We start from the raw sequence: 55,988 nt of genomic DNA on the forward strand, positions 1-55,988 counted from the left end.
GGCCGGCCAGTTGCATGGCGCCGTAACCGAACCGGGTGACGGTCAGGTCACCCAGAGCCCAGGTGTCGCCGGGAAGGGAGAGGGAGGGCGTGCTCATCTTGTTGCCTTTCGTCGTGCACTTGAGGGGTGGCGCCTGCTGCCTCCCTGCATCAGCATTGGAGAGAAACTTCCTGTCGGGAAGTAGGCACTTTGGAGTGCGTAACCCACCCATTGGTGAGAGGTGCGATCAGTGACGACGACGAAGGCGGCCCAGAAGAGGGCTCAGGCCAAGGTGGAGTACAACGCGTTCCTGGCAGAGTGCCCCAGCCGGCAGCTGCTCGACCGAATCTCGGACAAGTGGGTCGTCCTGATCTTGTGTGCGCTGGGCGGCGACAACAGCCCTCGCCAGCCCGGTGCAGCACACGCGGACGCTCCGAAGGCGATGCGCTACTCCGAGATCTCTCGCCTTCTGGCCGGAGTCAGCCAGAAGATGCTGACCCAGACGCTACGCTCGCTGGAGCACGATGGTCTGCTCACCCGTACCGTGACGCCAACCGTCCCTGTCACCGTCTCCTACGAGCTGACCGACCTCGGCCTCTCGCTCCACCACATGACGCGCGGGCTCAGAAGCTGGGCGCAGACACACATGGCCGAGGTCCTCGCAAACCGCGAGAACTACGACTCTCGCACGTCCTGACGCCTCACATCCAACCGTCCAACAGCACTGCATTCATCGGCGCTACACCCTCCACTGCGAAGAGCCAGCAATCTCCGTCAGTGTAAGCACCTCAGCAGCCTCTCTCTGTACCAGCTTCGATGAGGCAAACCTACCGGCTACCGAGTTTTCGAAAGAATGATGAGACCTTGTTGGGCCCGATTCCCGTCGGCCTGAGACCGGCCTCAGCTCAAAGTCACTGCTCGCCCACCGGTGGCTGTCGGGCCAGGAACTCCTCGAATGTCGCTGCCTGTTTCCGCCGGACAGTTTTGTCCCCGCTTTCTGGCCCCACCCTCGATCGGGCGCCTTGTTCCGCCGTCCGATGATGGTCGAGTTAGGGTCTGTTCGAACGGAACTGGGGGGATGATGGAACAGTGGCCTGAGGGACCTGCCGCTGAGCCGAAGGCGGCCCGGGAGCGCTATGCCTCTGACATGCGGGCGTCTCGCAAGGCTCTGCGAGAAGTGATCAGGGCCGACCTGCCTGCCGCGCACTTCGGCCTTGGAATCGTCGTTGTGGCAAGTGTGGTCGTGGGCCTGTTCGCGGGGGCGATTGCTGGAGCCCTCGTGGCTGGGTTCTTCGCCGCTCTGTTCCTTGTCGCACTGGCGGTCATGCTCCTTCGGGGCATCAGGGGCATGGACGCAGGCCGCCGGGCCTATCTCTTCACCTTCGGCTGGGCAAACTGGGTCTAGTGCTGTGACCGCATGGACACCTCGGGCGCCCAACTCGCACAGGTCACCTGGTCGGAGTTTCCCGGATTCCCCGCCGCGATCCGAGCAATTGTCAAATCCTGTGGCGACTCGCAGTGGGTGCGCGGCCCTGACGGGCCTGATCGCCTCGGCCAGCCGACTGATGAGCTCGTCGCGGGTGCCGTGGTCCATTGCTGCCTCTCTCACGGTGTCTCTGTTCAGCACCACATGTCAGGCTGCGGTCGCCGGCTCGCGTTCGACGAGGACGCCTCGTTCGAAGCGGGCTCCGGCGCGGACGAGGGCGACGAGGTGGGGTGCGGTGATCGCGCGCCAGCGTTCCTGGGCGGACTCGACGAGCTTGCAGACCATCGCGGTCTCCGTGGACGCGTCCTCATCTTCGATGGACTCGGACTCATCGCCTTCGTTCACGCCGTACGGCCCGAATGGGCCCGCGACGTCGTCGCCGGGACGGATGCCGACCATCGGGCCGCCACCCTTCGCACGATGAAAGCCAGGGATCACGCGTTCACCGTACGAGCGAGCACCGACATCCTCCAGCAGGGGCGCGAACTTCACGCTCCTGCGACCTTTCGAGGTAGATGACACCCGCTCTTCAGCGCGACTTGGACTACGGGAGCGGGTGCCCGAACGGCCTCCGCGCGCACTCGCCGTGGGCAGAATCAGGGCCTGAGCAACACCTTGATCGCGGTGATCATCGGCTGTCCGGTACCGACGCACGAACGGCGCGCCACAGGGCGGAGCCACAGATGCAGGAGGCAACGACCTTAAGTCAGGCCGGCACCGGCGCGGGCTGGATCCGCTTCGCGTCCCAGGCCAGCCACACGCAGGCGGCCGCGAGCAGTACGCCGTGCGCGATCCGCAGCGCGGGCGGACCGAAGAACTGCGGCAGGAACAGCCCGAACCCGACCGCGAACAGGATCGCCGGCACCGTGCGCATCCGGGCTGCGACGAGGATCGCGCCCGCCGCCATGGTCAGCAGCCCGAGCCCGAACATCGTCATCGCGAACGGGTTGTAGCGCACGTCCTCGGCCAGGTCGAGGATGTTCGACTGGTTGGCCATCGCATGCAGGCCGAAGTCCTCGGCGCCGTAGTACGGCAGCGTCAGGCCGGCGCCGATCCAGAACACGATCGCCGCCACGCGGTTGATCGGCAGCAGTGCAATCGCGACCAGGATGAACCCGATCATCGCGCACAGGTGCGCGACGATCCACGCGGTGGAGCCCATCGCGGCGGCGGCACCCGAGGTGGTGGACTCGTCCTCCCATGGGCGGAGGGCGGGGTAGAGCAGGAACAGTACGCCTGCGACGGGCAGCGGGATCCTCATGATTCGCTCCTCAGGCTGGCGAGATACATCTGGATGAGCTGGTCGTAGGTGTCGTCGAGGTCTTCCGGCAGGCCGAAGCCGCCCGCGGATTCGATGGACGCGAAGCCGTGCACGAGCACCCGCAGGCGCCGGGTCGCGTGCACGGCCGCCGAGCTCTCGAGTCCGTAGCCGCGCAGCGTGGCGTACATGACGCCGACGAGCTTCGCGCCGGCCGCCTCCTGGATCGGGTCGTGCAGCGGGTCCAGCGGCAGCGCGGCGTACCGCTTCGGGTGCGCGGCGACGTACGCACGGTAGGCGTGCATCAAGCCAGTGACCGCCTCGTTGCCACCGGTGCCCAAGACGGTCGTCGTGAACCGGTCGGTCATATCCTCCAGCACCCGCACTCCGACGAGCGTCTTCAGTTCGCCGAGGCTCGCCACGTGCTTGTAGAGCGACGGCGTGGCGACCCCGCAGCCGTGCGCCACGGCGGCGAGCGTGAGGCCGTCCGGCCCGTGCTCGTCCACGATGCCGAGCGCCACATCGACCACGGCGGCCGGCGTCAGCGACCTCTTAGCAACCATAGCCCAGAGGCTATTGCCATTAGCCGCGGGCGTCAATCGGCAGCGGAGCCGGCGAGTGGATGATTCAGGCCGTGGCGTAGCGGCCGCGACGGTGGACCAGGGCCGGTACGTCGTCCGCGCCGAACTCCACGTGCGCGATCTCGAGCGGCTGCGTACTGATCGACCTCGGCCTCCAACCCGAGGCCGATCCACAGGTCTTGAGCATTGCTCCCGCGAATCCTGGTGCTGCTGCATGCCCTTCTCGATCCGGCTGCCACGGCCGAGGCCCAGCGTGTGCTCACCAACACCATGTTCAGCATCGCCGAGATGAACGCGGCCATGCCGGAAGTTCCCGGGCATCCGCTGGGGCGGACGGACGCCCTCTCACATCCGCAGCCTGACCAACCAGGCGAGCCTCCCAGGCAGGGCAGCGGGTAGCCCAATTTCTGGCCGGTCGCGGACGCAGCGATGAGTTTTTCCGGTCCGGAGAGTCTCACCACCGTTGTCGACAACACAGGAGGAACAGGTGGCTCAGCTACTGAGAGTCCAGAACTTCACCGTCTCGAGTGACGGGATCGGTGCCGGTGAGGACCAGAGCCTTGAGAGGCCGTTCGGCCACGTCGATCCCGGGAGGCTGTTCGCCTGGGCCGGCGCCACGGCGAGCTGGCCCATGCGTACCGACCCCGGGGGGAGCCGGGGTCTTGACGACTACTTCACGCGGGACTTCGCCCGCAACATCGGTGCCGAGATCATGGGCCGCAACAAGTTCGGGCCCCAGCGCGGCCCCTGGCAGGACATCGAGTGGCGCGGCTGGTGGGGTGACCAGCCCCCGTTCCGCACCCCGGTGTTCGTCATGACCCACCACAAGCGTCCGTCGTTCACACTCTCCGACACCACGTTCCACTTCGTCGACGGCGACCCGGCCACGGTCCTCGAGCAAGCGCGGGAGGCGGCGCAGGGCAAGGACGTCCGACTCGGCGGCGGGGTCACCACCATCCGGCAGTTCCTCGACGCCGACCTCGTCGACACCATGCACGTGGCGGTCTCGCCGGTGAAGCTCGGATCCGGACTACGGCTCTGGGAGTCCCCCGAAGAGCTGCTGGACCGGTTCCACCTCGAGGTCGTGCCCAGCCCGAGCGGCGTGACGCACCACCTGTTCTGGCGCAAGTGACACGAGGGCCCACCCGGGAATGTCAACACAGCCGATGCGGGCGTGCCAGTAAATGATCGCGTAGTTGCGGGTGAGTTACCGATACAGGCCGCGGTACTCGCCCGCAGCTACCGAACAGCCCGCTGGGGAGCGGACCTGCTTGGCTGCTGTGCGGTTCGAGGCGCGTCGCCCAGCCGAACAGGTCCGGATACGGCCTGCCGCGAACCACGATCTGCCGCAGCCGTGGTCCCTCGTCACAGCACCAGGCTGCCCAGCGCCTTCGGTATCGGCCTGGACGGCCCGCAGGATCGTCTCCCACGTGCCGTCCGTTGATGACCAGGCGGCTGGCACTGCCGATATCCCACTTCCGCAGTGAGGTTCGAGCCGAGCTCGTTAGGCCGGCAAGACCTCCGGGCGCGACCCGCCGGCCGGCGCCTGGATCCACTCGATCGGACGGCGGACTTGTCGTTGGTCATCGACGCTCCATCGGTGAGGGTGTGGTCATGTGTGGTCCGTGCCGCACCGAAGTCCTGTCGTGCGTCGCGGGTAAATCGGTTGAAGACGCACGAGCGTCGGCGGACACTGCCTCGGTGTTCTCCAACGCTGACGCTGCCGCGCTGTACGACGTGCTGAACCCGTGGGCCCCCGATCACCACCCGGGAGATCGCTTCTATGACCACCTGATCATGGCTGCGGACTCTGTCTTGGACATCGGTTGTGGCACGGGCGCGATGCTGCATCTTGCACGCGAGCAGGGCCATCGCGGCCGGCTTGTCGGTCTGGACCCGGATAGCGCCGCGCTGGACCGGGCTCGGCGTCGGGCCGACATCGAGTGGGTCGAGGGCACCGCGGCGGAGGCGAGCAGCGGGGCAGACTTCGATCTTGCGACGATGACCGGCCACGCTTTCCAGTGCCTCGTCACCGACGAGGAACTGCGCGCTTCACTCGCTGCAATCCATGGGGCATTGCGCCGGGGTGGTCGTTTTGTGTTCGAGACGCGGCATCCCCAGGCGCGGGCCTGGGAGGAGTGGAATGCGTCGCCCCCGGAGGATCTTGTCGACGCTCATGGGCGAGCCTTGCGCGTGTGGCACGACGTCGACTCCGTCATAGGCGATGTCGTCACCTTTCACGAGACGACGGCTGCGCGGGATGGCACGGTGCTCCGTATCGATCACGCGAGCTTGCGCTTCCTCGATGTTGCGGTGCTCAACGGGTTCCTCGGCGGCGTGGGCTTCGAGATCGAGGCGCAGTACGGCGACTGGCACGGAGGGGCTATCAACGCCAACAGCCGAGAAATCATCACCGTTGCCTGTCGCAGATAGCCCAGGCGGGGTCCTCCGGCCCTCCCCGTCGATTCCACAGTGTGTGGTGCCATTCATCGGCGCCCGGACCAGGCCGTTGCACGACTGGGAACGGGCCTGGGCCGGTCTCGATGAGGTGGATCCACGTGATCACCGAGCGGACCGCCTGCCCCTGTCGATCGGCACCTCTGCCGCGAACACTCATGACAGTCAAGGGCTGGACCCCCGTGAACGACGAAGGCCGTGAAGGTGAGTCTGCGGCCCGAAGTTGTTCCACGAGAGCCTCTGACCACTGGGCCCCGGTGGACCGGCGACGCCGCTGAACTCGCACCTGTGCCCGCACCCGCGGCCCAGTCGCCCCGGGGGTCCCCACCTCGCCGTGGCCTCGACCGCACGGTCCGGCGCATGCCTAGGCGAGCAGGGCCTGGATCCATTGGTCTTCGCGTTGCTCGATGTATTCGGCGTCGTTTCGCCAGGCGGCGCCGTGGCCTTCAGCCCACAGCCGTGCCCAGGGCTGGACTCGTTGCGCTGCGCGGTCGCGCAGGAAGTCGTACATGGAACGCGTACGGCGCCCCAGCAGAGGGACCAACCGACGACGTTCGGACTCAGCGAGACCGTAGGCGTCGGCGAAGACCTGCAGTCGGTTCGCCGCGTCGGGGCACCGCCAGTCCGGATGAGCGGACAGCGGGATGAACCCGTGAATGGCGTATGCGACATCCCACAGGCGCGAGCCGGGGCCCGCGGCGTCCCAGTCGATGAAGGCCCACCGCGCCTCGTCTGCGATCACGAGGTTCCAGGGAGCCAGGTCGTTATGGGCGATGATGTCACTGCCCTCAGCGGGGATCAGCGTCTGCCAGCGCGCATCGGACGGCGGCGTGAAGTCCTGCACGGCATCGTGGAAGTCCCGGATCAATCGCGCAACGCGAGCCAGTTGTCGAGCGGGTTCCATCAGCGAGAACCGGTCGGGCCAGACCACGTCTCCAGGCATGAAGGTCAGGACCTCACGCTCCTGATCGTCCATGCCGAGTGGGCGAGGCGCCGCGCTGAATCCCACCTCGTGCAGGTGGGCAAGCAGGGCGTGCACGGCGGGAGTCCACGGTCCGGCTGGACGGCGAACGGTATCTCCGACGCGAACGACACCGTCACTGACGTTGCCGCCGGACAAAGGCTGTTCATCATCGTGCCGCATCGAACCAGTGTGTCGGATCAGCTCGCTGTGATCACCCCGTTGAGGGGGAGCTTCAGAGTAGTACCGAACGTCGTCAGATTCCCGGTGGCCTGGGACCGGGCTCAGCTCAAAGTCACTGCTCGCCGACCGGTGGCTGTCGGGCGCGCGGAGAAGTCGGCGCGGGCCCGGTGCTCCAGCCGGGCCACCACCCCCGCCGGGAACGGGACACTCACCCGGACGCCGCGCTCGGCGAGCACGACGCGTTCGCCGGTGGACTCGACCAACGAGACGAGGCGCTCATAGTCGATCGGGTCCGGGGCGTACTGACGCTCAACAACGATCTTCACGGCATCACCCATGGGGCTGGACGCTACCGGGAGGGGGGTGGGCTGTTCGTCCTTGCAGGCGTCGGTGGTCGGTCCGCGTACGGAGTGAAGTGGGCCGGTGCGTGGTCGATGGGCGGCAGGCCGGAGCGCCAGGACGTGAGGATCTGGGCGCTGCACTCGAACAGGCCCTGGGGCAGCTGGTCCAGGGGCCACCAGCGCCAGTCGCCCACGCTTTCGTGCGGCTGGTCGGCGGGCTCGCCCCGCCAGGCCGTGACGACGGCGCCGACGGTGACGCGTACGACGTCGTCGACGTGGTCCAGGAGCGTGCCCAGGAGCGTCACGTCCTCAACGCGGGCGATGAGTCCGGTTTCCTCGGCCAGTTCGCGTACGACGGTGTCGTGGAGGGACTCGCCGGGCTCGACGGTGCCCCCGGGCGAAGCAGGCGGGTTCGTCGATTTCTGGCCAGTGAGTCGCAGGAACCGACGCGTGAGTGGTTCACCGACAGCTATGAGTATGGCGGGTTCGCGGCCGAACGAGCTCGGGGCGAGCGGCCCGTCATCGCTGCGGTGCGTATGGCCGGTCGGCGATCTGAGTGCCGTGGTGGGAACGGGCTTGACCTTGACGCTGAGTCAACCCTCCATCCTTCCGGGAGGAGCTTCCGCGCAGTCGCCTGGAACAGCTCCGCGAAGGAGGCAGATGACCATGACAGCCCAATCGATCGCCAGTCCGGCGATTCGCGTGCAAGGTCTCAAAAAGTCGTACGGGCAGCTCGAAGTGCTGCGCGGTGTGGACTTCGACGTGCCGCCGGGCAGCATCTTCGCCCTGCTCGGTTCCAACGGAGCGGGCAAGACCACGACCGTGAGGATCCTCGCCGCGCTTCTGAGAGCCGACGCGGGGGCGGCGAGCGTCAATGGCTTCGACGTCGCCACGCAAGCGGCGAACGTGCGGGAGTCCATCAGTCTCACCGGGCAGTTCGCGGCCGTCGACGAGATCCTCAGCGGTCGGGAGAACCTTGCCCTGGTCGCCAGGCTGCGCCACCTCAAGGACCCTGGCGCGACTGCGGATGACCTGCTGAGGCGTTTCTCGCTGAGCGAGGCGGGCGCGCGGCGAGTGTCCACGTATTCGGGTGGGATGCGCCGCCGGCTGGACATCGCGATGAGCCTCATCGGGAATTCGCCGGTGATTTTCCTGGACGAGCCGACGGCCGGACTCGACCCCGAGGCGCGCATCGAGGTGTGGGATGCGGTCAAGGAGCTCGCCGGCCACGGAACGACGGTGCTGCTCACCACGCAGTACCTGGACGAGGCCGAGCAGCTGGCCGACCGGATCGCGATCCTCCACCAGGGTCTGATCATCGTCAACGGCACCCTCACCGAGCTCAAGCAGCTCTTCCCACCAGCCAAGGTCGAGTACGTCGAGAAGCAGCCGACTCTCGAGGAAATCTTTCTCGCAGTCATCGGCGGCAGGGACAAGAGCGACGTCACTGGCACGACAACTGGGGGACGAGGATGACCACGTACTTCTTCAACGACACTGCCGCGCTCACGGTGCGGACCCTGCGCCACGTCACACGCAGCATGGACACCGTCATCACGACCGCCATCACGCCGGTCGCCATGATGCTGATGTTCGTCTACGTGTTCGGCGGCGCCATCGATACCGGGTCGGTTCCGTACGTGAACTACATGCTGCCCGGCATCCTGCTCATGACCATCGCCTCAGGCATCTCGTACACCGCGTACCGGCTGTTCACCGATGTGAAGAGCGGCATCTTCGAACGATTCCAGTCCATGCCGATCGCTCGGTCGGGTGTGCTGTGGGCCCACGTCGTCACCTCTTTGGTCGCCAACCTGATCGCGCTCGTGCTCGTCGTGGGCGTCGCTGTGCTCATGGGCTTCCGCTCAGGGGCAGGAGTGTCAGCATGGCTCGCGGTCACCGGCATCCTGCTCCTGTTCACCCTGGCGCTGACCTGGCTCGCCGTGATCCCCGGGCTTTCTGCGTCGTCGGTCGAGGGCGCTGGCGCCTTCGCCTACCCCCTCATCTTCCTGCCGTTCGTCAGTTCGGCGTTCGTGCCCACAAAGACGATGCCCGGCCCGGTGCGCTGGTTCGCCGAACATCAGCCGGTGACATCGATCGTCAACACGATCCGCAACCTGTTCGCCCAGCAGCCGGTAGGCGACGACATCTGGACCGCCCTCGCGTGGTGCGTCGGCATCCTCGTCGTGGCGTACGTCTTCGCGATGGCCGCCTATCGCCGGAAGATCGCTTGAGGCAGTCTGAGACCCATGCTCACCATCAGCCAGCTTGCGTCGTACGCCGGGGTGACGGTGCGGGCGGTACGCCACTACCACCGGATCGGGTTGCTGCCCGAGCCCGAGCGCGACCGGTCCGGATACCGGACCTACGACGCTGTTGCGGTCGTGCGACTGATCCGGATCCGCACCCTCGCAGACGCCGGCGTGCCGCTGGCTCGGGTGCAGGAACTCCTTGACGCCGACCCGGAGGAGTTCGTCGGCGGCGTCCAGGAGATCGACAAGGCCCTGCGTGCCGAGATCCGGCGGCTGCAGGACACTCGCAGCCGACTCGCCAGGCTTGCCGCCGGAGAGCACCTGGCGCTTCCGCAGAGCGTCGTGGACTACCTCGACCGGCTGCGCGGCCTCGGCGTTGAGGAGCGGTACATCGAGATGGAGCGGGACGCCTGGATCATGATCGCCGCCCAGGTGCCGGACTCGATCGACTCCGTGATCGCCAAGAAGCACGAGGAGCTGGATGACCCCGACATGGTGAAGCTCTACAGCCTTCTCAGCGGGGCACTCGACTGGCCGGCCGACGACCCGCGGATCGTTGAGGTCGCCGACATCATGGAGCGCTTGATGGTTCGCGCTGTGGAGGCCGGCGAGGTGGGTGCCGACGACGGCATCGACGACCAGTTCGTCGACCTGCTGGACTCAACCATGGTCGAGTCCTCACCGCACGCCGCGCGGCTGTTGGCAATCCTGGAGGAGCGAGGCTGGAGGGGCTGGACCCGCATCGAGCGAGTGCCTGCCGAGAGACTCAGTAGTGAGCTGCCGCCATCGTGAAGGCAGGTCAGGGCCAGGAGGGCCTTCACCGGCGGTAGCGGGGCCGGCAGCAGGGCTCCGGCCAGCGGGCGCCAGTCCCGCTCGATCTCGAAGATCGTCGCCTGACCTTCAAGTACGGCTGGCGGACTGAGCTCTGGGCGATCCGTGCGGAGCTCGCGACGGGCCGCGCTGCCGTTCGCCAAGGACGGTCCGGCAAACCGTAGTTGTCGCCAGGTAGAGGCGTCGGTGTCAGGACCCAGGCGAAGGCGCTGTCGAGTGCAGTCGCGGCATCGACCGTTCCGAAGAGGAAGCGGCCCGGCGCCACACCGACTGCAGCATCCTTGCTGGTCAGCGTAAACACGACGCCAGTGTCTACAGGCGTCGCACACTTGGTTTCGGCCCCACGAAAGGCAGTGATCGCAACTTCGTGGCTGAGATTGGGGACGGGCCCGCTGGGCGTGCGGCAGCAGGACCACCTCGCGGTCTAGGTCAGGGGCGAGCCAGCCACCCTTGTTCAGGACCCGGGTGACTCCGACGGGCCGGTGAGGCAGGGCGTCAAGGATCGCGGCGTCAACCACGTCCTGGCCGGCCGCGTCGCGCGCCGCCAGCGCAAGGGCCAACATGTTCATGGCACTGACGCGCCAGGCACGCCCGAGGCAGTGCTCGGCCTGCACTTGACCGACCAGCGGTTTGAGTCGGATCAGATCGTCTCGGCAATCGGCTGCGAATCGCGACGGCGTGGAGCTCCAGCAACCGGTACGGCGCAGGGAACAGGGCCACCTGTCCACGCACTGCCGGCGGACAGATCCGCTCGTCGTCCACGACGAGGGCGGGGCGCTGAGCGCGTGCCCAGCCAGGTGCGTGGTAGCGGCCGTCAGTCTGCAGGCGGTAGATACCGGTGGGCAAGGCAGGCCGACGGACGGAAGCGGGCAGACAGAACGCGAGCTGGGTCCATGTCGGCTGTTCCGCGGCCTGTGCGGGTTCGAAGTACCAGGCCGCGTCGTACTCGGTGACAGCTACGACACACGCCCGGCAGAAGCCTTCATCATTGATGCGCCACAGCCGCTTGCACCGTCTGCACTCGCCCTCCGGGTGGTTCCGTTTGGAGCGCCACTGGTGGCAGGGGGAGCAGAACGGTGACTGGACCCGCAGCCCCCAGCCGAGGCAGCCGGCGCACTGCCCCAGCGAGGGCAGGCGCTTTCGTCTTGGGGTCACCTCAGTTCGGTGGGAGTGACCTGGGCCGCCCCGCCCCGGTGGACCGGCGCGGCACCGGCCTGGGCGACTCGCCCGCAGCTGTAGCGAGCCCCTCGTCCTGGGCCACCGGCGTCTTCCCGGCTACAGGTTCGGCGACGAGCAGGTCCGCGACCGTGCACTGAAGAGCAGCGCAGATCAGGTCCAGGTCGTCCAACCGCACCGTTACCGGTGTGCCCGACCAGAGCGCGGAGACCTTCGACATCGACGGAGTGAAGCCGACTTCTTTGAACATGGGCATCAGGTCACTGGGCCTCCAGATGCCTCGGTTGGCCGCCGCCCACCGTAGGTTCCACTTCACGACAGACCCCCCGTGTCCACGCGCAGTCGTTGTGCGGCCCGAGCCGACGAACGTCGGCTAGCCATCTCTGGATCGCTCTGAGCGGACAAAATGTACCGAACCGTGGTCGTCGTCCAGTCATGACCGAGCAACTTCTGCACCTCCCACAGCGACATCCCCGCCTCGTAACGGTGTGTGGCACAAGCATGCCGAAGCAGATGAGGAAAGATCCGCTCGACCGGACCTGCCAGGTGGACCTCCGAGGCTCTCGCCAGGGCCTTCCGTAGCGTCGACGTTGTCACCGCCGGGCCGACAGGGTTCGGCATGCTGCCAAGATCTCGCGCCAGGCGCTCCGAGGGCCAGACCGGCGACTCAGGGTGCTCCGGGTCGTCTGAGAACAACCCGCGGACTTCCTCCACGTACCACCACAGCAGCTCACGTCCCTCGGCGAACAGAAACGCCTCTCGCTGCCGCGGCCCCGACCCTCGGGCGCCCTTGCCCTGGACGACGAACCGCCCGAAGTCGCCAGCCTCCCAGTGCAGGTCCTTCATGCGCATCTGGCACAGCTCCGAGGCGCGTACTCCGGAGATGTAGATCAACTTCGCCATCACGTAGTCCCTGCACGCCACCGCCTCCTTGCGGGCGTGCGCCAGCTGCCGCCGCCAGCCAGCGAAGAACTCGTTGACCGCCCGGGCCGACGGTGGCACCCGAAGGCCGAAGTCACCGCGGTGTGCGTGTCGGTTGAATGGATCGATCGGCGACTCGACCGCCGCCCCGAACCGCTGGAAGATCTCGTGCGCGTAGCGTTGCTCCAGGAATGCGAAGAAGTGGTCGATCCTGTTCAGCTTCGATCGCACCGTCGGTGCCTGGCGTTTGCCGACTCCGGCGAAGTACCCGTCGACGTGGCGGGGCGTCAGCCGCCACGGCACGACACCGTAGTGGTCGCACACCTCGATCACTGGCTTCGTCAGCCCGTCCAGGGTGGAGGACGCCAGGCCCGCCACATCTCGCGCCCACTGGTACTCGACCAGCGCGTCCATGAAGAACAGCTGCTCGTCTTCCTCGTCCGCCCCGCCTGCGTACCGGCGCTGCAGTAACAGCACGTCGCTCAGCCCCGGCTCGCCTCCCAGCAACTCCGCCTCTGCGGGCGACGGTTCGCTGGGAGGCGGTACGAGGGAGAGCACGCGAGTCCCGGGATCTGCCACGGACGTTGAAATTACAGCAGAGAGTCCTGAAGTTCAGGAGAACGGCCCAACATCCTGAGAGGCAGATGTAGGAGCCCATCGAGCCTCCTGCCAGCTGAAATGGAACGACGCGCCGATCAGCCCCTCAAAGAACCCGCCCGTACTCCAGTTAGCTCCCAGGTGCCGTGCCGGTGCCGTCCCAGCAGCAGGCCCCGTTCGCCGAACACGATGGCCCCGACGCCGATCGCGGCGTGGGGTACGGGCGGTCGGGCGGTCCGTGGGCGACTGGTCAGAGGGGGGCGGCTGGGCGTGCGCTGGCGTCGGGCCCGGACGAGCTGGAGGATTCCGGGATGGTCGGGGCCCGGTGCGGTGAGGAGTTCGATTCCTTCCACCCGGAAGCCGTACTCGGTCAGGAGCTCTTCCCAGAGGCGCGGAGTGAGCACCCACATCCGGGTGGGGATGGGCTCCCCGTCGCGCAGCCGGATCAACTCCCGCCGTGGCACCACCTCGTCGGACGGCCCCTGTGCGTCGGCGTCGGTGTGGAGAGCGGAGAAGACGAGAGGCGCTCCGTCGACCAGCCCGTCCCGCAGGGCCGGCAGCAGGTGGTGCGGGTCGACGCAGGCGAAGGTGCGGATGCCGTAGGCGGCCTCGTACGGTTCCGCGTGACGCAGGTGCTCGGCGACGTCGCCGCAGACGAATCGGACTCCGGGCTCGCTGCCGTGAGCGTTCAGGGCGCGCCGGTGCTGGGTGGGGGACAGGTCGACGCCGTCCACCAGCGCGCCGTACTCGCGGGCCAGGTGGACGGCGTGATGTCCGGGACCGGATCCCACGTCGAGGATCCGTTTGCCTCGGATGTCTCCGAGGACCTCGGCTCCCGGGCCCTCGCCGGGCGCGAATCCCCAGTCGACGCGGTCCGGTACCGGGGGCGAGTAGCCGTAGTCCAACTGGCGTTGACCGTAGATCGTCCAGCTGTGCTCGTATGTGGAGTGTGCCGTCACAGGTCAGTTCCTTCCGGCGGTGTGGTGCTGCCCGTACAAGCCGTCCTGTACTGCTTCCAGCCGCACCGGGCAAGTAACCTCCGCTCGGGGTTGAACCGTTGTTCCTGCCGCAAGAGGTGACTCGGGTGTGACAAGGGGGTCGTCATCCATGGCAACTGGCAGTGCGCTTGATTCGTCCGGCAGTATGAAGGCGTTCGGGGCGGCCCTGAAAGTCTTCCGTGAACGGGCCCTGCTGACGCAGGAACAGCTCGCCGAACGGCTCAACTACTCGCATGCCTCGGTCGCTTCGGTGGAGCAGGGCCGGCGGATGCCCACCGCGCACTTCGTCGAGCGGGCGGAGGAGACACTGGAGTCGTTCGGTGTGCTGCGGGCCGTGGCCCGGCACGTGGGCCGTCAGCGGGGGCTGGCGGTCTGGTTCCGGGAGTGGGCCCAGCTGGAGGAGACGGCGGTCAGCCTGTGCACGTACGAGTGCCGGGTCGTGCCGGGGTTGCTCCAGACTGAGGCCTACACGCGCGCGGTGATGCTCAACGTGCCACCTCCGCCTACGGAGGAGCAACTGGAGGAGCGGATTGCCGCCCGCCTGGCCCGGCAGGAACTGTTGACGCGCAAGCCGCCGGTCGCGTTCAGTTTCATTGTCGAGGAGTCGGTACTGCTGCGGCACACGGGAGGTGAGGACGTCACCCGGGAACTGCTCGACCACCTGCTCGTCTGTACGGAACTGTGGAACGTGGAGGTGCAGATCATGCCGTTGCGGCAGCCGCACCACGCCGGCACGGACGGACCCATGCGGCTCCTGGAGACCCCGGAGCGCCAGTGGTTGGGGTATTCGGAGGGGCAGAAGACGGGGCAACTGGTTTCCGACCGGGAAGCGACGAGTGTCATGCAGATGCGGTATGCCAAGATGCGATCGCAGGCCCTGTCCCCAGTGGACTCGGTGGAGTTGTTGCAGAGGATGAGAGGGGCTCTATGAACACCGCCGGTGAACTGCATTGGTTCAAGAGCAGCTACAGCGGATCCGAGGGTGACGACTGCGTGGAAGTCGCCCACGCCCCCGGAGCCGTGCACGTACGCGACTCCAAGCAGGCTGACGGACCGCGGTTCGAGGTCGCCTCCCCGGCGTGGGCGGATTTCCTCGGTCTCGTGGTGTAGTGCGTCTACCCTGAGGTCGGCCGTCTGGGACGGATGAGGACCTCGCTGCCCAGGGGGCTGTAGCCCGCTGCGAGGAAAGCCCGAAGGGATCGTGCGTTGCCCGGGGCGACAGCGGCGAAGACCGGCTCACCGGCGGGGACCAGGGTGAGCGCGTCACCCAGCAGGGAGCGACCGAGCCCAGCCCCACTGCTGCCGGTGTGGTTGAGTTCGATGCTTGTCTCGCGTCGTCCAGCCAGGCCGCCGGCCAGTGTGACAAGGCCCCGTTCATCTCCGTGGACACGAACGTCGGTACGCAAAGCCCGAGCACGACGAACACGCGGGTGGTCATCGACATCAAGACGTTCGGGCAGGCGGTGAGGGGCCGGCACGCCACGCGCGACGAGTGTCACGTCGACGCTGTCGATCCACCCCTCGCGACCTGCGAGGTAACGCAGGAAATCCGGAGCCATGGAAGCCCCGAAACCGTCGGCTCCTTGAGCCCGGACATCGGAAGCGGACAGGGCGGTGGCGATCACGGCGTGCCCGGTGAAGGCGACCGAGCACTCCAGCCCACCCGGCAGAGGGGGAAGAACGGTCACGCGGCCGTCCGCAGGCGGGAAGCGTCCGTCGGCAGCATGGAGGAACATGCCCAGCAGCGGGTGAGACTCGGCCATGACGGTCCACCCTACGAGGAGTTGCCCCGCCGTCGCAGCCACACGCGACGACGGCTCAGTAGCCGCCAAGGAGGGTCCGTACCCTGCGCAACGCCTCCGGGCCCGCGGTGCTGTGCCAGCGGGTGGGGTCGGCGGGGCGGCGGCCCCACAGGAGCAGGACGCGTGTCGCCGCGTCGCTTTCGATCGTGGCCGGGCCCTCGGGGGCGGCGAACCGGACGGTGCCGCCCTCCGCGTCCGCGGTCACCACGACGTCGTCCGTGCCCGGAGTGCGCAGGCGGCCCTCGACCTGCCCCTCGGCCCCGAGGTCCAGACCGGCGCGGCCCCGGACCAGCAGGGGCCGGCCGACCGACACCACGCTGTGCTCGGTCATCCACGGCTCGGTCAGGGACTCCACGGCCGTCCGGTCGTCGCCGGTCAGGTCCCAGCGGTGGAGGATCAGTTCCTCACGCATGTGTTCCGCGAAGAAGGGGACCTTCACGCAACGGCCGGTCCACATGACCTCGGTGTCCGGGGACAGGGCCCGCGCGGCGGCCGCGGTGATCTCGGTGAGCTGTTCGCAGTTGGTCATGAACGCCGCCCAGAGCTCGGCGTCCGACATCCGCCGGTAGGGAGCCTCACGCTCGAAGCTCCTGGTCTCCACGGGTGTGCCCGCGAGGAAAGCTCGTAGCACCCGGGCCAGTTCCTCGGCGTTCCCCGTCTGGTGGACCAGGACGTCACGCACCGTCCACGCCTCGCACCACGTGCCGTCGTCGGGCCTTCGGCCCTGCACGGCGTGGACGAAGGGCGCCAGTTCCGGGAGCGTTTCGTCGACCTTGGACGGGATCACGTGCCATGGGTGTCCCGGTCGGGCCGTCCGTCAAACCGGCTCGCGTCCGATCGGAGGCATGAGGCCCCGGAGCACGGTGCCGAGCGCGTGGGCTCGCCCTTCACGGGTACTCGTCGCCGCGTACGGCGGTCCGATGACCGTACGACCAGGAGCCCGGACGCACGCATGCCCGAACTGCCGGATGTCGAGGGATTCCGCGAGGTGCTGATGGCCTGCGGCGGGCACCGGCGTGTCACGGACGTCGAGGTGCGGGACGCCGGGGTGCTGCGGGGTGTCAGCGCGCAGCGGCTGCGGAGGGAACTGAAGGGCAGGTGTCTGGGGGAGGCGTGGCGGCACGGCAAGTGGTTGTTCGTGCCGACGGATCACGACGGTCCCACACTGGTGTGGCACTTCGGCATGACGGGGTCGCTTCGGTGCTGTTCCCCGGACGAACCGGTCGAACGGCACGACCGCATCCTGCTGACGCTCGACGACTCCCGGCAACTGCGCTACCGCGATCAACGCAAGCTCCAGGGCGTGCGGTTGGTCGACGACACGGAGGTCGAGCGCATCACCGACGGTCTGGGTCCCGATGCCCTCACCGTGCGCGGAGCGGAGTTCCGGGAGCTGCTGTCGGGACGACGGCGTGCCGTCAAGAGCGCGCTGATGGACCAGTCCGTGATCGCGGGCCTCGGGAACCTCCTGTGCGACGAGATCCTCTGGCGGGCCAGGGTGGCTCCTCGGACCCCGGCGCGGGACCTGAGCGAGACCGAGGTTCGGCGTGTCCGTGCGCGAATGCGGCGGGTCCTTGAGACATCCGTGCGTGCCGGGTGCGTGCCGTCGAGGCCCTCCTGGCTCACCGGGCACAGGGACGACAGGGATCCGATGTGTCCCCGCTGCGGGTGGCTCCTGAGCTCCCACCGCGTCGGCGGACGCCGTACGGTCTGGTGCCCGCGGTGCCAGGGATGAGCGACGCCGGCCGGTGCGGAGGGGCGGGCGGAACCGATCATGGGATGATGACCGGCGACATAAGGCGACGGCGGTCCGAGGAAGCCGGTGTGAATCCGGCGCGGTCCCGCCACTGTGACCGGTGAGCGAGTTCCGGGATGCCACCGCCCCGCCCGGGGTGGGAAGGCGGGACGAGCGAAGACCCGGGAGCCAGGAGACTCACGCGGTCGCCTCCTCGAGCGACACCGGGGCGGATCTCCCCGGGAGGGGAGTGGTGCGGCGTGCCTGAAATGCCGACGGACGAGGCGCCGGGCGGTGCCGTGGCGGGGAGCGGTTCGGTGCCGTGCCGGGTCGTCGTGTGCCGCGACTGCTGCTGCGGCAGCCCCAAGGTGCCCGGGGTCGACCACGCGGCGCAGACCGCGCGGCTGCGGGCGGAGGTGCCGGTGCGCATCTCCGACTGCCTCGACGTGTGTGAGCAGGCGAACGTCATCGTGGTCCAGCCGTCCTCCGCGGGCCGGGCGGCCGGTGCGCGGCCGGTCTGGCTCGGGCTCGTCAACGACGAGGGCGGTACCGAGGACATCGTCGCCTGGGTACGGGACGGCGGCCCGGGTGTGGCGCCCCTGCCGGAGATCCTCGGCCTGTACGCCATCACCCCGCCACGGCGACCCACGGACTCCTGAGGCGGCCCGTGCGTGCCAGGACGCGCGCGCGCCCTGGCGCGTACGTCCACGCGGGGCGGCCCGTCCACGCGAGGCGACCGGTCCCTCGTCACCGCTCCGGGAACGGCCGGGCCTCCGCCGACGTGACCGCCTCGCCGGCCTGCACGCCGTGCAGGACCTGGGCGAGCACCTCCGCCCCGCGCACCACCCGAGGTCCCGGCCGGTTGAAGTAGGACGGCCCGTCCAGTACCCAGACGCGGCCGGACCGTACGGCGGGCAGATCCGTCCAGCCGGGCAGCCCGGTGAGCAACGCGGCTTCCCGCAGGGTGCGTTCGGGAGGGAAGCCGCACGGCAGGACGAGGATCACGTCCGGCCGCGCGGCGCGCACCGCCTCCCAGGTCGTCGGCCCGGTGTGCTCGCCGGGCGCGGCGAGCAGCGGCTCGCCCCCGGCGGTGGTGATCTGCTCGGGCACCCAGTGCCCGGCGGGCCACAGCGGGTCGAGCCACTCGATCGCCACCACCCGGGGCCGGCCGAGGCCGGCGACCGCGTCGCGGACCCGGTCGAGGCGGGCCCGCAGCGCGGCCCGGCGCCGCTGCGCGCGTTCGCGCACGCCGAGCAGGTCGCCGACGGTGACCAGGCAGTCCAGTACGTCGTCGAGCGTGCGCGGCTCCAGGCTGAGGACCCGGGTGCCGGCGTCGAGCAGCCGCACGGCCTGGCTGACCTTCTCGTACGACACCGCGCACACGTCGCACAGATCCTGGGTGAGCACCACGTCGGGGCGCAGGGCGGCCAGGGCCTCGGTGTCCAGGGTGTAGAGCGACGAACCGGAGTGCGCCGCCCCGCCGACGGCGGCGGAGATCTCCCGGCTGGTGAGCGCGTCCTGGTCCAGGTCCGCCCCGGTCACCACGGGTACCGAGGCGACCTCGCGCGGCGGCCAGTCGCACTCGTGGGTGCGGCCGGCCAACTGCTCCGAAAGGCCGAGTTCGGCGACGATGTCGGTCGCGGCGGGCAGCAGGGAGACGATGCGCATACCTCGACTGTAGGAGGCCTCGCGGATCCGCTGATTCCGGCGCCCGGCGTGCAGGGCCTGCACGGCGTGATCGCACCGACCGGCACCGGCTGCTCGGCCACCGACCGGGCGCTCCAACTGTACGGCGGTTACGGCTACCTCAGCGAGTACGGCCTTGAGAAGATCGTCCGTGACCCGCGCGTCCAACAGATCCTGGAAGGAACCGACGAGATCATGCGTGTCCTCATGGCCCGCGGCCTGACGGAGGCGTTCGGATGACCGCCGCCGAGGAACCCGTCCTGTTCCACACCGACGGACGGGCCGCCCATATCACCCTCAACCGGCCGAAGGCCCTCAACGCCCTCACCCACGAGATGGTGCGCCGCATCGACGCGGCGCTGACGGCCTGGCAACACGACCCGGCCGTGGAGACCGTTGTCATCAGCGGCGCGGGGGCGCGCGGCCTGTGTGCGGGCGGTGACATCCGCGCCATCCACGACGACGTCCGCGACGGGGACGGCACCGCCTCGGCCGCCTTCTGGCGCGACGAGTACCACCTCAACGCCCGTATCGCCCGATATCCGAAGCCGTACGTCGCCCTCATGGACGGCATCGTGATGGGCGGCGGCGTCGGCGTCTCCGCGCACGGCAGCGTCCGGATCGTCACCGAGCGCTCGCGGATCGCCATGCCGGAGACCGGCATCGGCTTCGTCCCCGACGTCGGCGGCACCCATCTGCTGGCCCTCGCCCCTGGGGAACTGGGCACCCATCTCGCGCTGACCGGTGCGCAGATCGGCGCCGGCGACGCGGTGCTCTGCGGGCTCGCCGACCACTACGTGCCGTCAGCGACCCTGCCGGCCCTCATCGACGACCTGGCCGACACGCCCGTACGGGAGGTGCTGGCGCGCCATGCCCGACCGTTGCCGCAAGGGGAGTTGGAGGAGCAGAGGGAATGGATCGACCCCTGTTTCGCAGCCGCGACGGTCGAGGACATCGTGAGCCGGCTGCTCGACCACGGCGAGCCCGCCGCCAAGGAAGCGGCCGAAACCCTGCTCACCAGGTCACCGACCGCTGTGAAGGTCGCCCTGGCCGCCGTGCGCCGCGCCCGCCGTCTCGGATCGCTGGAGCCGGTCCTCGACCAGGAGTACCGCGTCTCCTGCGCCGCCCTGAGCAGCCCCGACCTGGCGGAGGGTATCCGTGCTCAGGTCATCGACAAGGACCGCGACCCACGCTGGTCCCCCGACACCCTCGCCGAGGTGACCGACGCCGACGTGAACCGCTTCTTCGCCCCGCTCGGCGACCGTGAACTGGGCCTCGCCGGCCCTGGCGCCGATGCGGAGGCGGCCTGGTGAGCAGGACCGTCGCGCTGCTCGGACCCGGGCACATGGACGCGCCCATGGCCGTGGACCTGGTCCAGGGCGGTCACCGTGCGCGTCGGGTCAAGCCGACGGCGGCACGTCGACCACCCGGTCAGGCAGGTGCCGGGCAGCCGTCGCCGGCGACCGGCACTTCCTCGTCCATGCCGGGGCGGAGCACCTGCACGGAAGCGAGCAGCGCCTCGACCACCTCCTCCAGGTCGAGGCGCCGCTCCACCGACCGCAGGTGCGGCAGCCGCGCCCCGGTGCTGACCCGGGGAGGGGCGAGCAGGCTGCAGCAGTCCTCGTCGGGCAGGACCGAGATGCCGGCGGTGCCGATGGACCGTGCCTCGTCGATGATCTCCTGCTTCTCCCAGCCGATCAGCGGACGCAGGACGGGCAGCGCCGCCGCCTCGTCCACCGCGACCAGGTTGGCCAGCGTCTGACTGGCGACCTGCCCCAGGCTGTCGCCCGTCACCAGTGCCTGGGCGCCGATACGGTCCGCCAGCGCGGAGGCGGTGCGCACCATCAGCCGGCGCTGGGCGACCACCTGGAGCCGCCCGGCCCCTGCCACGGCGAGCTGCTTCTGCGCCTTGCCGAGCGCGACGACGTGCAGGGCGCCGGGCGGCTGGTAGCGGTTCAGCTCACGGGCCAGGGCGTACGCCTTGTACACGGACGACGGGTTCGTGTAGGGAGCGCCGTTGAAGTGCACGAAGTCGCACGCCAGTCCGCGCCGCATGGCCCGGAGGGCGGCGACGGGGGAGTCGTAGCCGCCCGAGAGCAGGACCAGGGCCCGCCCGCTGGTCCCGACGGGCAGCCCGCTCAGACCGGGGAGGCGTTCGCAGGAGAGGTACGTCTCCTTGCGGTCGATCGCGACGTGCAGTGTCACGTCGGGCGTGGTGAGGTCGACCGTCAGCGCGGGCACGGCGGCGAGTACTCGGGACCCCAGGAGCACTTCCATACGGGAGGAGGTCAGCGGGAACTGCTTGTCCCGCCGACGCACCCGCACGGCGAAGCGGAGCCCCCGGCGCTCGCCGCTCACGGCACGCAGGGCGTCGATCGCCGCCTCCGTGACGCCGTCGAGCGTGCTGGGCACCCGGACGGCCGGCTCGACGGTGTTGAAGCCGACGACCCGCCGGGCCCGCTCCACCAGGGCCTCGACGGGGACCTGCCCTCCCAGCACGGTGACGCTCTGCACGGTCTTGATCCAGGTCGAGCCGCCGACGCCGCGCAGGGCGACGCGCAGGTTGTCGTGCAGCCGCTCGGTGAAGCGGTGGCGGTTGCGGCCCTTGAGGAACACCTCGCCGTGCTTGAGCAGCACGCACGGGCCGTAGGAGGTGGGCGCGGCGCCGGAGGAGTCCCGGGGATCGGGTACTCGTAGTTCGTCGGACATGGGGGTGAGCCTCTCAGATGTCCCCCCTTGGCGATTCTCACCCGGGTGGCGTCGTGGCAAGCGGGCTGGCGTCCGTGTCCGACGTGATGGACATTGGCCTCATGAATGAATGGGGTAAATGCGATGAAATGCTCGTACATCAAAACGAGCCCTACAACGCCGAAACGCCCCCCGGTGCTCTCGCGGCCCGGATCACCTCCCTGGACGCCTTCTACAGCCGCAACCACGCGCCGATCCCCCACGTCGACTCCGCGAACTGGCGGCTGCGGGTGGAAGGTCTGGTCGATCGTCCCCTGGAGTTGTCGATGGACGATCTGCGCCGCTTTCCCGAGCGGACCGAGGTGGCGACGCTGCAGTGCGCCGGCAACCGCCGCGCCGATCTCATCGAGGTCAGGGACATACCCGGTCAGGTCCCCTGGGGCCCAGGAGCCGTCTCCACCGCGAGGTGGAGCGGGGTGAGCCTGGCAGAGGTACTGGCCAGGGCCGGAGTGCGGCCGGAAGCGGCCCACATCGCCTTCACCGGCGCCGACGTGTCACAGCAGGCCGCCCCACCCCAGCCCTTCGGCGGCTCCGTACCGGTGGCCAAGGCGACCTCCAGCGAGGTGCTCCTGGCCTGGGCCATGAACGGTCAGCCGCTGCCCGCCGCGCACGGCGCTCCCCTGCGCGTGATCGTTCCGGGCTGGATCGGCGCCCGCAGCGTCAAATGGCTCCATCGCATCACCGCACAGGCCGAACCGACCGACAACTACTTCCAGGCCGAGTACAGCGTCCTGCCCCCCGAGGCGGACCCCGAGGCCGCCCGACCGGGCGACGGCATCACCCTCGGCCCGGTCGCCCTCCACTGCGCCATCCTGCGGCCCGGCAGGAACGACCACCCGCCCTCCGGACCGACCGAGGTCGCGGGGTTCGCCTTCGCCGGGGACGACCGAACCGTGGCACGCGTGGACGTCTCCGCCGACCACGGCCGCACCTGGAACCCCGCGGATCTCGACCCCCCGGAGAATCCCTGGACCTGGCAGCACTGGCGCGCCACGGTCACCCTGCCCGCCGGCGAGGCCGAACTTGTCGCACGCGCCTGGGACTCCACCGCGGCCGTGCAGGCCGAATCCCCGGCGACCGTCTGGAACCCCAGGGGATACGCCAACAACGCCGCGGCGCACCTGCGCCTCACATGTCGTCCCTGAGGAACCGGAAGACCCTCACCCTCAAGGAATGAGCCTCTTCCCACCTCACGTCGAGGCTGCGCGGGGAGGGACGCCCAGCCCTTGCCCGACCCGCGGGACCCAGCCTACGAGCCGGTTCCCCAGGTGACAACGGCTCAAGGAACGCCCCGGGTTCACCACTGCACAAGGGAGCGTGGTGTCGCTAGCATCTGCCGACCGGAGGCCAGGGCTCGGGGGTGACGCATGAGGGTTCTCGTCGTTGGCGGAAGCGGGTTTCTGGGGCAGGAACTGGTCCGTCAGATCGTGGGCCGGGGCTGGACGGCGGCGGCCACCCACAGGTCGGGCCCGGGAAGTGGGCCGGCCGTCGACTGGTACCGCGTCGACCTCCGTCACCCCCTCCGCTTCGAGGACGTACTCGCCGACGTGGCTCCGGACGCCGTCATCAACGCGTCGAACGGCCAGGCCGACTGGGCGGTGACGGCCGACGGCGCGGCCCACGTCGCCCACGCCGTGGCGAACAGGGGGTGCCGACTGGTCCATGTCTCCAGCGACGCCGTGTTCTCCGGCGCGGACGTGCACTACGGCGAGGACGCGCTTCCCGACCCGGTCAGTCCGTACGGCGCCGCGAAGGCCGCGGCGGAGACGGCCGTGAGGGTGTTTCTCCCCGACGCGGCCGTGGTGCGCACGTCGCTGATCATCGGGCACGGCCGGTCCGCCCATGAACGGGCCGTGCACGCCCTGGCCGCCGGCACGCGTACCGGCGTGCTGTTCACGGATGACACCCGTTGCCCCGTCCACGTCGAGGACCTGGCGGCCGCGCTTCTGGAGATCACGGAGTCGGGCGCGCCCGGAGTGTTCCACGTGGCGGGGCCCGATGCGCTCAACCGTCACGACCTGGGGGTCCTCATCGCCCGGCGCGACGGTCTGGACCCGGACCGCCTTGCCCCGGGCCTGCGGAGCGACGTGGCGCCGCCCGGAGACCTCGACATCCGCCTCGTGTGCCGCGCCACCCGGTCCGGACTTCGGACGCGTCTGCGCGGTGCCCACGAATTCCTTGCTGTGCGGTCCGGCCCGCGGACGCCGTGTTCAAGTGCGGAAAGTCGGCGGTTGAACACCTCGGCCGGGACGGCCGCGGATCTTGCGCCGACCCCCCGAGAACGTCGGACGAGACTCGACTGATTGCCTGACCAACCGGTAGCGTCCCGGCCGCTGCGTTCCGCCGATGTGAAAGTCGTGACGATCACGAACAATGGAAGGGTGCTGCATGCTTGAGAACGTTGCAGCGCGTGACGCGGATCCTCTTGGTGGTCGTGCGGCGCCCGACATCGCGAGAATCCTGGGACGATCGGAAATTCGCACGGGTCTCGAGAGCAGTGCGGGATACCTGCGCGGGCGCCGGATCCTCGTCACGGGTGCCGGTGGTTACATCGGATCCGAACTGTGCCGGCAGTTGAGTCGCTGGGCGCCCGAGCGCCTTTTGCTGCTCGATCGCAACGAGACCGCGCTCCACCTGGCGGTTTCGAGTATTCAGGACAATGCCCAAGCGCGGTCATCCGTCCTTCTCGCCGACATTCGGGATACACGAGCGCTCGTCCGGTTGTTCCGCGACCAGCGGCCGGACATCGTCTTCCACGCGGCGGCACTGAAATGGGTTCCGATGCTCGAGGAGTTTCCCGGCGAAGCGCTGAAGACGAACGTCTTCGGTACACAGGCGGTGCTCCAGGCCGCGCTCACCGCCGACGTGGAGTTCCTGGTGAACATCTCGACCGACAAAGCCGTCGATCCGGTGGGCGTGCTCGGATACTCCAAACGCATCGCCGAGGGGCTCACCGCGGCGGCCGCGATCGAGGTGGGCCGGCCCTACGTGAGTGTCCGGTTCGGGAACGTGCTCGGGTGCCAGGGGGCGTTCCTCGACGTGTTCGCCCGGCAGATAGCCGAGGGTAGGCCGCTGACGGTCACCCACCCCGAGGCGACGCGGTACCTGATGACCGTCGAGGAAGCTGTCGAACTGGTGATCCAGTCCGCGGTCATGGGCAGCGTTGGCCACGCCCTGGTGCTGGACATGGGCGAGCAGGTCCGGATCCTTGACCTGGCCCAGAGGCTCATAGGACTTTCGGGCTCCGAACTCTCCATCCAGTACGTCGGTCTGCGGCCGGGTGAGAAAGTCACGGAAGCGCTGATCGGGGCGTCCGAGACTGTCGTACGGCACGTTCACCCGAAGATCATGGAGGTGCCCGTACCGCCGTTGAACTCCAGGGAATGCCTTGACCTCGACGCGTGGGGCGAGGACAGCGGCATCGTCGACGCCATGCGCCGACTCTGCTCGGACATGGCGGTGGACCGGGCCATGGGACACGCCGGTTCCCAGCCGGTCTGAAAGGAGTCGGGAAGCGGTGTGCGTATTGCGAAATCTTCAAGGAATGGCTGTCGTCCAGTGTGGCCGAAAAGTCATGGCAGGGCCTGTGGTGCGCGGGAGACCGCATTGACCTGAACCAATGGCCGGGGATAGTGTGCTCGAGATCTCGGCCGGCTGTGTCACAACAGTGACGCGTGAGGGGGACAAGGTGGTCCGGGCGGGCGTCGGAATTGCGGCTGTTCAAGTCGCCTGACCGGCCCTTTTGGATATCACACCCCTCGGAAATCCACGCTCCTCCGGCCGTTGGCGCTCAGCGACGCGTTGCGCACGGCCGGTATCAGCTGAAAATCCACGTTCCGGAGGTGTGGGAAGGCGTGGCGACGGGGGAAGTCACCGAAGCGGCAGTGCTTGGAGCGGAGCCGGACCAGACCTGTACTCGGGCGACGGCAATTCCATCGGATGCGTCAAGCCATGAGAGCGCCCCGTCTGTGACGTCTTCAGTGACACTCTCCGGAGCATTCGCCAATGCGGCAGACCGGAACGAAATCGAGCTCTCGGCGGTGCCGGTCGACCTGATTCCGGTGACGGCGTTGGAGCAGGACGCCGCCATTTTCCCGCGGTCCGCCGGAGTGGACTCGGAGCATCTCAAGATACTTTACGAGGTGGGTTCCGAGGCGCCGCCCATCGTGGTGCACCGGCAGACCATGCGGGTGATCGACGGTGTGCATCGGTGGTGCGCCGCCAGACTGCGCGGCGACAAGTACATCAGGGCCAGGCTTGTCGACGGCCGGGACGACGAAGTGTTCCTGCTGGCCGTGAAGCTCAACGTGGAGTACGGGCTGCCGTTGTCGCGTGGCGACCGGATCGCCGCTGCGCAGCGCATCATGCGGAGCTACCCGACCTGGTCCGACCGGCGTATCGCCCGGGCGAGCGGCCTGTCCGGCAAGACAGTCGCCTCACTCAGGAACTCGGCCCCGGGGGCACTGTCCGCGAGCAGGCGTGTCGGGTGCGACGAACGGGTACGCCCGCAGGAGATCAGCGAGGGCCGTTCCCGGGCGGCGGCGCTGTTACGGGAGAATCCCGGCCTGTCCCTGCGGGAGATCTCCCGGGCAGCGGGAATCTCGGTCGGAACCGCCCGGGACGTCAAGCTGCGTGTGCTGCGGGGAGCCGACCCCCTGCCACCGAAGCAGCGACGGTCGAAAGACCCCGGCACCTCGTCACCGCCCCCGGCCGAGCCCCGTCCGGCACGCCTCAAGGCCCAGGAGAGGCAACGCACCATCGCCCGGCTGGCGCGTGACCCCTCGCTGCGGCAGACCGAGACAGGTCGCGCGGTGCTGCGGATGCTGGCCGCCCACTGCGTGGGGGCGGACGAGTGGGAACGCCTGGCCCGGTCCGTTCCCCCGCACGGAGTCGACGCGGTGCTGGCGCTGGCCCGGGCCTGCGCCGAGGACTGGTCCTCCTTCGTGCGGTACCTGGAGTCCGGCCGTCCGGCCGGCGCGACATGAGAACAGGCGCGGGGACCGGCGTCCTCATCAGGTCCTCACAGATATCTGACGCCCCGTCGCAGACTGCCTGCCAGGAACCCGGCGAGACGAGCTCCGTAACGGACCCAGCGGCGCCGCAGGAGCGGTGAGCGGGCGAGGTCGGGCACGTGGACGAGGAGCCAGCACCAGTTCAAGACGACCGTGCGGGCGCGCCGCCGCTGGTAGCCGGCGTGCCTGTACTCGGCGTACAGCTGGGCACCCGACTTGCCGTAATTCCACTTCTGCCGTGCCAGCGAGGACAGTTCGTCACGCAGCCGGTAGTGCATCCGCGCCTCGGCCGCGTAGCCGACGCGGTAGCCGCAGAGATGGGCCCGCCAGGAGAGGTCCATGTCCTCGCCGCCGCCCCGGTAGTGCTCGTTCCACCCGCCGATCACGCTCAGTACGTCCTTCCACGCGGCGCAGTTGGCGCCTCTGGCGAACGGCAGGAAGTCCGTCTGCGCGTCCATCGGCAGCGGTTGTTCGTCACCATGTCCCGGGCTGAGGAACTCCGTCTCCAGGCTGCCTCCCACCACGTGAGCCTCCTTGGCGGCCTCCGCGAGAGCGGCCAGCCAGCCGGGATGCGCCACGTCGTCGGCATCGCAGAAGGCGACGAAGTCGCCCTTCGCCTCGGCGATCCCCCGGTTGCGGGCGCAGCTCTCCCCGGCGCGGCCGGAGGCGTCGACGACGCGCAGGCCCGGCAGCATGCCGCGGGCCCCTTCGGCCACCTGACGGGTGGCATCCGTCGAGCCGTTGTCGACGACCAGCACCTCCCACGGAACCGTGGCGGTCTGGCCCGCCAGGGCGCGCAGTTGGGCGCCGAGTGTGCGGGCCCCGTTGCGTACCGGGATCACCACCGAAACCAGCTCGGGAGCGCTGCCGTCACGGGGGCGCCGGTCGGCGGCAGGCCGGTGGGTGCCGCGGGTCGGCCGGGAACCGCGAATGACCCGCGCGCCGGGTGCGTGGACTGCCACGTCCGAGCCGCCGGCCCGGCGGCGGACCAGGAGCAGAGGCACGGTGACCGCCACCGAGGCTTCGTCCTTGCCCGGCCCCAGCAGGTCACGCCGGACCGCGTGGACACCGTCGGCGAGGTCGGCGGGTACCGGACGGGTACCGGGTGTAGCGGGCGGCAGGACTGTCCCGTCGACCAGTCCGTCGGCCCGCAGGCGCAGCACGCCGCACTGGAGCAGGCCGACCGGTTCGCCGGCGTCACCTGCTCCGTCGTGGGCCGCCCGGGACAGGTGCCACAGCCAGTCGGGAAGGGCTTCGTCACCTCCGTCGAGGAAGGCGACGTATTCGGCATCCGTGGCGAGGGCCGCCTCCACGCACGCGGCACCGAGCTCCTCCGGGGCACATCCGACGGTCCGCACCCCGCGGTCGGCCTTCACGCCCGGAGCGCCGCCGGCTGTTGCCGTGACCACGGTGATCCGGGCTGCCGGCGTCGACTGGCGCAGGAGACTGCGCACCGCGCGTTCCGCATCGCCCTCGCGGGCCACCACCACGACACCGAAGCGGGGGAACATCACGTCGTCCACGGCCTCCTCGTCTCTGACGTGCCACGCACGCCGCTCGTGTTCCGTGCCATCAGCGGATGTCGACCGGCGTCAGGGCGAAGTCGACGTCATTGGGCGGGGCGACCAGCAGGGGCATCAGCTCGGCCCGGGTACGCGCCTGCCGTCGTCGCCGTTCCTGGGCGTTCATGGCCTTGGTGTAGGCCAGGCGTTCCGCCGACCCGAAGCCGGTGTCCGGGGCCTGCGTGAGCGACTTGGGCCAGATCCGGTACCGGTAGAGCACCTTGCGTACGCTGCGCAGCCGGTATAGACGGGCCACCCTGAGGTGGAAGTCGGTGTCGGCACCGAGCCGGGCCGTGCCGTCGAAGCCTCCCAGCGCCCTGAGCACCGTGCTGCGGACCACCGAGGACGGATGCAGCACCACGGTGGACCTGCCCAGTCGCATCCAGAGGTTGCCGTTGCGGGGCATCCGACGCCGCCCGGTCGTGCGGCCCACGTCGTCGATGTACTCGTAGGCGCAGCCCACCAGGTCGGCTCCGTCCCTTTCCAACAGGGCGAGTTGATGACGCAGACGGCCGGGCAGGCTCATGTCGTCGGCGTCCTGGAAGGCCACGTACGGGGTGGTCACGGTCTCCAGCACCTTGTTCTTGATGCGCAGGTGACCGACGTTCACGGACGTGCGCAGCACGGTCAGCCGACGATCGCCCGCGTACGGGAGAAGGCCCGAGACCCACTCCTCGCCGGGCGTGCAGTCGTCGACGACCGTCAGGCGGAGGTCCGGGCGGTCCTGGGCGAGGACGGAGCCCACCGCCGAACTCAGGTACTCCGCGCAGTCGTGGTGCGGGAGGATGACCGTAACCGCTGCCGGAACGTTCCCAGATGGGGCCACCGAGTCTCCTTTCGGCCGCCCCTTGCGGGCGGCCCGCTGTGTCACGCTCCGGCGGGTGCGCCGGCTGCCGGTTCTGCGACGGTGGGGCTGCGGAAGTCACCCTCGTCCCCCCACGACACATGGCGCAGCGGCCGGCGCGCCATTCCCCGCACGGCCAGTTCCGCCGCCACCCGGCAGAACCAGGTGAAGTGCAGGGCCTTGACCGCCCACCGCTTGACCCCGCGCACCGGTCCCCGGCTTCCGTCCCACGGCGCGAGCGGCCACAGGCCGTAGAACAGGACGCGGGTCAGATAGACGCGCGCGACCGGCCAGGGATAGTCGGCGACACACGTCACGTGGCTGTACAGGGAGCGACGCAGCCGCTGGAGGGTGTCGTGGGTGCGGCTGACGCGGTAGAAGCTGATCGTCGCGTCGGGGAGTACCTCGAGATCGTGCAGCGGATCCGGCGCGGCGGCGTCGAGCAGTTCGAACAGCACGAACCCGTCATCGGTCAGCCGCCGGACCGGAATGCCCGCACGCACCACGTCGGTCGCCACCATGACGCAGGCCGCCGCCGGGTAGGCGTTCGGCGGAGCCGTGACCGTGCCGATCCTGCCCATGGTCCGTGCCGCGACCGAATCACGGGGCAGGATCACGGGGGAGGCGCCGACCGCGCCGCGGCACCCCCGCTCGTGGAAGCGGGAGACCAGCCGGGCAAGGCAGCCGGGACCGATCTCGATGTCGTCGTCGGTCCACAGCCAGCCCGCGTAGCCCAGCCCCGCGGTCAACCGCAGAACGGTGTTGAGGGTGCGGATCTTCCCCGGCCCCGGCAGCGCCACGCCGACGACGGTGAGGGTCTCGTCCTGTGCTCCGAGGGCGGTCATCCGGCGCAATCTGCGCAGCGCCTCCCGGTATTCGCCGGCGCCGTACTGCATGGCCACCCAGACGGTCAGGTGAAGACCGGGACGGGAAGCCCTCACCTCGGCCAGGCGTTCCAGCAGGTGGTGGAAGGTCTCCTGGTGAGCCTGGGCGTCGCACCGCCCCACATAGGTGGGCAGGAGAACTCCGATGCCGCCGGACGGCAGCGTCCTGGTCCCCGAGCCGTCCGGCACCACGTGGACGCCGTCGTCGGGTAGCTCGCCGCGGGAGTCCTCCTCGGCATGCTCGCCGGGTCGCACCAGCACAAAGGGAATGCGCGGTGCGGAGGGCGGAGCGAATCCACGGGAAACGGCTCGTTGCCACCAGAGACGACCACCTTGAATTCGCCTGCGCATCCATATCCCTTCGTCGGCCCGGGCCGTGGTCACCGCATGCGGGCGCACGGGGGCACCGCACGCGCCGGCCGCCCGGGTGTCGGGAAGAACAAAGTGTCGAGGAAAGCAAAGCCGAGGAAAGCCGAGGAGAGCCGAGGAAAGCAGAGGAAAATCGAAGAAAGCCGCAGAAAGCAGAGGAAGTCGAGGAGGGCCATAAGCTAACGAGCACCGGGTTCGGTTCACAAGAGCGGTGTGTCCACGCCCGCAGGGGGTGGCCGAAACCGTGTTGTCCCCCCTGTGCCCGGCGGCCCCCGCCCTAGGATCGCCCGGAGTCGCCGTCTTCGTCGAGCCGCGAACACGGACGAAACCCGTGCTTCGGGACCGGGGCGGCCGGCATGCGGCGCCTGATCGTCAAGGCAGGCAGAGAGGTGGCGTACATGAAGTACCCGATCGGCGCACGGCAGATGGGGGGCACGTCCCCGTCGGCCGAGCGCAAGGTCCTGCTCCAGGCGCACGGGATCGTCAAACGCTACAAGGGCCGTCGTGTCCTGAACGGGGTCGACCTCGTCGTCCACGCCGGGGAGGTCGCGGCCATCGTGGGCAGCAACGGAGCCGGCAAGTCGACCATGCTCAAGATCTGTGCCGGCCTGCTCTCACCGGACAAGGGGCAGGTGAGAGCCGGAGGCAACCTCGGCTACTGCCCGCAGAACGCCGGCGTCATCGGCTTCCTCACCCCCCGCGAGCACTTCACGCTCTTCGGCACCGGCCGGGGTCTGAGCCGCAGGGAGTCGGAGCGCCGCGGCCGCAGGCTGGGGACGCAACTCGACTGGAACATCGCGCGGAACGTGCTGGCCAAGGACCTGTCGGGCGGCACCCGGCAGAAGCTGAACGTCGTCCTGTCCGCCCTCGGGGACCCGGACCTGCTGCTGCTCGACGAGCCCTACCAGGGGTTCGACCACGGCTCGTACGTGGACTTCTGGCACAACGTCTGGTCCTGGCGCGAGGCGGGCAAGGCGGTCGTCGTCGTGACCCACATGCTGAACCAACTCGACCGAGTGGACCAGGTCCTGGATCTCACCCCCGCGACGAAGAGGGAGAACGACCGATGACGGCCACGGTCCGCATGGCGGAGATGACCCTCCGGGAACTGCTGCGCCGGCGCGGGGTGCTGGGGCTGCTCCTGCTGGTGCCGCTGGTGTTCTACCTCGGCCGTCACGACGAGACCGGGCAGGCCGTTCGCTTTGCCAGCCTCGGTGTCGGATTCGCCGTCAGCGCCGCCGCCCTGTTCTCCACCGTCGGGGGCAGGGAGATCGAGCCGCTGCTGGTGCTGGCCGGATTCCGGCCGTACCAGCTCTTCCTCGGCCGTGTCCTGGCACTCGTCACGGCCGGTCTGTGCGTGTCCGCCCTGTACGGCGCGGTCATCCTGGTGGACCAGGACGTGCAGAACCCGCGGGCCCTGGCCGCGGAACTGGTGCTGACCACGGTCGTCGCCGTACCGCTCGGGCTCCTGCTGGGGCTGATCGTGCCCCGGGACATGGAGGGCGCACTGCTGCTGATCTCCGTCATCGGGGCCCAGATGGTGATGGATCCGGCCAAGGACTCCGCCAGGATTCTGCCGTTCTGGTCCACCCGGGAAATCATCACCTATGCCGTCGACGGCGCGGAGCACGGGTCTTTCCACCATGGCGTCGCTCATGCCGTCGGGGTGGTGACCGTGCTGGCCCTGGTGAGCTGCGGCGCCATGGCGGTGCGCCTACGACGCCGGGCACATCTCCAATTCGTCTGATCCGTCTGAATCCCTGGCCGCAAGGCTTCGTCGGTCATGCGCCCTCGGCCGTGCAATACGTCCCTACCTCCCCGGAAACGACCGCGTGTAGCATCGCCGAACGTCTTGCCACGCAGCGTCCTCGTCGGCGCCCGGTGGGCATCGCTCGAAAGGGTCGGGCATGCCGAGAGTCCCGCCGGGAAACCGTGTAGCCCGCCTCCCGCGCGGACCGAGACGCCGCACCGCCGTGCCCGATCACCCGGCACACCGGCAAGCCGCAGAAGCCGTCGCCGCGGGGCACCGCCGGGCACAGGCCCGGCCCACCGCCGAACGCTTGGCACCTCCTGGCCGAACACGCGACGCGGGCGAGACACGTCATGGCGCGACACGACCGGACGACAAGGGGAAATGCTGGTGAATGCCTCGCCGCAGCTGGTTGACCGCAGGGAAGTCCAGGCCGCAGCGCCGCTTTGGCGCCCAGGGGAGGTCCTCGCCCGGCTGCGTGAGCATCGGCCAGGCCCCGTGCACATCATCGACCCCTTCAAGATCCCGGTGGGGGAAGCGGTCGAGAAGGCGGCCGAACTGGACCGGCTCGGATTCGCGGCCGTCATCCTGGCGAGCACCGACTACGAGTCGTTCGAGTCGCGCATGGAGCCGTACGTGGCGGCGGTCAAGGAGGCCACCAGCCTGCCGGTCATCCTCCACTTCCCGCCCCGGAAGGGGATCGGCTTCCCGGCGGTGGGCGGCGCCGACGCGATGCTGCTGCCCGCTCTGCTGGGCTCCGACGACGACTACTTCGTCTGGAAGAGCTTCCTGGAGACCCTGACCACCCTGCCCGGACGCATACCCGAGGAGAGCCGGCCGGAGCTTCTGCTCACCGTCGCTCTCACCTTCGGCGAGGACCGCCGCACCGGCGACCTGCTCGGCACCGTGCCGGTGACGACGTCCTCCACCACGGAGATGGACCAGTACCTCGCGGTCGCCGTCACCTTCGGATTTCACCTGGTGTACCTCTACTCCCGGCACGACCAGGTGCCGCCGGAGGCCGTGCGCCACTTCCGCAAGACGCTCCGCCCCGAGCAGATCCTCTTCGTGAGCGGCAACGTCCGCACGCGCCGGCAGATCACCGAGTACCTCGACGCCGGAGCCGACTACGTGGGATTCGCCGGGGCCCTGGAACACCCCGACTGGCGGTCCACGCTCGCGGAGATGAGCGGAGAGCGCCCCGCACCGACCCGGCCGCGGAGCACGTCGTGACGGCGGTCGCACCCACTCCGCTGCCCACGGCCTACACCGAGTCCATGCTGGCCGCCGAATCCGCCAACCGCCGGCACGTCACGGAGTGCGTGGCCGGCACCGGAGGATCGCAGGCCCTGGTGGACCACACCGCCGCGCTGCGTCTGTATCTGAGGGTCCCGCACTTCCTCACCGAGTGGATCACCGACCGGGCCCGGCGGGCGGAGGTGTCCCGTGCCCTCGCGCTGGACATCGTCTCCATGAAGCTCCTGGACGATCTGATGGACGACGACACCGGACTGGACCGGGTCGAACTCGCCTGCGTCTGCCTGCGCATGCACCTGCGCGCCCTGCACGACATGGCCGTCCTCGCCCGGGACCCCAAGTCGGTGACCGACATCCTGGAGGACGACGCCGTCTTCCTCTGCGGCGGTCAGATACGCACCAAGCGGGAGCGGGCGCGGAACCTGCGCGAGTGGCGCGCCCACGCGAACACCTACGGTGCCGCCTTCCTCGGCCGCTACGGGTCACTCGCGGCCGCCTGCGGGCGCACTGAGGAATCGGCCGACGAGGTACGGCAGTTCGCCGAGGCGTTCGCCCTGACCATCACCATGGCCGACGACCTGACCGACTACGAGCGCGACGGCGAGCGGGAGGGCAACCTCGGCCATCTCATGCGGACCGGCGCGGTCGCCGAGCACGATGTCCGGGACCTGCTGGAACAGCTGCGTGCACAATCCCTCGCCGCGGCGAGGAAGCACCCGGCCGCCCACGGCCTGGTCCCGGTGGTCCACCTCTACACGGACGACGTGCTGCACCGTCTGCTCCCCAAGTACGCCGCGCGGTGACCGTCCGCCGGCCGGAGCTCGCTCCGGCCGGCGGACCCGGTCCGCACCCGGGGAACCCGACGGGTCATCCCGCCGCGGCGTAAGCCATCAGGTCGTCGAACACGAACAGGTCGACACTGGTGTCCGCGAAGTCGTCCAGCACGTCCCGAGCCGTGTGCGCGATGGGCCTGCCCGGCCCGTTGAGCGACGTGTTGATCAGCGCCGGTACGCCGCTGACCTCCTCGAACCGGGCGAGCAGACCGTACAGGCGCTCCTCACCGGATGCGAGCGTCTGGATGCGGCAGGTCCCGTTGACATGCCGGGCCTCGGGCGCCACCCCTTCCGGCAGCCGGTACTCGAAGAGCATGTACGGAGACGGATGGTGGCCCGGGTACAGCGCCGTGAAGCGTTCGTCGCGCATCACCGCTCCCAGCGGCCGGTACCACTCGCGTTGCTTGAGCTCCTCGCTCATCCGCTTGCGCATGCCCGGCACCGCCGGATTGCCCAGCAGCGACCGATGCCCCAGGGCGCGCGGCCCCAGTTCCGCCGATCCCTGCGTCAGGGCCACCACACCGCCGTCCGCCAGCAGCCGGGCGACCGCCGCCTCGTCGTAGGGCAGGGCCCGCAACCCCGCGCCGTCCAGGGCGTTCAGGACAGCGGCGCGCGACGACGGCGCGCCGTTGCTGTAGACGCCGAGCGGTTGCGGAGTCACCCCGGCGATCTGAGTGAGGGCGTAGATCCCGGCACCCACCAGATGCCCAGCGTCTCCGCAGGCGGGCGGAATGGCGATGTCACGTCCGAAGGCCTCCCGCAGCGCGGAATTGGCCACGATGTTCAGGGCGCAGCCGCCGCCGAGAGCGATGGGCCCCACCCCGGTGTCCCCGCGTGTCACGTGCCGGGCGAGTGTGTTCCTGACCGTGTCGGTGAACATCTCCTGGAAGGTGGCCACCACGTGCGAGGCGGTCTCGAAACCGGAACCGAACCGTGGGCGGGCCGCCAGGTCGGCGCGGACCCGTTCGGCCAGTTCCCGGTCGTTCATCACGTTCGGGTCCACCGCCAGCAGTTGCTCGCGTATCCGCGCGTCCGGCTCCCCGTAGCCGCCCATGGCCATCACCTTGCCCGCCACGCTGGGGCTCGGGCCGAAGCCGAGGAGAACACCGATCGCCGTCCAGCCGAAGCCATTGCCGTACCAGGGCAGCGGGTCCTTCTCGACCCACTCCAGCCGACCGCCCGCGACCCGGAACAGGGAACTGCGAGTGAGCTGGCCACGGCCCTCGTTGACCAGGACGACAGTGCCGTCCTCGAAGTCCGCGTAGTGGGCGGCGAGGGCCGCGTGCGAGACCTCGTGGGTGACCACGACACAGTCCACGCGCCGCCCGAGCATCTCGCAGACGGTCCGGTGGTGCAGCGCTCCCGCCCCGATCCGCTCCATGGCCCGGTCCAGGTCGGGAATGCGCAGGAGGGCACTGCGGACCGGTGTACTGACGGCCACCAGGTCGATGCCGTCGACGTCCACGCACTCCTGGGCGAGCACATGCCGCAGAGCGACGTCGGAGCGGTGGTCGTGCTTGACCCGGGTCAGCCGTTCCGCCTCGATCGCGAAGACGAGCCGTCCGTCCTCGAAGTACGCGACACCGGTGTCGTGTCCGGCAGAGTGGAGTGACAGTACCTTCATCAGCGCTCCTGAGGCGTGGACGGGGACGACGGAGTGAGTCTGCGGACGTCCGAGTACGGGGCCCACTCGATGCGCCGCAGTGGCCTTCGGAACAGCCCGCGCAGGTACAGTTCGCTCCCGATGGCGGCGAACCAGGCGAAGTAGAGCCACTTGATGAACGCCTTCGTCAGCCCGTGGCGCACGCCCCGCGAGGAGTCGAGGCCGGTGAGCGGCCACATGCCGCCGAACAGGACGTGCCGGAAGTAGTGGCGGACCACCGGCAGGGGCCAGTCGGCCAGGTCGACGAGGTGGTTGAGGAGCAGCCTGCGGATCCTGCGGCGGGTCTCGCCGGCCGGGCCCGCCACGTAGTAGTGGCACAGGGCGTCCGGCACCAGCCGCAGGTGGGCGAGCGGGTCGGGCAGGGACGGGTCGAGGAGCCGGAAGCACACGTACCCGTCGTCGGAGGTGTAACGGCCCGGCATGCCGCCCGCCACCACGTCGGTCGACACCAGGATGCAGCACCCGTGGGGGTAGTTCATGGCCGGCGCGGCAACCGCCTTGGCCCTGGACAGCAGCCGCGCGGTGGCGAACTCACGGACATGAGGGATCTTGGTGGCGCCCACCGCTCCCGCGCAGCCCGCCGCCAGGAACTCCCGTATCAGCCGCGACAGGCAGCCGTCCTCGAGGGTCACGTCGTCGTCGACCCAGCCGACCCCGGCGCAGCCGAGGAGTTCCGCCACCGCGATGGCCGCGTTCAGCGTACGGGGCTTGCCCGGACCCGGCAGGGACAGACCGCACACCCGCAGGCCCGGCAGGCGGGTGCGCGCCTGACGCAGCAGCTGACGAAGGCACCGGAGCGACTCGTCCTCCTCCGCGGCCGACGACCACTGCATACCGACGAAGAGCACCACGGGCACCCGCGGATGCTCCCGGGCCACCTCGGCCAGCTGGTCCATGAGCGCGTCGAGCCGCTGACGTTGCTGCGCGAGCGGCGCCCGGGAGACGTACGTCGGCGCGACCAGCGCGATCACCGGCGCGGTGGGAGTCCGCAGTGCCTCGGCCGCCTCCCCGGCGCACGTGGTTCCGTCGGCCGGCAGACCGGGCAGGACGTGCCGCACGGGCACCGCCCAGGAGTCCGGGGGCAGAAAGCCGCGGGCCATGGTGCTCCGCAGGTGGTGCGTCCAGAACGGCTCGTCGCCGCGCCGGCGGCCGCGGCGGGGCAACGGCCGGTTCAAACGCGGCGGCGGGCTCGTCCGCACCGGCGGGTGCGGGCGCGCGGCCGGGCGCGCGGCCTCAGAAGTCACGGTCGGTGTTGGAGGTGGACCGGGCAAGACTGCGCAGACCGTCCAGCGTATGACGCCACTGACCGGTGACCGCCATGTGCCCCAGCAGCGGCTTGATCATGGAGCGACGCAGGAAGAAGGACCGGTACGCGATCTGGGCGCGCTGCTGGGCGTCGGGAACCAGGTAGCCGATCCGGGAGTCGAAGTCGCCCTGCACGAACTTGTCCCAGTAGTCCGCCGGAATCCGGCCGGCCGCCACCGACTCCGTGTGCAGCGGCGTGCCCGGCAGCGGCGTCGCCGTGTAGAAGCTGGCGTAGTCCAGCGGCAGGCGACAGGCGAGGTCGACGGTGCGGCGGAACTCTTCCTTTGTCTCCCCGAGCCAGCCGACGATGAAGTAGCCGAAACCCTTGATGCCGGCCTCGTGGGCCGAGGTGACAGCCGTCTCGATCTTCTGGATGTCGCTCTCCTTGCGCATCCGCTGGAGAATGCCGGAGTCGCCGTGCTCGATGCCGAACCGCAGGCGCACGCAGCCGGCCCCGGCCATCGCCTTCAGCAGCGGTTCGGGCACCAGGTCGACCCGGGTGGGCGCCTCCCAGCGGACCTTGAGCCCGGTGTCGCCGATCAGGGCGCAGATCTCGCGTACGCGGCCGCGATGCAGGGTGAACACGTCGTCGTAGAACATGATCTCCTTCACCCCCCACCGCTCCTTGAGCTCCGTCATCTCGCCCACCACGTCCTCGGGGCTGCGGTACATGGACTTCTTGTCCACCGCCTGCTTGAAGCAGAAGCTGCACTTGAAGGGGCAGCCCCGGCTGGAGATCATGGTGGTGAACGGGCGGGGCGCCATGATCGAGTAGTAGCTGTCCGTCGGGAGGCCGTCGCGTACCGGCCAGCCCACGTCCTCCAGGTTCACCATGGGTGCGGCGCCGCCGTCGTGCTCCCGGGTCACCAGTCCCCGTATGCCCTCCGGATTCTCGCCCTGCTCGAGCGCCTCGGCCAGCTCCTGCATGATGGTGATGCCTTCGCCCACGCCGACGTAGTCGATGCAGTCGTGGACGAGGTTCTCGCTCGCGTACACCTCGGTGTGCGGCCCGCCCAGGATGACCTTGGCCCCGGTGGTCTTGGCCGCCTGGCACGCCTCGAGGGCGCCCGGGAGGCCCGGCGTCGTCGTGCTCACCCCGACCAGGTCGGGGCCGAAGTCGGCGAGCAGCTTGCGCAGTCCCTCGCTGTCCAGCCCGAGGGCCGGGGTGTCGACCTGGATGACCTGGTGGAACCCGGCCGACTTCAGCGCCCGGTGGATGTATCCCAGGCCGAGGTGGGGCAGTACGCCGGCACGCTTCTGGACGCGCGTGATCTGGCGGGTGTTCAGGCACAGGTCGTGATGACGGACCAGGGCGATGCGCAACGTGCGCTTGCGCCACCGTGGTATCCCGGGGCGGGCCGGCGACGGCTGGGGCGTCGAGCACCCGCCCGAGGCTCCGGACGGGATGCCCGTGCTGATCACGGGCAGTGTCTTGCGCATTCGGTGTCCTCCCTCTGCTTCCTGCGGGGTGATGTCCACATGGGGTGCGAAGCCCTAGAACGTGCCCTGGTGACCACCGCCCGCGCCGTGCCGGGCGACGGTCTCCAACGTCAGCAGGTAGAGCGCCAGCGGCTGCAGCCGGCTCACGCGCTGCGGCGCCCCGGGGCCCCGGCCCGCGGCCAGCAGCCGCTGCAGATGCCTTTCCGGGCTGCGCCACCAGCCCCGCTCCGTGGTCAGCGCGTGGGCGAGGAACCGCAGCAGGTACCGCAGCCGGTGCGCGACCAGGACCGGCCCGTGCCGCTGGGGGATCGCCGACGCGAAACCGAGATCCGCGTGCTCGGGAAACGCCGTGCGCAGCGCCTGGTCGTGGAACGTCCCCTCGGCAAGGAAGTGGGCGGGCACCGTGCTGAGGTGGTCGAACAGGGCGTGGTCGAGATACGGCGTGTGCAGGAGCAGGCGGGGGTCCCCGAGGGCGAACGGAGCCAGCGCGAGGGAGCGCCGGGTCCGGTTCCAGAAGTAGAAGCTGCCGAGCGGAAGGGCCGCGTCCGCGTGCCGGGCGAGCTCGGTGACCAGGCGCTCCCGGGCCCGCTCCCTGCTCCACAGGACTGCTGTGTGCGGACCGAGCAGGTGTTCCACATGAGGAGCGAGCCGTTCGGCGTTCAGCAACCGGTCGGCCAGAGCGGGCAGATCCGCCGGATCGTACGGGGTGCCGCGGATGAAACCGACGCTCTCGTTCTGGGACAGCTCACCGCCGCCCAGGCCGTCGTACGAGAGGCGGCTGTGCCGGCTCAGGTGGGCCAGCACCGGCTGCGCCCACGCACCGTCCAGGGTGCCCATGCCCTGCCCCGTCAGCGCGGCGAGCTCCGCCCGGAACTGGGCACGGGGCCGAGGGACGACGGCATGGGGCAGGCCCAGCCGGCCAGCCAGCCCGGCCGCCACCCGCGCGTCGGCGCCCGGGTCGGGCGGGAACTTGGCACCACTGACACAGAGCCTGGGCGGCGCGCCCTGGCGGCACAGCTCCAGCAGGATGTGGCGGGAGTCCCGGCCGCCGCTCAGCGGCAGGTCGTACGGCTCGCCGGGCAGCCGGCGGGTGACGGCCTCCCGGAACAGGTCGACGAAGCCGTCGACGGCCTGGGCCCGGGTCAGCGGTACCGCCCCGGACGGCCGTTGCGCCTGCGACCGCAGCCGCAACCCGCTGCCGTCCCAGGTCATCGTGGCTGCCGGAGGCAGGGCGCGGACACCGGCGAAACAGGTGTCCTCGCCGAGGAAGAACCCGAGCCGTACGAAGACGGCGAGGGCGTCGTGATCCAGCTCGGCGGGCCGGTCGTCCGGCAGCAGCGCCAGCGGATCGGGGGACAGCCGCAACGAGGTGGCGTCCGCCCGGTAGAACAGCGGCTGGATGCCGTAGCGGTCGTTGCGGGCCAGCAGGCGCTCACCGTTCCAGGCCCACCCGGCGAAGACCCCCTCGGCGGGCGGGCCCGGGTCCAGGTGGTCACCCGTGAGGGGGTGCCCGAGCCGGATCTCCTTGTCCCCTTCCGCCCGCACGCCGTCCGGTCCCGCGACCAGCACGATCCGCGGCGCGGCCGGCCTCCCCGGGCTCACGGCGCCTCCAGCAGGGGCCGGACGGCGGCACCGATCCGCTCCGCCACCGCGTCCTGGTCCAGTACCGCCTCGGCGAAGGAGAGCGCGGCCTTCTTGTGCACCTCGATCGCCGCGGGGTGCTCGAGCCATTCGTCCACCGTGCCGAAGAGTTCGTCCGGGGTGCCGCAGGCCCTGCCCAGGCCCTCCTGGTGGATCAGCCCGGGAACCCACTGCTCCATCGGCAGCCCCGACTCGAGCATGAGCACGGGTATGCCGAAGTAGGCCGCCTCCAGGGTGGTGTTGGGCCCGGCCTTCGAAATCAGCAGGCCGTACCGGGACCTGGAGGCACGCTGGATGTAGTCGAAGTACTCGGCTTGGGCCAGGACGCTGTGGAACCGCCAGTGGGTCACCCCGGCCCGAGCGGCGTCCGAGGCCGCGCGGCGGGCGAGTTCGGGGTCGCCGTAGCCGACGAACACCAGGTCGATGTCGGGATGCCGACGGGCCAGACGCCTGATCAGTTCCGGGTACGTGTCGCCGCCGCGGTTGGAGAAGACGAGGACACGGGGACGGTCCGGGCCCAGGTCGTCACCCCAGGGGCCGGTGTCGGACGTGGCCGACTCGCTGGTCATGAAGTCGCGCAGATCGTGCTGGGCGACGAGCGGGCCCACCGTCCGGACGCGCTCCGGGTCGCAGCCGGCCGTCGCGACGAGGTGGTCCTTCGCGTGCGGGAAGCCGACGAGCGTGAGGTCCGGGTACCTGCTGCGGTGCAACGGCAGGTGCAGCAGGCCGGGGTTGGTGACATGGCTGACGACGCGGGTACGGGACCCGGCCAGCCGGACGGCGGCGGCGCACAGCCGGGCCACGAACCCCTTGGTGCCGACCACGACATCCGGTGCCGTGGCGCGCAGGTGCTCGGTGAGCGGCGCGACCGCCGCCTCCTGGGCGGGGGTCGGGTGCGCCTCGAACCCCTCGGGGAAGCGTTCCTGGAGCCGGGCCATGAGCGCCATGTACCGCTCGCTGCGCACCGTGGCGTCGGGGCTCTCCAGCGAGATCGCGCGGATCTCCGCGCCGGCCTCGCCGATCCACGGCAGAATCGGTTCGGCCTCCAGCAGGGTCACCTCCGCGTCCACCACGCCGCCAAGGACGCGTGAGAAGCGGGTCGCGGCGAGATAGTTGCCGAACTCCCCCCAGGTGCGTGGGGAGAGCACCTGGATGTGCGGACGGACAGGAGCCATTGTCGGATCTCCTAGAAGTGGGCCGGACAGGCAGGGGATGTCGAGGTGTGCCGACCGGCCGTCAGATTCTCGAACCAGAGTTGGTAGACCAGCAGCGCCCACAGCTTGCGGGACACCTCCCGACGGCCGGTGAGGTGATCGTCGGTGAGTCTTTGCACGGCCTGGGCGTCGAACAGCCCGCCACGGCGCAGCGCGGCGCCGGAGAGGGTGTCCAGGAGCAGGGGCCGCAGCTCACCGCGCAGCAGAGCGGCCAGCGGTGCCCTGAAGCCCAGCTTGGTACGCCGTACGACGGTCGGGGGCAGCCAGCCGGCGGCCACCTCGCGGAGCAGGTACTTGCCGGTGAACCGGCGCAGTTTCAGGCTGGTGGGCAGGGAGTTGCAGTATTCGACCAGGTCCAGGTCGAGGAACGGGGAGCGCAGTTCGAGTGCGCTGCGCATGCTGCCCCGGTCGGTCTTGGTCAGGACGACGTCCCGAAGGAAGTGGGTGAAGACGGCGACCTGGCTGCGCTCGACGCCCGTCAGGCCGCTCTGTCCTTCCAGCAGCCTGGCGATCTCCGTGAACGGGTCGTGCCCCGCCAGGTCGGAGCGCGCCTCCGGAAGCAGCAGTTGCCGCAGTTCACCCGGTCCGAAAGGTGCGGTCGAGAGATAGAAACGGTGTTCCGGGGCCGCACGCAGCCCGCGGGCGAGCAGACCCAGGGCGGCCGCCACGGGCAGGTTCCCGGACCGGGCGGGCAGCCGGCGCACCAGGAACCCGGCCAGGGCCTCGAGCCGGGGCGCCGGCAGGACCCGCAGCAACGGCTCGATCGCCCGCTCGGCCTGGAAGTACCGGTATCCGAGGAGGAGTTCGTCGGCACCGTCGCCGGTGAGGACTCCCCGGACGTGCCGGCGGGCCTGACGGCACACCAACCGCATCGGCAGCAGGGACGGATCCGCCAACGGCTCGTCCGCCGACGCGAACTCGGCCTCGACCACCCCGGCGAGATCGGCTCCGTCGATCCTCACCAGGTGGTGCTCGGTGCCGAGATGACGGGCGACCACCTCGGCGTGCCCGCTCTCGTCGAAGTCCGGGTCCGCGAACCCCGCGCTGAAGGTCGGCACCGGCCGGCCCGGGGACAGGTCCTGGGCCACCGCCGCGACCGCACTGGAGTCCAGGCCGCCGCTGAGCAGCACGCCGAGCCGGTGACCGGTACTGGTGACCCGCCGTGCGACAGCGGCCCGGAAGAGTTCCTCGAACCGCTGTGCGGCCTCCTTGCGCCCGGGGCTCGCGGCCGGGTGGATACGGGGCCGCCAGAACTCCGTCTCGTGCACCTCCCCGTCGGCGTACGTCACACAGGTGCCGGGGCGAACCTTGCGGACCCCGGACACCGCCGACGCGGGCGCGGTGAACGCCTGGAGCATCAAGTAGTCGGCGAGGGCCGCGACATCGGGGCTGGACGACACCTGCGGATGCCGCAGCAGCGCGGTCAGCTCGGACGCGAAGGCGATCCCGTCCCGCACCCGGGCGTAGTAGAGAGGCTTCTTGCCCATCGGGTCACGGGCCAGCACGGTGCGCCCGCTCCGGGCGTCGTGCAGGGCGAAGGCGAACATGCCGCGCAGCCGCTCCAGCATGCGTGTCCCGTACAGCTCGTACAGCTCGACCAGGACCTCGGTGTCGCTGCCGGTGCGCAGGCGGACGCCCGCCGCCCGCATCTGTGCGCGCAGGTCGGCATGGTTGTAGATCTCGCCGTTGAAGACGACCACGGTGGAGCCGGACGCGGAGACGAACGGCTGGGTGCCGCGCTCCGGATCGACGAAGGTCAGCGCACAGTGCGCCAGGGTGACACCGTCGCGGTGGCACCAGTCGGAGCCGTCAGGACCCCGGTGTGCCACGGCGGCCAGCATGCGCCTGGCCGTGTCCTGGGAGGCTGCCCGCCCATGGGCAGGATCGGTGAATCCGGCGAAACCGCACATGCGGCTACGACCGGGACGCCGGTGCCGTCCCCGCGACCGGAACGGCGCCGTGCGGGGTCTGGGACGGCGACCGCCTGGTCCACTCGATCTGCGTGGCGAGCCCCTCGCGCAGTCCCGTCAGCGCCGTGAACCCGAGCTGCCGTTGGGCACGGCCGACATCCGCGGTGGTCGAGCGGACGTCACCGATGCGCGCGGCGCCGTACTCGGCAGGCGGGGTCATTCCCGTCAACGCGGCGGTGAGGGACACCACTTCGTTGACCGAGGCGGCGCTTCCCGTGCCGATGTTCAGCACGGTGCTGCGGCCGTGCCCGACCGTGCCGGCCAGGATCAGGGCGCGCACGACGTCGGACACGTGAATGAAGTCGCGGATCTGCGCTCCGTCGCCGTAGATCTCGATGGGCTCCTGCCGCAGGGTCGCCCGGATCAGGCGGGAAATGAACATGTCCGGGCGCTGACCGGGACCGTAGACGGTGAAGAACCTCATGGCCGAGACAGCCAGCGAGGCGTCCTTGCGGGCGGCGAAGGCGAGAGCCAGCCGTTCCGCGGCGAGCTTGCTCACCCCGTAGGGCGAGAGCGGACGGGGCAGGTCGTCCTCGTTCATCGTCCCGTCGGCGCCCCCGTAGACACTGGACGACGACGCCATGACCAGGCGCGGGACTCCGGCCCGCACGCAGGCGTCGAGCAGTCTCTGGGTGGCCAGTACATTGCAATGGAGATACTCGGGGAATTGAGACCAGGACGGCCGGACGCCGGGCAACGCGGCCAAGTGGAAAACCACGGAGGCCTTTTCCAGGCACTCCGTCAGATCCAGGCTGACGAGGTCACCGCGTATGACGTGAAGTCCCCCTGCCGCGGGGTGCGACTCATTCCCGTCGTCGGCGCGAACCGGCCTGCGGTCCACGGCGATGACGTCTTTACCGGCCCGCCTCAGCTCTGCCACCAGGTGTGAGCCGATGAAACCCGCGGCACCGGTGACCACCACCTGGTCACCCGATAATTCCGTGCTGCGCACGTCGCCTGCCACAAAACCTCCTTGGGATGCTCATGTCCGGCTGATCGAGGTGCTTCTTCCACTGACGCCCATTTCCGGGCGGATCCACCCTGGCCCTCGGCGCCCGGCCGGCACGGTGCGACGGGTCACCGAAAAGCCACTGACCGGGCCCATGAGAACGAAAATGCCTGCATGGGCCGAGAAGCCCGAGGAGCCTAACAGCGGCATTGATCACCAGCAATGCTGTTCAACGACACCCGGCAAGGGACTTGAGGTCACATTCCCAAGAGGCCCGGGCGCATTTATGCTGGGGCCCTTCGCCGTCCCGGCGAACCGGGGGAGGACACCTTGGCAGGCAGTCCGTTGCGGCAACTTTCCTTACTCGTGCGCTATCTGCGCGGCGAACGGGCCGCCATCACACTGCTCGCCCTGCTGGTTCCCCTGGGCATCGGACTGCAATTGGCGGCGCCCTACCTCCTACGGCAGTTCATCGACGGAGCACTGTCGGGACAGACCCGCCGAACGCTGCTCGTCGTCGCCGTCTGGGTCCTGACGGCCGCCCTCGGGCTGCTGGTCGTCACCGTCGGCAGCGAAGCCGTCTCCTCGCGCCTCGCCTGGCGCAGCACCAATCGCCTCCGCGCCGACCTGGTCGAGCACTGCCTGCGCCGGTCCCCGGCCTTCTACCGCAGACACCCACCGGGCGAGCTCGTCCAGCGCATGGACAGCGACGTGGGCCGGCTCACCGCGGTCATGTCGACACTCGTCGTCGAACTGGTGGCCCAGGCACTGCTCGTCGCCGGAATCCTGCTGGCCCTGTTCCACATGGAGTGGCGACTGGCTCTGGTGTTCGCACCGTTCGCCGCCGGGACCCTCCTGCTGCTGCGCAGGCTGGTGGGCCGTGCCATGCCCTTCGTCACGGCACGGCAGACGGTCGCGGCGGACCTCCAGGGCTTCCTCGAGGAGCGGCTCGCGGCGGCCGAGGAGCTGCGCGCCAACGGTGCCGCGCGCCACACCCTGCGGGAGCTCGAACACCGGCAGAGCGAGCTGTACCGGCGGGCCCGGCAGGCCGCCCAGGCGTCGATCCGCTGGCCTGCGACGGTCCAGGGCCTGTCAGCCGTCAGCGTGGTGCTGGCCCTGGCGGTCAGCGCCTGGCTGCACGGGCAGGGACGGCTCTCCACCGGCACCGCCTTCGCCTCGCTGTCCTACGCGATGCTGCTGCGCCGCCCCCTGCTCAACATCACCACGCGCTTCAGGGAACTGGAGGACGCCGCCGCGGGCGTCGGCCGCCTCCAGGAGCTGCTCGAGCAGGAGGACCCGCAGCCCCACCAGGGAACGGCCGCCCTGCCGCGACGGCGGCCGGACGTCGGCTTCGACCAGGTCTCCTTCTGCTACGAGCCGGGCGAACCGGTGCTGCGCGGCGTCTCGTTCACCGTGCGTCCCGGCGAGCGGCTGGGAGTGGTCGGCCAGACCGGCAGCGGCAAGTCCACGGTCGTACGGCTGCTGTTCGGACTGCACCAGCCGGTGGGCGGCGCGGTATCGGTCGGCGGCGTGGACCTGCGGGCCATGGACATCCGGGCGCTGCGCGAACGGGTCGCACTGGTCACGCAGGAAGTCCAGGTCTTCCACGCGTCCTTGCGCGACAACCTCACCTTCTTCGACTCCTCCGTGGACGACGACCGGCTGCTGGCCGCGCTCGGCGAGGCCGGCCTGGCCACCTGGGTGCGTGACCTGCCCGACGGTCTGGAGACGGTGCTCGGCTCCGGCGCCCGTGGCATGTCCGCCGGTGAGGAGCAGAAGCTCGCGCTGGCCAGGGTGTTCCTCCGGGACCCCGGGCTGGTCCTGATGGACGAGCCCACGGCACGGCTGGATCCGCACACCGAGCGCCTCCTCAGACCGGCGTTGGAGCGTCTGCTGCGGGGCCGCACGGCCGTCGTGGTGGAACACCGCCCGCACCTGCTCCGACAGGTGGACCGGGTCCTGGTCCTCGACGACGGATCCGTGGCCGAGCACGGCGAGCGGACGGTCCTCGCGGCCGACCCCAGGTCGCGATTTCACGACCTCCTCCATACGGCCGAAGGCACCCGCTGAGGGCGCCACCAGCAGGGGAACGGGTGGATGACACACGCCGGGAATCAGTCCGTGTTCGGCAGGCTCGCCGACGCCCTGCGCGGCTCGGCACGCGCCTATTGGATCCTCACCGGTCTGTGGGTCCTGCTGCGCGCCGCGACTCTCGTGGTGGGGCTGCTGTTCCAGTGGCTGTTCGACGAACTGGGCGCGGGCGGGGACGTATGGGCGATCATCGCCCTGGTCGCCGCGATCGAGGCCGGGAGGTTGTTCCTCCAGTTCGGCCTGATGATCAACAAGCTGGAGCCGCGGATCCAGTACGGCACCGAGGCACGACTGAGGCACGCTCTGCTCGACACGGCGCTGCACAGGCCGGAGGCAACGGCCCGGACTCCTCACGGCCAGGCGCTGGCGACGGTCGGCGAGGACGTCGACGAGACGGGCTTCTTCGTCGCCTGGGCTCCGACCAATCTCGCCCACTGGCTGTTCGTCGTGGGGTCGGTCACCGTGATGATGCGGATCGATCCCCTGGTCACCGTCGCGCTGCTGAGCCTGCTGGTCCTCATCACGCTGGCCACGGTGGTGGCTCACAGCCGGTTCCTGCGCTACCGCCGGGCCACACGCGAGGCGTCGGCGAAGGTGACCGGCGTCCTGCGCGAGATGGTCGAGGCCGTCGGCGCCGTGCAGGCGGCGGCCGCCGAGCCACAGGTGACCGCGCACATCGGCCGTCTCAACAGGGCGCGGGCCGAGAAGGCCGTGCGGGAGGAACTGTACGCCGCGGCCCAGCGCTCCGTGATCGGCAACGCGGCTCCGCTCGGGATCGGCGTGGTGCTGCTGCTGACCGCGGGACGCATCCAAAGCGGCGCCTTCAGCGTCGGTGAGCTCGCGCTGTTCACCTTCTACCTGCAGATCCTGACGGAGGCCCTGGCCTCGATCGGCATGCTGTCCGTCCTGCTGCAGCGCGTCGCGGTGGCCCTCGGCCGGATCGCCGACTACCTCGGCGGCAGGCTGCGCCCCGCCCTTCAGACGGCGGAACTCTCCGGCACGGAAGGGCCCTTGCCGACGCCCCGCGAGCCCGATCCCGGCCTGCGGGAGCTCACCGTCCGGGGGCTGACCGCGCGCCACCCGGGAACCGACCACGGGGTCGAGGACGTGGACCTGACCGTCGAACGGCACACGATCACCGTCATCACCGGCCGGGTCGGTGCCGGGAAGACGACCCTGATCCGGGCGATCCTCGGACTGCTTCCCCGCGACCGGGGCACCGTGCTGTGGAACGGGGAGCCGGTTGTGGACCCGTCGTCCTTCCTGGTGCCACCGCGCTGCGGCTACACGCCGCAGGTCCCGCGCCTGTTCAGCGGGACGGTGCGCGACAACGTGCTGCTGGGGCGTCAGGGCGGCGAGGCCGGCGACGAGGTCTTCGACACGGCAGTGCGTACCGCTGTGCTGGAAGCCGATCTCGCGGTGATGAGGGACGGGGCCGGGACCGTCGTGGGCCCTCGCGGGCTCCGCCTGTCCGGCGGGCAGGCCCAGCGGACGGCCATCGCCCGGATGATGGCCGGCAGCCCCGACCTCCTGGTGCTGGACGACGTTTCCAGCGCCCTGGACCCTCCCACCGAACAACGTCTGTGGGACAGGCTGCTGCACTCGACCCGCACCGTGCTCGCGGTGTCGCACCGGCCGGCACTGCTGCGTGCCGCCGATCGGATCGTGGTGCTCAAGGACGGCCGGGTGGAAGCCGTCGGAACCCTCGGGGAGCTGATGGAGTCGTCGGCCGAGATGCGCGTGATCTGGGCCGACGCCGGTTCCCAGGGGTGAACTCCAAGACGCCGCGCGCCTGGCCCGTAGGTTGATGCGACAGCCCTTGACCTGCGAGAGCGCGGGCAGGGAGCCTAAGACCCAAGGACTGCGGCTGTGCCAGGCAGACCCGGTGCCCGCACGCGCACACAATCCCGGGGACGGTGAGGGTGTGGCTCGACCGACCCGCCGCACGAAGGCACCCCCCGGTGCGAAATACTCTGCCGATGAGTTCACGCACTTCCCCGATCAGCGAGCTGATCACGATACGGAGGGCCGTCGCGCGGGATGCCAAACGGCTCACGCGGCTCGTGCGTGGCTCAGGCGCCTACGAGGGTAAGTACGCAGCCGCGGTCGCGGGCTACCGGGTCGGTCCTGATTACATCGAGGCCCACCGCGCCTTTGTGGCCGTCGGCGCCGACGAGTACGGAGGCCGGGTCCTCGGGTTCTACTCGCTCGTCCTCGCTCCACCGGAGCTCGACCTGCTGTTCGTCGCCGACGAGGTGCAAGGACGGGGCATTGGACGACTGCTCGTCGCGCACATGCAGTCCGAGGCCCGTGCTGCCGGGATCGACCGTCTCAAGGTCGTGTCGCACGTTCCCGCCGAGGACTTCTACCACCGCGTCGGTGCGGTGCGGACCGGGACCGCGTTCGCGAACCCGCCCGCCGTGCCGTGGGACCGTCCCGAATTCGAGTTTCGCATTCCTTCGGGATGACGCGGAGTGTCGGTGGGCGGGGCACCGGCTTCGCCTGCATGGTGGCCGGCTCGTAGGAGCCGCTGGCCGCCGCGCGCTCCGTGGGTGCCGGCAGAACGCCCACGGCGGCACACAGGGCCGCCGGGCCAAGTGCCGACGCTCTTACTTCCGCACGACCAGTACCGACCACACCCTCCTCGCCGAGCCGCCGAGCCGCCGAGCCGCCGAGCCGCCGAGCCGCCGAGCCGCCGAGCCGCCGAGCCGCCGGGCCGCCGGGCCGCCGAGAGTCCGGGAGATGCCGGACGCCGCGATAGCGATGGCGTTGCCACCCCGGCCTGCCGGGGTGGCTGCTGACTCCCGTGTCCGACCTCGATGCTGGCGGGGTCGCGGCCGGAACCGGGGACCGTGCTGCCGGGCTGCGGCTCAGGCGTCGATGATGACGGGGATGATGAGGGGCTTGCGGCGGTGGGTGCGGAACGCCCAGTTCGCCACGGCGCGGGCGACGAGTTGTTCGAGTTGGCGCGCGTCCCCGACGCCCTCCTCGGCCGCGGTGGCCAGGGTCTTCTCGATGACGGGGATGACCGGCTCGAAGGTGGCGTCGTCGTGGACGAAGCCGCGGGCCAGGAAGTCGGGGGCCTCCGCGAGGGCGCCGGTGTCTGCGTCGACGATCGCCACCACCGTGACCACGCCTTCGGCGGCGAGGGTGAGGCGGTCCTTGAGGGACGCCTCGGTGGCGCCGCCGACTTCCATGCCATCCACGTAGACGTTGCCGGCGGGGACCTTGCCGGTGATGGACGCGCGCCCGTCGACCAGGTCGACGACGACGCCGTCCTCGGCGATGACGACCCGGTCGGGGTCGACACCGGTACGGATGGCGAGGTCGCCGTTGGCCCTCAGGTGGCGCCATTCGCCGTGCACGGGCATGACGTTGCGGGGTTTGACGATGTTGTAGCAGTAGACGAGTTCGCCGGCGCTGGCGTGCCCGGAGACGTGCACCTTGGCGTTGCCCTTGTGGACCACGTGGGCGCCCCACCGGGTGAGTCCGTTGATCACCCGGTAGATGGCGTTCTCGTTGCCGGGGATGAGGGAGCTGGCGAGCAGGACGGTGTCGCCCTTGCCGATGCGGATCACGTGCTCACGGTTGGCCATCCGTGACAGCGCGGCCATCGGTTCGCCCTGGGAGCCGGTGCACACCAGAGTGATCTTGTGGTCCGGGAGCTTCTCCAGCTCCTTGGTGCTCACGACCAGACCGGAGGGGACCTTCAGATAGCCCAGGTCACGGGCGATGCCCATGTTGCGGACCATCGACCGGCCGACGAAGGCGACCTTGCGGCCGTGCTGGTGGGCGGCGTCCAGGATCTGCTGGATGCGGTGCACGTGGCTGGCGAAGCTGGAGACGATGACCCGGCGTGGCGCGGTGCGCATCACCTGCTCGATCGCCGGGTTCAGCTCACGCTCGGAGGTGGTGAAGCCGGGCACTTCGGCGTTGGTGGAGTCGGTGAGGAACAGGTCCACGCCTTCCTCGCCGAGGCGGGCGAAGGCGCGCAGATCGGTGATGCGGTCGTCGAGAGGGAACTGGTCCATCTTGAAGTCGCCGGTGTGCAGCACCATCCCGGCCCGGGTGCGGATCGCGACCGCGAGGCTGTCGGGGATGGAGTGGTTGACCGCGACGAACTCGCAGTCGAAGGGCCCGAAGCCACGCCGGTCGCCCTCCCGCACCCGCACCGTGCGCGGCCGGATTCCGTGTTCCTTGAGCTTGGCCTCCAGGAACGCCAGTGTCAGCTTGGAGCCGACGAGGGGAATGTCGGACCTCTCGCGCAGCAGGTACGGCACGCCGCCGATATGGTCCTCGTGGCCGTGGGTGAGGATCACGGCGACGATGTCGTCCAGCCGGTCCCGGATCGAGGTGAAGTCCGGCAGGATCACGTCCACGCCGGGCTGGGTCTCCTCGGGGAACAGCACGCCGCAGTCGACGATGAGCAGCTTGCCCGCGTGCTCGAAGACGGTCATGTTGCGGCCGATCTCACCCAGGCCGCCCAGGGCGATCACCCGCAGCCCTCCTTCGGACAGGGGAGGGGCGGCTTTCAGTTCGGGGTGCGGATGACTCATACCTTGACGTTACCCGGAGAGTGGGACGGGGTGATCCATTGCCTGCCTGATCTCTCCTTCCCGACGGAGCGGGGCATCCGCAGCGGCTGCCCCGGGACGATCGGATGACGTCGGCGGCCGGTGCAGGAAGTGGCGCTCAGGAGCGCTTCTCGGACTGCAGGCACGTGGGTGGGGTGGTCACCCCGGTGATGCATCAGCGGATCTCGGGGAGTTGGGGGCCCGGACCAGCTGTGCCGGCAGCGCTGTCGGGCTGCGTCGGGTCATCGACGCGGGAGGGGCGATCGGTATCACGGGCGCGATGTCATGCCCTGTGTTACCGTCATGCGTTTGCGTGGTTGTCGCGGTGGGCGATTTCGCTTGTTCGGTTCCGCTTGTGTGTGGGCTGTTCGATCCTGCCGGGCCTTCCTCGGTACGTTCCCCTGCGGAAGGCTGTTCATGAAACATCCGGATGACTCCGGCATCGCTCACGGCGGTCCCGTCCAGTCCGAGGCCACGACCCCGGCGCTGCCCCCGGCCGTCTCCTTCGCCGGTCTGGAACTGCCGGTGGAAGTGCTGCGGACACTGAGCGGACTCGGGGTGCGCGAACCCTTTCCGATCCAGGCCGCCACACTGCCCGATGCCCTGGAGGGGCGCGACGTCCTGGGACGCGGGCGCACCGGATCGGGCAAGACGCTCGCCTTCGGCCTGCCGCTGCTGACACGTACGGCTGGGCGGCGCGCCGAGCCGAAGCAGCCCTTCGCTCTGATCCTTGTGCCCACCCGGGAGCTGGCCCAACAGGTCACCGAGGCGCTGGCGCCGTACGCCGAGGCACTGCGGCTGCGGATGGCCACGGTCGTCGGCGGCATGTCGATCGGCCGGCAGATCGCCGCGCTGCGCCAGGGAGCCGAGGTGGTCGTCGCCACCCCCGGACGCCTGCACGACCTGATCGAGCGCAACGCCTGCCGCCTGGGACGGGTGAGGATCACCGTGCTGGACGAGGCAGACCAGATGTGCGACTTGGGATTCCTGCCGCAGGTTGTCGACGTGCTCGACCAGGTGCACCCCGACGGTCAGCGGATGCTGTTCTCGGCCACTCTGGATCGCGACGTCGATCAGCTGGTCCGCCGTTACCTCCACGACCCCGTCGTCCACTCGGTCGACCGGTCGGCGGGCACGATCACGACGATGGAGCACCACGTTCTGGTCGTCCACGGCCCTGACCGCTACGCCGTCACCACGGAGATCGCCGCCCGTGACGGCCGCGTACTGCTGTTCCTCGACACCAAGCACGCCGTCGACCAGCTCACCCGGCATCTGCGGGCCAGCGGGGTGCACGCCGGGGCCCTGCACAGCGGCAAGTCCCAGCCACAGCGCACACGGACCCTGGCGCAGTTCAAGAACGGCGAGATCACCGTTCTGGTGGCGACCAACGTCGCGGCCCGTGGACTGCATGTCGACGACCTCGATCTCGTGGTCAACGTCGACCCGCCCACCGACCCCAAGGACTATGTGCACCGGGCGGGCCGCACCGCCCGCGCCGGTGAGTCCGGCAGCGTGGTCACGCTCGTGCTGGCGGGCCAGCGCCGCGAGACGAGCCAGATGATGGCCGGGGCCGGCATCGAGGCAACCGTCACCAAGGTGCGCTCCGGCGAGGCGGAGCTGAGCCGGATCACCGGCGCCAAGGCTCCCTCCGGGACCCCGCTCGACGGCGGGCCCGCCGTCCCTCGGCCCAAGAACACCAACGCTCCCTTCCGCGGCCTCGGCACCAGCAAGGGCACCTCTCGCGGCGCCGGCGGCAAGTCCCGAAAGGCCGGCGAGGCCCGCAAGCTCGCCGAGGCCCGCAAGGCCGCCCTCGTGCGTCGCAACGGCTGAGAGCCGTCGCCTGTCGGGGCACTGGCCACGGGATCGACAACCCTCGGGCCGGCCCGAAGGCGTCCTGTACGCCTCACCTACGAAGCGAACGCCCTTGGCCGCGAGAGGGATACCCGCCGAAACGGAGCAGGATGGTGTTGCCGGCGCCCCGCACCGCGTCCGGCATGGCAAGCTGTGCTTGCCCACCCCCGAACCCAGGAGGTCACCATGACCGCAGAGCCCGTGTCCACGGAAGGTTCGGAGCCGGCCGCCCCCGAGACGTCCCCTCTGGCGCCGGACAGTGACGGCAACTACGACCTCAAGCGCAAGTTCCGCGAAGCCCTGGCGCGCAAGCGCGGTGCGCAGGCGGACGGCGCCGATGTCGCCGCCAACCCCGACGCGTCGAAGGTGCGTGCGGCGCACGGCCCGGCTACGAGCCAGCGGTCGTTCAGGCGTAAGAGCGGCGGCTGAGTCGATCAGTCCCGCGATCCGCCCGCTCACCCGGCCAACACCGCCGGCCCCCTGCTGGGCGGAGCGCTGGTCTGGGCGGGCGGGTTGACCCTGCTGTTCGCCGTCCTGATGGTGCTCGCCGCCGCGGTCGCCGTCTGGGCCGCGCTCGCGGTGCCCGCCGTGCCAGCACTGCCCAAGACCCGCCGGACTCTGCTGGACCTCGCCCGCCGTCTGTCCGATGGGGCCTTCCTGCGGCCGGTGGCCGCCTTGGCCGTCGCCGCTGCCGCCCTGTCGGTCGGGGTGGGGTTCCTGCCCCTGTCGGGCGCCGCCGACGGGCTTGGCCCGCCGGCCACGGGCGCTGCCGTCTCCCTGCTGGCGGCGTGCGCGGCCCTCGTCCAGCCGTGGGCGGGCCGCGCCCTGGACGAGGGGCGGCTGACCGTCCGCACAGGGCTCGCCGCCGGGCTCGCCCTGGCCGCAGGCGGCCTGACCGCCGCCCTCCTGCCCGGCGTGGTGGGGCTGCTGACGGCTGTCGTTCTCATCGGTGCCGGAACCGGGCTGATCACCCCGCTCGGCTTCAACGCCCTGGCCGCCGCCACCCCCGCGAGTGGTTGGGGCGGACCATGGGCGCGGCCGAACTAGGCCGCGAACTCGGGGATGCAGGAGGCCCGCTGTTGGTGGCCTCGGTGGCCTCCGGCCACGCTCACCCGGGGGTATGCCGCGCTCGCCGTGGCAGTCGTCGTCGTGCCCCTGGCTGTGGCCGCCGTGCGGCCCCGCGCCTGAATGCCCCGGCAGGCGCTTACTTCAGCCGGCCGTGGCCACCGTCTCGTCCCCTGGGACGGCCTCCTGCCCGGCCGGGGCATCGGACAGGCCCAGCTGGAGGTGCTCGACGTGGTAGAGGGCCTGGTCGAGAAGTTCGGCGACGTGGTTGTCGTAGAGCGCGTACACCACGGAGCGGCCCTTGCGGGTGCCGGTCACCAGGCCGAGGTTGCGCAGCAGCCGCAGCTGGTGGGAGCAGGCGGACTGCTCCATGCCGACCTCGGCGGCGAGTTCGGTCGCCGGCAGCGGGCCTTCGCGCAGCCGGGCGAGGATCAGCAGCCGGGAAGGGGTGGCCAGGGCCTGCAAGGTGGTGGCCACGCGCTGGGCATGGGCAGCGTCCAGACGTGTGCGCGGGACGTTGTTCCGAGGCGGTGCGGCTCCATGACCCATGCGCCCATCGTACGCCGCGAATGAACGCATGAATCGATGTTCATCTGTTCCTGTTACGGTGGTGGGGTTGGACTCTGCGACCCCCGCGTGCGAAGGACCCTGCCTGCGATGTCTTCCACCCTCACCCGTCCGGCGCCGACGGGCGGCCCCGTGCGCGACGCGCTCGTACACCGGCGCCGTACGCGGATCCTCGCTCTGCCCGAGGCGCGGTGGGCGGCCGCGGCGCTGGTGCTGTTCCTGATCGCGCTGCCGCTGTGCCTGCTCGGGGCCCCGGCGTGGGCCTGGGGGCCGCTGTTCGCGCTCACCTACGCCACCGGCGGCTGGGAGCCCGGCTGGGCGGGCCTCCAGAGCCTGCGGGAGAAGACCCTGGACGTGGACCTGCTGATGGTCGTCGCGGCACTGGGGGCGGCGGCGATCGGGCAGGTGCTGGACGGTGCGCTGCTGATCGTCATCTTCGCCACCTCCGGCGCGGTGGAGGCTATCGCCACCGCCCGCACCGCCGACTCGGTGCGCGGCCTGCTGGACCTGGCGCCCACGACCGCCACCTGCCTGTCCGACAACGGTGACGAGGAAGCCGTACCGACCGAGGAACTAGCCGTTGGTGACGTCATCCTGGTACGCCCCGGGGAGCGTATCGGCGCCGACGGCCGCGTGCTGGACGGTGCGAGCGAGGTCGACCAGGCCACCATCACCGGCGAGCCGTTGCCGGTGGCCAAGGAGGCGGGGGACGAGGTGTTCGCCGGTACCCTCAACGGCACCGGCGCGCTGCGGGTGAAGGTCGAGCGGGATCCGTCGGACTCGGTGATCGCCCGGATCGTGGCCATGGTGGAGGAAGCCTCCGAGACCAAGGCGCCGACTCAGCTGTTCATCGAGAAGGTCGAGCGGCGATACAGCCTGGGCATGGTCGCCGCGACCCTCGCGCTGTTCGTGCTGCCGCTGCTGTTCGGTGCCGCGTTGCAGCCGACGCTGCTGCGGGCGATGACCTTCATGATCGTGGCCTCGCCGTGCGCGGTGGTGCTGGCGACCATGCCGCCGCTGCTGTCGGCGATCGCCAATGCCGGCCGTCATGGCGTGCTGGTCAAGTCCGCCGTGGTCATGGAGCAGCTCGGCCAGGTCGACGCGGTGGCGCTGGACAAGACCGGCACGCTGACCGAGGGCACCCCGCGCGTG

General features: G+C 70.0%; 52 protein-coding genes, 3 pseudogenes and 1 riboswitch (2 of these 56 only partly in view). Of the genes and pseudogenes, 28 read left to right on the forward strand and 27 right to left on the reverse strand.

The window, feature by feature from the left end; translation table 11 throughout:
- Positions 1-97, reverse strand: the start of a protein-coding gene (locus ACTYVM_RS08965) for an aldo/keto reductase family oxidoreductase (RefSeq protein ID WP_445525367.1). Its footprint begins 776 nt before the window's first position; the window shows 97 of its 873 coding nt (coding positions 1-97); the start codon lies at positions 95-97; its stop codon lies off the left edge, out of view.
- A 132-nt stretch (positions 98-229) separates the two neighbouring features.
- Between ACTYVM_RS08965 and ACTYVM_RS08970 the strand changes: the two genes are divergently transcribed.
- Together ACTYVM_RS08970 and ACTYVM_RS08975 are read left to right on the forward strand one after the other, a co-directional pair.
- Positions 230-676 (forward strand): winged helix-turn-helix transcriptional regulator, encoded by a 447-nt coding sequence (locus ACTYVM_RS08970; RefSeq protein ID WP_445525368.1) that lies wholly within the window; start codon positions 230-232, stop codon positions 674-676.
- 531 nt (positions 677-1,207) lie between these two features.
- Positions 1,208-1,384, forward strand: coding sequence for a hypothetical protein (locus ACTYVM_RS08975; protein WP_445525369.1), 177 nt, complete (start codon positions 1,208-1,210; stop codon positions 1,382-1,384).
- A 228-nt stretch (positions 1,385-1,612) separates the two neighbouring features.
- On the opposite strand, the pseudogene ACTYVM_RS08980 reads toward ACTYVM_RS08975, so the two are convergent.
- From ACTYVM_RS08980 to ACTYVM_RS08995, 4 genes and pseudogenes are all read right to left on the reverse strand, one after another.
- Positions 1,613-1,753, reverse strand: a pseudogene (locus ACTYVM_RS08980) (IS256 family transposase); the annotation flags it as partial.
- A 418-nt stretch (positions 1,754-2,171) separates the two neighbouring features.
- Positions 2,172-2,726 carry a hypothetical protein gene (locus tag ACTYVM_RS08985; protein WP_445525370.1) on the reverse strand — a complete coding sequence of 185 codons (555 nt, stop codon included), beginning with the start codon at positions 2,724-2,726 and terminating at the stop codon, positions 2,172-2,174.
- Positions 2,723-3,286 (reverse strand): TetR/AcrR family transcriptional regulator, encoded by a 564-nt coding sequence (locus ACTYVM_RS08990; RefSeq protein ID WP_445525371.1) that lies wholly within the window; start codon positions 3,284-3,286, stop codon positions 2,723-2,725. The genes ACTYVM_RS08985 and ACTYVM_RS08990 overlap by 4 nt, the downstream gene beginning before the upstream one ends.
- Before the next feature lie 64 nt (positions 3,287-3,350).
- On the reverse strand, positions 3,351-3,491 hold the full coding sequence (locus ACTYVM_RS08995) for a hypothetical protein (RefSeq protein ID WP_445525372.1): 141 nt from the start codon (positions 3,489-3,491) through the stop codon (positions 3,351-3,353).
- Positions 3,492-3,791: 300 nt separating this feature from the next.
- Between ACTYVM_RS08995 and ACTYVM_RS09000 the strand changes: the two genes are divergently transcribed.
- Positions 3,792-4,436 (forward strand): dihydrofolate reductase family protein, encoded by a 645-nt coding sequence (locus ACTYVM_RS09000; RefSeq protein ID WP_445525373.1) that lies wholly within the window; start codon positions 3,792-3,794, stop codon positions 4,434-4,436.
- 569 nt (positions 4,437-5,005) lie between these two features.
- Positions 5,006-5,737 (forward strand): class I SAM-dependent methyltransferase, encoded by a 732-nt coding sequence (locus tag ACTYVM_RS09005; protein ID WP_445525374.1) that lies wholly within the window; start codon positions 5,006-5,008, stop codon positions 5,735-5,737.
- 388 nt (positions 5,738-6,125) lie between these two features.
- Here ACTYVM_RS09005 and ACTYVM_RS09010 read toward each other — a convergent pair whose 3' ends face one another.
- From ACTYVM_RS09010 to ACTYVM_RS09020, 3 genes and pseudogenes are all read right to left on the reverse strand, one after another.
- Complete coding sequence (locus tag ACTYVM_RS09010; protein WP_445525375.1) at positions 6,126-6,905, reverse strand: phosphotransferase enzyme family protein; 780 nt, start codon at positions 6,903-6,905, stop codon at positions 6,126-6,128.
- A gap of 101 nt (positions 6,906-7,006) precedes the next feature.
- Positions 7,007-7,243 (reverse strand): hypothetical protein, encoded by a 237-nt coding sequence (locus tag ACTYVM_RS09015; protein ID WP_445525376.1) that lies wholly within the window; start codon positions 7,241-7,243, stop codon positions 7,007-7,009.
- 11 nt (positions 7,244-7,254) lie between these two features.
- Positions 7,255-7,647: pseudogene (locus tag ACTYVM_RS09020) on the reverse strand (NUDIX hydrolase); the annotation flags it as partial.
- Positions 7,648-7,912: 265 nt separating this feature from the next.
- Here ACTYVM_RS09020 and ACTYVM_RS09025 point away from each other — a divergent pair.
- Genes ACTYVM_RS09025 through ACTYVM_RS09035 form a run of 3 tightly spaced genes read left to right on the forward strand, consistent with a single transcriptional unit; the run spans position 7,913 to position 10,290 of the window.
- A complete protein-coding gene (locus ACTYVM_RS09025) occupies positions 7,913-8,722 on the forward strand; it encodes an ABC transporter ATP-binding protein (protein ID WP_445525485.1) in 810 nt (269 codons plus the stop codon).
- Positions 8,719-9,480, forward strand: a complete 762-nt coding sequence (locus ACTYVM_RS09030) for an ABC transporter permease (protein WP_445525377.1) — start codon at positions 8,719-8,721, stop codon at positions 9,478-9,480. The genes ACTYVM_RS09025 and ACTYVM_RS09030 overlap by 4 nt, the downstream gene beginning before the upstream one ends.
- Positions 9,481-9,495: 15 nt before the next feature.
- Positions 9,496-10,290 carry a MerR family transcriptional regulator gene (locus ACTYVM_RS09035; RefSeq protein ID WP_445525378.1) on the forward strand — a complete coding sequence of 265 codons (795 nt, stop codon included), beginning with the start codon at positions 9,496-9,498 and terminating at the stop codon, positions 10,288-10,290.
- Between the two features lie 1,195 nt (positions 10,291-11,485).
- Here the strand turns inward: ACTYVM_RS09035 and ACTYVM_RS09040 are convergent.
- The 3 genes from ACTYVM_RS09040 to ACTYVM_RS09050 all read right to left on the reverse strand — a co-directional run bounded on the left by ACTYVM_RS09040 (position 11,486) and on the right by ACTYVM_RS09050 (position 13,982).
- On the reverse strand, positions 11,486-11,821 hold the full coding sequence (locus ACTYVM_RS09040) for a helix-turn-helix domain-containing protein (RefSeq protein WP_445525379.1): 336 nt from the start codon (positions 11,819-11,821) through the stop codon (positions 11,486-11,488).
- Positions 11,818-12,984, reverse strand: coding sequence for a tyrosine-type recombinase/integrase (locus tag ACTYVM_RS09045; RefSeq protein ID WP_445525380.1), 1,167 nt, complete (start codon positions 12,982-12,984; stop codon positions 11,818-11,820). The genes ACTYVM_RS09040 and ACTYVM_RS09045 overlap by 4 nt, the downstream gene beginning before the upstream one ends.
- A 137-nt stretch (positions 12,985-13,121) precedes the next feature.
- Complete coding sequence (locus ACTYVM_RS09050; protein WP_445525381.1) at positions 13,122-13,982, reverse strand: SAM-dependent methyltransferase; 861 nt, start codon at positions 13,980-13,982, stop codon at positions 13,122-13,124.
- A 148-nt stretch (positions 13,983-14,130) separates the two neighbouring features.
- Between ACTYVM_RS09050 and ACTYVM_RS09055 the strand changes: the two genes are divergently transcribed.
- The gene (locus ACTYVM_RS09055) at positions 14,131-14,952 is read left to right on the forward strand and encodes a helix-turn-helix domain-containing protein (RefSeq protein WP_445525382.1); all 822 of its coding nucleotides are present in this window, start codon (positions 14,131-14,133) and stop codon (positions 14,950-14,952) included.
- On the forward strand, positions 14,949-15,131 hold the full coding sequence (locus ACTYVM_RS09060) for a DUF397 domain-containing protein (protein ID WP_445525383.1): 183 nt from the start codon (positions 14,949-14,951) through the stop codon (positions 15,129-15,131). The genes ACTYVM_RS09055 and ACTYVM_RS09060 overlap by 4 nt, the downstream gene beginning before the upstream one ends.
- A 5-nt stretch (positions 15,132-15,136) precedes the next feature.
- On the opposite strand, the gene ACTYVM_RS09065 is transcribed toward ACTYVM_RS09060, so the two are convergent.
- Positions 15,137-15,784, reverse strand: coding sequence for a hypothetical protein (locus ACTYVM_RS09065; RefSeq protein ID WP_445525384.1), 648 nt, complete (start codon positions 15,782-15,784; stop codon positions 15,137-15,139).
- Positions 15,785-15,839: 55 nt separating this feature from the next.
- Positions 15,840-16,610: a maleylpyruvate isomerase N-terminal domain-containing protein gene (locus tag ACTYVM_RS09070; RefSeq protein ID WP_445525385.1), complete on the reverse strand. Its 771-nt coding sequence runs from the start codon at positions 16,608-16,610 to the stop codon at positions 15,840-15,842.
- Between the two features lie 165 nt (positions 16,611-16,775).
- Between ACTYVM_RS09070 and ACTYVM_RS09075 the strand changes: the two genes are divergently transcribed.
- Together ACTYVM_RS09075 and ACTYVM_RS09080 are read left to right on the forward strand one after the other, a co-directional pair.
- Positions 16,776-17,558, forward strand: a complete 783-nt coding sequence (locus ACTYVM_RS09075) for an Fpg/Nei family DNA glycosylase (RefSeq protein ID WP_445525386.1) — start codon at positions 16,776-16,778, stop codon at positions 17,556-17,558.
- A 77-nt stretch (positions 17,559-17,635) separates the two neighbouring features.
- Positions 17,636-17,758: riboswitch (cobalamin riboswitch) on the forward strand.
- A gap of 69 nt (positions 17,759-17,827) precedes the next feature.
- A complete protein-coding gene (locus ACTYVM_RS09080) occupies positions 17,828-18,217 on the forward strand; it encodes a hypothetical protein (RefSeq protein ID WP_445525486.1) in 390 nt (129 codons plus the stop codon).
- Between the two features lie 88 nt (positions 18,218-18,305).
- Here the strand turns inward: ACTYVM_RS09080 and ACTYVM_RS09085 are convergent, their stop codons facing one another.
- Positions 18,306-19,226, reverse strand: coding sequence for a cobalamin-binding protein (locus tag ACTYVM_RS09085; protein ID WP_445525387.1), 921 nt, complete (start codon positions 19,224-19,226; stop codon positions 18,306-18,308).
- A gap of 78 nt (positions 19,227-19,304) precedes the next feature.
- Between ACTYVM_RS09085 and ACTYVM_RS09090 the strand changes: the two are divergent.
- Together ACTYVM_RS09090 and ACTYVM_RS09095 are read left to right on the forward strand one after the other, a co-directional pair.
- Positions 19,305-19,484: pseudogene (locus tag ACTYVM_RS09090) on the forward strand (acyl-CoA dehydrogenase family protein); the annotation flags it as partial.
- Entirely contained in the window at positions 19,481-20,557 is a 1,077-nt protein-coding gene (locus ACTYVM_RS09095) for an enoyl-CoA hydratase/isomerase family protein (RefSeq protein WP_445525388.1), read from the forward strand. The pseudogene ACTYVM_RS09090 and the gene ACTYVM_RS09095, both read left to right, overlap by 4 nt.
- Positions 20,558-20,675: 118 nt before the next feature.
- On the opposite strand, the gene thiI is transcribed toward ACTYVM_RS09095, so the two are convergent.
- Positions 20,676-21,953 (reverse strand): tRNA uracil 4-sulfurtransferase ThiI, encoded by a 1,278-nt coding sequence (thiI, locus tag ACTYVM_RS09100; RefSeq protein ID WP_445525389.1) that lies wholly within the window; start codon positions 21,951-21,953, stop codon positions 20,676-20,678.
- Positions 21,954-22,081: 128 nt separating this feature from the next.
- On the opposite strand from thiI, the gene ACTYVM_RS09105 reads away from it, so the two are divergent.
- The 4 genes from ACTYVM_RS09105 to ACTYVM_RS09120 all read left to right on the forward strand — a co-directional run bounded on the left by ACTYVM_RS09105 (position 22,082) and on the right by ACTYVM_RS09120 (position 26,977).
- A complete protein-coding gene (locus ACTYVM_RS09105; protein ID WP_445525390.1) occupies positions 22,082-23,137 on the forward strand; it encodes a sulfite oxidase in 1,056 nt (351 codons plus the stop codon).
- Positions 23,138-23,359: 222 nt separating this feature from the next.
- Entirely contained in the window at positions 23,360-24,295 is a 936-nt protein-coding gene (locus ACTYVM_RS09110; RefSeq protein WP_445525391.1) for an SDR family oxidoreductase, read from the forward strand.
- Between the two features lie 85 nt (positions 24,296-24,380).
- Complete coding sequence (locus ACTYVM_RS09115; protein ID WP_445525392.1) at positions 24,381-25,493, forward strand: SDR family NAD(P)-dependent oxidoreductase; 1,113 nt, start codon at positions 24,381-24,383, stop codon at positions 25,491-25,493.
- A 641-nt stretch (positions 25,494-26,134) separates the two neighbouring features.
- Positions 26,135-26,977 carry a ParB/RepB/Spo0J family partition protein gene (locus ACTYVM_RS09120; RefSeq protein WP_445525393.1) on the forward strand — a complete coding sequence of 281 codons (843 nt, stop codon included), beginning with the start codon at positions 26,135-26,137 and terminating at the stop codon, positions 26,975-26,977.
- 35 nt (positions 26,978-27,012) lie between these two features.
- Here the strand turns inward: ACTYVM_RS09120 and ACTYVM_RS09125 are convergent, their stop codons facing one another.
- From ACTYVM_RS09125 to ACTYVM_RS09135, 3 genes are read right to left on the reverse strand one after another with little or no spacing between them, the layout of a single operon-like run.
- Positions 27,013-28,527, reverse strand: a complete 1,515-nt coding sequence (locus ACTYVM_RS09125; RefSeq protein ID WP_445525394.1) for a glycosyltransferase — start codon at positions 28,525-28,527, stop codon at positions 27,013-27,015.
- Positions 28,528-28,576: 49 nt separating this feature from the next.
- Complete coding sequence (locus ACTYVM_RS09130; RefSeq protein WP_445525395.1) at positions 28,577-29,392, reverse strand: glycosyltransferase family 2 protein; 816 nt, start codon at positions 29,390-29,392, stop codon at positions 28,577-28,579.
- A gap of 41 nt (positions 29,393-29,433) precedes the next feature.
- Positions 29,434-30,555 carry a glycosyltransferase family 2 protein gene (locus ACTYVM_RS09135; RefSeq protein WP_445525396.1) on the reverse strand — a complete coding sequence of 374 codons (1,122 nt, stop codon included), beginning with the start codon at positions 30,553-30,555 and terminating at the stop codon, positions 29,434-29,436.
- A 506-nt stretch (positions 30,556-31,061) separates the two neighbouring features.
- Between ACTYVM_RS09135 and ACTYVM_RS09140 the strand changes: the two genes are divergently transcribed.
- The 4 genes from ACTYVM_RS09140 (at position 31,062) to ACTYVM_RS09155 (ending at position 34,473) form a co-directional block, all read left to right on the forward strand.
- Positions 31,062-31,733 (forward strand): ATP-binding cassette domain-containing protein, encoded by a 672-nt coding sequence (locus ACTYVM_RS09140; RefSeq protein WP_445525397.1) that lies wholly within the window; start codon positions 31,062-31,064, stop codon positions 31,731-31,733.
- Entirely contained in the window at positions 31,730-32,410 is a 681-nt protein-coding gene (locus ACTYVM_RS09145; protein WP_445525398.1) for a hypothetical protein, read from the forward strand. Before ACTYVM_RS09140 ends, ACTYVM_RS09145 begins: the two co-directional genes overlap by 4 nt.
- 501 nt (positions 32,411-32,911) lie before the next feature.
- Positions 32,912-33,646: a geranylgeranylglyceryl/heptaprenylglyceryl phosphate synthase gene (locus ACTYVM_RS09150; RefSeq protein ID WP_445525399.1), complete on the forward strand. Its 735-nt coding sequence runs from the start codon at positions 32,912-32,914 to the stop codon at positions 33,644-33,646.
- Positions 33,643-34,473 (forward strand): Moenomycin biosynthesis protein MoeN5, encoded by an 831-nt coding sequence (locus tag ACTYVM_RS09155; protein ID WP_445525400.1) that lies wholly within the window; start codon positions 33,643-33,645, stop codon positions 34,471-34,473. The genes ACTYVM_RS09150 and ACTYVM_RS09155 overlap by 4 nt, the downstream gene beginning before the upstream one ends.
- 64 nt (positions 34,474-34,537) lie before the next feature.
- Here the strand turns inward: ACTYVM_RS09155 and ACTYVM_RS09160 are convergent, their stop codons facing one another.
- The 7 genes from ACTYVM_RS09160 to ACTYVM_RS09190 all read right to left on the reverse strand — a co-directional run bounded on the left by ACTYVM_RS09160 (position 34,538) and on the right by ACTYVM_RS09190 (position 44,700).
- Positions 34,538-36,127 (reverse strand): carbamoyltransferase C-terminal domain-containing protein, encoded by a 1,590-nt coding sequence (locus tag ACTYVM_RS09160; RefSeq protein WP_445525401.1) that lies wholly within the window; start codon positions 36,125-36,127, stop codon positions 34,538-34,540.
- Positions 36,127-37,266, reverse strand: coding sequence for an SGNH/GDSL hydrolase family protein (locus ACTYVM_RS09165; protein ID WP_445525402.1), 1,140 nt, complete (start codon positions 37,264-37,266; stop codon positions 36,127-36,129). Before ACTYVM_RS09165 ends, ACTYVM_RS09160 begins: the two co-directional genes overlap by 1 nt.
- 133 nt (positions 37,267-37,399) lie before the next feature.
- Positions 37,400-38,911 (reverse strand): B12-binding domain-containing radical SAM protein, encoded by a 1,512-nt coding sequence (locus ACTYVM_RS09170; protein ID WP_445525403.1) that lies wholly within the window; start codon positions 38,909-38,911, stop codon positions 37,400-37,402.
- A gap of 54 nt (positions 38,912-38,965) precedes the next feature.
- Complete coding sequence (locus tag ACTYVM_RS09175) at positions 38,966-40,513, reverse strand: asparagine synthetase B family protein (protein WP_445525404.1); 1,548 nt, start codon at positions 40,511-40,513, stop codon at positions 38,966-38,968.
- On the reverse strand, positions 40,510-41,727 hold the full coding sequence (locus ACTYVM_RS09180) for a glycosyltransferase family protein (protein WP_445525405.1): 1,218 nt from the start codon (positions 41,725-41,727) through the stop codon (positions 40,510-40,512). Before ACTYVM_RS09180 ends, ACTYVM_RS09175 begins: the two co-directional genes overlap by 4 nt.
- A gap of 11 nt (positions 41,728-41,738) precedes the next feature.
- On the reverse strand, positions 41,739-43,676 hold the full coding sequence (gene asnB, locus ACTYVM_RS09185) for an asparagine synthase (glutamine-hydrolyzing) (protein ID WP_445525406.1): 1,938 nt from the start codon (positions 43,674-43,676) through the stop codon (positions 41,739-41,741).
- Between the two features lie 4 nt (positions 43,677-43,680).
- Positions 43,681-44,700: an NAD-dependent epimerase/dehydratase family protein gene (locus tag ACTYVM_RS09190; RefSeq protein WP_445525407.1), complete on the reverse strand. Its 1,020-nt coding sequence runs from the start codon at positions 44,698-44,700 to the stop codon at positions 43,681-43,683.
- Positions 44,701-45,015: 315 nt separating this feature from the next.
- Here ACTYVM_RS09190 and ACTYVM_RS09195 point away from each other — a divergent pair, with 315 nt between their 5' ends.
- The 3 genes from ACTYVM_RS09195 (at position 45,016) to ACTYVM_RS09205 (ending at position 49,244) form a co-directional block, all read left to right on the forward strand.
- Positions 45,016-46,755, forward strand: a complete 1,740-nt coding sequence (locus ACTYVM_RS09195) for an ABC transporter ATP-binding protein (protein WP_445525408.1) — start codon at positions 45,016-45,018, stop codon at positions 46,753-46,755.
- Positions 46,756-46,782: 27 nt separating this feature from the next.
- Positions 46,783-48,549 carry an ABC transporter ATP-binding protein gene (locus ACTYVM_RS09200; RefSeq protein ID WP_445525409.1) on the forward strand — a complete coding sequence of 589 codons (1,767 nt, stop codon included), beginning with the start codon at positions 46,783-46,785 and terminating at the stop codon, positions 48,547-48,549.
- Positions 48,550-48,755: 206 nt separating this feature from the next.
- Positions 48,756-49,244 carry a GNAT family N-acetyltransferase gene (locus tag ACTYVM_RS09205; RefSeq protein WP_445525410.1) on the forward strand — a complete coding sequence of 163 codons (489 nt, stop codon included), beginning with the start codon at positions 48,756-48,758 and terminating at the stop codon, positions 49,242-49,244.
- 402 nt (positions 49,245-49,646) lie between these two features.
- On the opposite strand, the gene ACTYVM_RS09210 is transcribed toward ACTYVM_RS09205, so the two are convergent.
- Positions 49,647-51,332: a ribonuclease J gene (locus ACTYVM_RS09210; RefSeq protein ID WP_445525411.1), complete on the reverse strand. Its 1,686-nt coding sequence runs from the start codon at positions 51,330-51,332 to the stop codon at positions 49,647-49,649.
- 435 nt (positions 51,333-51,767) lie between these two features.
- On the opposite strand from ACTYVM_RS09210, the gene ACTYVM_RS09215 reads away from it, so the two are divergent.
- The 3 genes from ACTYVM_RS09215 (at position 51,768) to ACTYVM_RS09225 (ending at position 54,251) form a co-directional block, all read left to right on the forward strand.
- Complete coding sequence (locus tag ACTYVM_RS09215) at positions 51,768-53,183, forward strand: DEAD/DEAH box helicase (protein WP_445525412.1); 1,416 nt, start codon at positions 51,768-51,770, stop codon at positions 53,181-53,183.
- A gap of 207 nt (positions 53,184-53,390) precedes the next feature.
- Positions 53,391-53,633 (forward strand): DUF5302 domain-containing protein, encoded by a 243-nt coding sequence (locus ACTYVM_RS09220; protein ID WP_400028133.1) that lies wholly within the window; start codon positions 53,391-53,393, stop codon positions 53,631-53,633.
- Positions 53,634-53,717: 84 nt separating this feature from the next.
- Positions 53,718-54,251, forward strand: a complete 534-nt coding sequence (locus ACTYVM_RS09225) for a hypothetical protein (protein ID WP_445525413.1) — start codon at positions 53,718-53,720, stop codon at positions 54,249-54,251.
- A gap of 162 nt (positions 54,252-54,413) precedes the next feature.
- Here ACTYVM_RS09225 and ACTYVM_RS09230 read toward each other — a convergent pair whose 3' ends face one another.
- The gene (locus tag ACTYVM_RS09230; RefSeq protein ID WP_445525414.1) at positions 54,414-54,818 is read right to left on the reverse strand and encodes an ArsR/SmtB family transcription factor; all 405 of its coding nucleotides are present in this window, start codon (positions 54,816-54,818) and stop codon (positions 54,414-54,416) included.
- 108 nt (positions 54,819-54,926) lie between these two features.
- Between ACTYVM_RS09230 and ACTYVM_RS09235 the strand changes: the two genes are divergently transcribed.
- On the forward strand, positions 54,927-55,988 hold the 5' portion of the coding sequence (locus tag ACTYVM_RS09235) for a heavy metal translocating P-type ATPase (RefSeq protein ID WP_445525415.1). 918 nt of this gene lie beyond the right edge of the window; the window shows 1,062 of its 1,980 coding nt (coding positions 1-1,062); it begins with the start codon at positions 54,927-54,929; its stop codon lies beyond the right edge, outside the window.

It is taken from the genome of Streptomyces cyslabdanicus, assembly GCF_052663305.1.

Coding starts and splice junctions, on each gene's coding strand:
- ACTYVM_RS08985 (WP_445525370.1), bottom strand. CDS start 2,726: ATGAGGATCCCGCTGCCCGTCGCAGGCGTACTGTTCCTGCTCTACCCC.
- ACTYVM_RS08990 (WP_445525371.1), bottom strand. CDS start 3,286: ATGGTTGCTAAGAGGTCGCTGACGCCGGCCGCCGTGGTCGATGTGGCG.
- ACTYVM_RS08995 (WP_445525372.1), bottom strand. CDS start 3,491: ATGCTCAAGACCTGTGGATCGGCCTCGGGTTGGAGGCCGAGGTCGATC.
- ACTYVM_RS09010 (WP_445525375.1), bottom strand. CDS start 6,905: ATGCGGCACGATGATGAACAGCCTTTGTCCGGCGGCAACGTCAGTGAC.
- ACTYVM_RS09015 (WP_445525376.1), bottom strand. CDS start 7,243: ATGGGTGATGCCGTGAAGATCGTTGTTGAGCGTCAGTACGCCCCGGAC.
- ACTYVM_RS09025 (WP_445525485.1), top strand. CDS start 7,913: ATGACAGCCCAATCGATCGCCAGTCCGGCGATTCGCGTGCAAGGTCTC.
- ACTYVM_RS09030 (WP_445525377.1), top strand. CDS start 8,719: ATGACCACGTACTTCTTCAACGACACTGCCGCGCTCACGGTGCGGACC.
- ACTYVM_RS09035 (WP_445525378.1), top strand. CDS start 9,496: ATGCTCACCATCAGCCAGCTTGCGTCGTACGCCGGGGTGACGGTGCGG.
- ACTYVM_RS09055 (WP_445525382.1), top strand. CDS start 14,131: ATGGCAACTGGCAGTGCGCTTGATTCGTCCGGCAGTATGAAGGCGTTC.
- ACTYVM_RS09060 (WP_445525383.1), top strand. CDS start 14,949: ATGAACACCGCCGGTGAACTGCATTGGTTCAAGAGCAGCTACAGCGGA.
- ACTYVM_RS09065 (WP_445525384.1), bottom strand. CDS start 15,784: ATGGCCGAGTCTCACCCGCTGCTGGGCATGTTCCTCCATGCTGCCGAC.
- ACTYVM_RS09075 (WP_445525386.1), top strand. CDS start 16,776: ATGCCCGAACTGCCGGATGTCGAGGGATTCCGCGAGGTGCTGATGGCC.
- ACTYVM_RS09080 (WP_445525486.1), top strand. CDS start 17,828: ATGCCGACGGACGAGGCGCCGGGCGGTGCCGTGGCGGGGAGCGGTTCG.
- ACTYVM_RS09085 (WP_445525387.1), bottom strand. CDS start 19,226: ATGCGCATCGTCTCCCTGCTGCCCGCCGCGACCGACATCGTCGCCGAA.
- ACTYVM_RS09095 (WP_445525388.1), top strand. CDS start 19,481: ATGACCGCCGCCGAGGAACCCGTCCTGTTCCACACCGACGGACGGGCC.
- thiI (WP_445525389.1), bottom strand. CDS start 21,953: ATGTCCGACGAACTACGAGTACCCGATCCCCGGGACTCCTCCGGCGCC.
- ACTYVM_RS09105 (WP_445525390.1), top strand. CDS start 22,082: ATGCTCGTACATCAAAACGAGCCCTACAACGCCGAAACGCCCCCCGGT.
- ACTYVM_RS09110 (WP_445525391.1), top strand. CDS start 23,360: ATGAGGGTTCTCGTCGTTGGCGGAAGCGGGTTTCTGGGGCAGGAACTG.
- ACTYVM_RS09115 (WP_445525392.1), top strand. CDS start 24,381: ATGCTTGAGAACGTTGCAGCGCGTGACGCGGATCCTCTTGGTGGTCGT.
- ACTYVM_RS09140 (WP_445525397.1), top strand. CDS start 31,062: ATGAAGTACCCGATCGGCGCACGGCAGATGGGGGGCACGTCCCCGTCG.
- ACTYVM_RS09145 (WP_445525398.1), top strand. CDS start 31,730: ATGACGGCCACGGTCCGCATGGCGGAGATGACCCTCCGGGAACTGCTG.
- ACTYVM_RS09160 (WP_445525401.1), bottom strand. CDS start 36,127: ATGAAGGTACTGTCACTCCACTCTGCCGGACACGACACCGGTGTCGCG.
- ACTYVM_RS09165 (WP_445525402.1), bottom strand. CDS start 37,266: ATGGCCCGCGGCTTTCTGCCCCCGGACTCCTGGGCGGTGCCCGTGCGG.
- ACTYVM_RS09170 (WP_445525403.1), bottom strand. CDS start 38,911: ATGCGCAAGACACTGCCCGTGATCAGCACGGGCATCCCGTCCGGAGCC.
- ACTYVM_RS09180 (WP_445525405.1), bottom strand. CDS start 41,727: ATGGCTCCTGTCCGTCCGCACATCCAGGTGCTCTCCCCACGCACCTGG.
- asnB (WP_445525406.1), bottom strand. CDS start 43,676: ATGTGCGGTTTCGCCGGATTCACCGATCCTGCCCATGGGCGGGCAGCC.
- ACTYVM_RS09200 (WP_445525409.1), top strand. CDS start 46,783: ATGACACACGCCGGGAATCAGTCCGTGTTCGGCAGGCTCGCCGACGCC.
- ACTYVM_RS09205 (WP_445525410.1), top strand. CDS start 48,756: ATGAGTTCACGCACTTCCCCGATCAGCGAGCTGATCACGATACGGAGG.
- ACTYVM_RS09210 (WP_445525411.1), bottom strand. CDS start 51,332: ATGAGTCATCCGCACCCCGAACTGAAAGCCGCCCCTCCCCTGTCCGAA.
- ACTYVM_RS09215 (WP_445525412.1), top strand. CDS start 51,768: ATGAAACATCCGGATGACTCCGGCATCGCTCACGGCGGTCCCGTCCAG.
- ACTYVM_RS09220 (WP_400028133.1), top strand. CDS start 53,391: ATGACCGCAGAGCCCGTGTCCACGGAAGGTTCGGAGCCGGCCGCCCCC.
- ACTYVM_RS09230 (WP_445525414.1), bottom strand. CDS start 54,818: ATGGGTCATGGAGCCGCACCGCCTCGGAACAACGTCCCGCGCACACGT.